Below are 53,470 nucleotides of genomic sequence, written 5' to 3'. Positions count from 1 at the left end.
CGCAGTGTGGCCATGAATGGACTCTAGCGATGTGAGCAGGCGCGTGCAGTGCCACTACGGGCCGGGGCCCGTTGAGAATCGCAATGGCGCAATTGCCGACTTTTCCGGCAGCAGCGACCGCGCGTGTCGTTGGCGTTCCGAGGGGAGCGCGTGGAGCGCCACAACCGGGATCTGCAGTATCTGTGCGTGAGTCAGTAGGCGGCGCCGCGATCGGTGACCGCTGAGGACTTGAGCGTCTAAGTTGCAGAATTCTCCGCGGGCAGAGGGCCGTGTTCCTTACGGTGAGGGCATTCGCGTGCGGCGCTTTTCACGGGTCGTCCTCCACTTTGCCTCCCTCCCTTCAATTTCCAAATCGCTGCTCGACGAGATGGTGGGATCCGCACCACACGGCGTGCGGGAGGTGCAAGTCCCGTCGCTCTTCTGGCCCGCCAAGTTGTGTAAGGGCTAGGTCGGCACTGCCAATTGCCGAAGCCACCCCGAGCGCCAGCGCTGCAGCGAATCGGCACAGGGTTGCGAAAAGCCAACCGTCGTCGGCATACCTTTGGACGCTCATTTCTCGGCTACTGCCAAAGTTGGCGTTCGTCGCTGCCGCGGGTGCTTCGCTGTCCGAACCGAAATAGTCGTCGGAGACCGAAAGTCGCGCATCGCGAATCTGTGGCCGCCCATTCCGAAACGATGCGCTCTCTCGCATGCTTTCAGGAACATTCGGGTAGAAAAACTGTCGGGATCGAACCCCCTGAACTGGAACCCCTGAACTCAGGAGTCGACGATGATCGTTAGATTGCCAGGTGCGCACCGACCGCAGGACGATACGTCGCTGTTTACCGAGGCATTGAGGCGTCAGCAGGTGATGGGCTCCACTCGCGTTCTCGACCTCTGCGCCGGAACCGGTGCGTTGTCGATAGCCGCCGCGAAGGCTGGAGTTGGTCGCGTTCTCGCGGTAGACATTTCGCGCCGGTCAATTGTGAACGTCATGCTCAACCGCCTTCCCAACAAAGCACGTGTCGAGGCACGTCGTGGAGACCTCACCGCGGTGCTGACTGAGAAATGTTCGACCTCGTGGTTTCAACCCGTCGTACGTCCCGTCGGAAATCGACGAATTGCTGGCTTCAGAGCCCAAGAGCGCCTGGACCGCCGGCGCCGGCGGTCGTGTTCCACTCGATCCGATCATCGCATCGGCCCAACTTCCTCGTCCCAGGAGGGTCTCTCCTGTTGTTGCAGTCCGCGATGTGCGACATCGGAAAGACCGGAGCCATGCTCAAGGAACGGAGGATGATTACAGAAGTCGTGGCGGGGAGATCAATCCCGCGCGGACCGGTCCTGCGCTCGCGCCGCGCGAGCGCTGACCCGTTGACCAGCTCGAACATCAAGCGACACAATACGAGTGCTCGACATCTATTGGAGAGGACTGGACATGAGTAACGACCCCCGGCCCGATTTACCGACCGAAACCGACCTCGACGAACTATGCAACCGCCTGGCAAGTGTCGCGGTGGCCCGAGGTTTGTCGGTGTCAACGGCAGAGTCCCTGACGGCGGGCAATATTGCCGCACACCTCGGTAAGGCGCCGGATGCCGGTTCTTGGTTCAGCGGTGGGATCGTCGCGTACAACCGGGAGGTGAAACGGTCGGTCCTCCATGTTCCGAACGGCCCTGTCGTGAGCGAAGAATCAGCGCGAGCCATGGCGCACAGCACAGCCGCTCTGTTGGGAACCACACTGACGCTCGCCGTCACCGGGGAAGCTGGGCCGCAGACCCAAGAAGACGTGACCCCGGGGACCGTCTGGTTCGGGATCGTCGACCACGGAAGTGTCCACGCCGAAAAGCAAGTGTTCTCAGGCGAACCGGAAGACATCCTGGCTGCCACGATAGAGCACGGAATCAAGCTTCTGGTGCGGTACGCCTCCACGGACGCCGCGTCGATCTCGCGTGGAGTCCCGTCATGTCAGCGGACGTCGACTGCGGAGGATCGTCGTCTCTGACAGGCCTTGGGCGATGTCGACGAGGGCCCTCGATCAACTGAGCTCTAGCCCTGCATCTCAGAGTCGCATCCGAGATATTCGACATAACCGAGGAATTCGTGGTCAGCAAGAGTCGCCAGGTTTCTCGTCATGTGCAGCCTGGCGACATTTGTGAACCGTGACCGGTCCCGAGCCCCACGGCGGCGAATTCTTAGCTGATGCAATCGCGCGTGGCGCCGTAGTTGCGATAAGCGATCGCCCAACCGAGAGTGGAACGCTGGTCGTTGACAACGCCCGAAAGGCGTCAGGGCCATCGGCTTTTTCGATGCAGGGCCAGCCCTTCTCGATGTTGGACCCGGAGCGATGGCCTTGTGTCATCTTGACGAGTGCCCCGGTTACTCGCGCTGCGGGGGCACGGCCGACGTCCGCGCCGAGAGGGGCAGCGCGGCCTTATTGCCTGTCCGCGACTGCTTCTGTGGCAAGTGACCGCGGTATTCACGGAAAGCTCGGCTGCGGAACTCGGTAGGGTCGTGAAGCGTCGGCGTGATCGCCCAACGGGTTCGACGCATCCGGAAACAGAGCCGATCGCTCATCCAAGTCGCCGTCGACCCGACCGGGTCTTTCCTCCTCGCCGGAGTGTAACGGTCAGGCGGAGGCAGCCCTACGGCTTTGTGGTCCTTCCATGCCTATGACGCGTGATCTGGCGACGATCGCTACGTAAAAGCGAACGTTGCCATGGGAAGTCCAGACACATCACCACAACGATGCCGATACTCAGCACTACAAGCAACAGAACAATGTTGAACATCGTATCTCCACCCCTTCGATCCAGAACTGACAGTCAAGCCGCGGCTACTGCACGAAGATGGGTAGCAACCGACTCGCTCCTTTTCGATGTCGTCGAGAGGTTGGGACGCGGCAGCTCTCCGCCATCCGGCGGCACACAGTGGTTCCGGATGGTTGAAATTCCGACAATTTCGCGCCACCACCTCTCCCGTTCTTCGGATTCCGTCCACACCACAACATCCATCGCAATCTCCTCCATCACCCCCCGCTTGTTACCCAGATCACATACTCAAGAAACGTGCCGCGCCTGATACACGCGAAGATCGTTCCGACAACGCTCATGTCTCGTGCGCGAGAGAGCGGACTGACCGAGAACGCCGAGCGGGTCGGCCGCTTGAGGTCCCGTAGTTCGGTGAAGGACCTGATCAGCGATCAGTTCACTGCTCGACGGCGCCGGGGAAGGCTTAAGCGGCAGACACGGCGGTGCAACCAGCGGATTCAGGACGAACAACGCCTGGGACGCGTGTCGCACTACGCGCATTGCCGTGGGCACAAAGGATGAGCGTTGGTCCGATGCCGTCTGCACACCAGTGGTTGGCCTCACCGAGTTTCTCCATGCAAAAGGCCGCTACAGCTGGGCTACTTGGTATTTGCACGAATGCACGACGGCATGTGTCTGTCAGCTTGCGTCGTCAGAACGTAGCTACCCAGAAATATGACCAGGTCCCTCGCGGTGCACGACCGCACAAGCTTTTCGATGCCGCGATGGGGGCATCGTGCCTCGTGTTCCCAATCGTGATGATCGCCCCGACGATAGGCACTGGCGGCGCAAACCCGTGCCTGTGAGACTGCAGCTCCTATTGCATTGCGTCCGAGTCCTTCGGACGATGAGAACATATTGTCTGCGCTCGACCACCGAGCCTCCTGGCAAGCCAGGGGATGCCCTCTGGGTCGCTACATGGAGGGCAGCAAATTCAGCGATATCGCCGAACCAGACGGTCTGTGTCCGATCCCAGCGTGCCAGGCCAGTAGGCCGAGAGTCGAGATCGCAGGACTCGTTTGTGGATGATGAGTACTCCTTCCGTTCAGGAAGCGCTCTCGTGGTCTTCCAGTCCGACAGCGAGTCGCAGTTCGCGCAGATCTTTATCGAGTTCGGGGTGCTGCTGGGCGAGTTGTTTCATCAGATCGGCCAGGCCGTCGGCGATGGCGTTCAACTTGTGCTGTACGGCGTCGTCGGATCGCTTCTGTGTGTTCTGCAACAAGGCCACCAAGAGGAATGTGACGATAGTGGTGACGGTGTTGATGATCAGTTGCCAGGTGTCGATGGTGCCGAGAAGGAAGAACGACGGCGCCCAGAGCACCACTATCACCACGCACACTACGAAGAACCATGCCTGCGAGGTGCGTGCACTGACGTAGGTCGCGAACCTATCGAAGACGGAGATGTTCGTCGAAACTTCGGATGGGAGAACTGCAGGGGGCTTCATCGTTAGAACCTCATTCGAATCCGAAACATTGTGCCGATCGTTACCGCAAACGTCGACGGCGCTCGCTAGTTGTGCTTGGTGAGGCGGGAACGCTGCTTGCTGCGGCGGAGGACAAGTACGAACACCACTAAGAGACCGAGCGCCGCCGCGACGGCTGCAGGCCGCTGCCTTACCCGTTCCACGTCACGCGACACCTCACCCTTGACGCGGGCCGGTACGTTCGCCTTTTCGGCGAGTGCGCCTACGGTTGCGGCTAGAGCCTCACGTTGGGCTCGAACATTCTCGTCGGGTCCGTCTGCGGTGGTGCTCATTTCACGCCCTTCTTGGCAGTAGCGATGTCAGCTTTGATGCTTTCGACGGTCTCTTCCGGAAGTGGTGGCGCCGCGTACTTCGCTCGTTTGGCTCCCACGAGTGCGGTTATTGCTCCGATGGCGATCACGATTGCCGCGATGATCAGAGCCGCAAGCCAAGGTTCGAGGGTTGTGGCCAATCCGAGTACTGCTGCCGCCAGAAGTACCGCGAAGCCGTACAGCAGCAGCAGTGCACCGGCGCCGGAGATACCGACCCCTACACCGAACCGGGTGCTCTTGGTCTTGACTTCGGCTACTGCGTGCGACATTTCGGCCCGTACGAGGTCGGACACCTGCTCGGTGAGGCGCTCGACGAGTTGTACGGTCGACAGTGCGTGCGGGTCTACGCCCTCTGTGTCGACAGTTTTCGGCGGCGCGGTGCTCGGAACGGTTGCCCGGCTATCGGATCGCTCGGTCATGGTCGACGTCCCTTCGTTGCATTCGCCGCCGTGCGTTTCGCGAAGTTCGCGACCGGCGGCGATATCGTGTGCGTGCAGACGAGCGTTCTTTTCCGAAACGCTGGTGTCCCGAGGAGGCAGCCGCAGGAATTCTTCGGCTTCGATTCCGGCCTGTAACTGCCGGCCGCGTTCGAGTTCCGCGTCAACTTCTGCTCCGAACAACAACGCAAGATTGGTGATCCACAACCAGAGCAGGAAGATGACCGCCCCGGCCAACGATCCGTACGTCTTGTTGTAACTACCGAAATGACTTACATAGAAAGCGAATCCGACTGAAGCCACGATCCACACTGCAATAGCGAGTGCTGCTCCGACGCTGATCCAACGAAATTTCGGCTGTTGCACATTGGGAGTCACGTAATACAGCACCGCCACCGCCAACGCCACACAGATCAGAATGACGGGCCACTTCGCAATATTCCACGTCGTCACCGCGCCGTCTCCGATGCCGAGCTGATCACCTAGCGCCTTGGCGACAGGTCCGCTGACGACCAGCATCAAGATCACCGCGGCAACCAACAGAAGTCCTGCGAGGGTGACGACCAGTTGCAGAGGACGAAGTTTCCAGACCGGCCTGCCTTCCTCCACCTCGTACATACGATTCATCGCTCGCCCGAATGCGCCGACATAGCCGGAGGCCGACCACAACGCACCCGCGAGACCGATGATCAATGCGAAACCGGCGGTAGGGGCCGCCACCAGTTGTTCGACGGTGCCACGCATCGTGTCCAGGGCCGAGTCCGGTCCGACAGCGGCTACCAGTTCCATCACCGTGTCCACACTGGCACGCCCCTGGCCGACAACTCCCAGCAGGGACACCAGCGCCAGAAGCGCCGGGAACAGTGACAGCACAGCGTAGTACGTCAAAGCCGCCGCCAGATCGGTGCACTGATCGCGAGTGAACTCTCGGGCAGAACGTCGTGCTACGAACTTCCACGACTGCGCCGTCAGGTCGGTCGGATCGGAAGGCTTACGCGCGTCGTCCGCATCAACCGTGTGTGTCACCATGCCCGAGTTGCTACCCAGTGAGCGGGGTGTCGAAACTCGGTCGAGACTCCCCTAGCTTCCGTACTCCTCTCGATCGAGGACAGCGAGCGCCGCAAGTAACCCACGGCTGGAGAGAACTATCGAAGGTGCGACGGACGTTGTCACTGTTCCCTGCTGCACGAGCTTTTCGAGTGCGGTCAATCTTTCACGGGCAAGGGGCAAGGTCGTGACGGAACGATGGTCGGTAGGGTCGTGCACCGGACCTCTTCCCGCATCGGCAAAGGCTATGGCCATCGCTTCGAGCAACTCCGAGACGGCACTTTGCAAACTCCCGTTCTCGTTGAAATCGCCGTCCTCGACGGCAAGGATCAGGCCCATGAGATGTAGCGCTGCTCGATCGAGTGCTTCGGCGGCCGGGCGAAACACCTCGGATCCTCCTATACGCAACCACCCACGTTTGCGAAAGTTTCCGACCAGGCTGGCTTCACCGTCCATCACCGCGGTCTCCGCGGCAACGGATTTGTTCACCGACAGAGCGCGTTGACGCCATGAACCCTGTGTTCCAGCACTGGCTTTCACGTCCGCGGCCATCTGTCGGAGAATGTCCGCGACCTCATGCGTACGTGCCACCAAGAGGTCTCTGGCGTCGGAGAGATAGTCCGGCGGCACCAACACGGCATTGACCGCGATGCCCACGAATACTCCGAGCACTACGTCACCAATGCGGTGCATTACCAAGTACGGGTTGGTTGCTGTTCCGTACAGAAGGACCAATACGGCGGTGACGGCGACCCAAATCCCGTCAGGCGACAACCGCGGAATGCGGCCGACGAGTATTCCTGCACCCGTTGCGATGGCCAATGCAGCGACGGCCGGAAGGGTCACCGCCGCGACGGCGGCCACAACAACTCCGAGGACGACCACACTGACCTGACGGGCGGCCACCCGCATCGAGTTCCGCACGGTGTTCCCGATGATGAAGAGTGCAGCGTACGGAGCGAGAAATGCTTCAGGGCTATGAAAGACGCTGTTCGCGATCACCCACGCGATGACTACGGCGACTGCGCCTTTCAGAGCTGTGATCAAGCCTATGCTTTCACATCGCTGAATGAGGGGATGCTCGAGAATTGCTTGCTCCTTAACCTTCTACGGTCGTCCGAAGACTCATCTGAACAGGACCTTGTCCGCTGTTACCGGCAAGTCGCGTACCCGCACACCGGTAGCATCGTAGATAGCATTGACAACAGCGGCTGCTGCCCCGACGATCCCGATCTCGCCGGCGCCCCGCGATCCCATCGGGTTGACGTGTGCGTCAGTCTCGTCGAGCCAGAAGGCTTCGATGTCTTGCACATCCGCGTTTGTGCTGATGTGGTAGCTCGCCAAGTCGTGAGTCATCACGTGGCCGAACCTGTTGTCCCGGAAGCTTTCCTCGTGCAACGCCATCGACAATCCCATCGTCATTCCTCCGATGAGCTGTGAGCGAAGCGTTTTTGCATTGATTGCGCGTCCGATCGAGAATGCACCGAGCATCCGGGGGATCCTGATCTCGCCGGTCTCGCGATGTACGCGCGCTTCCACGAAATGAGCACCGAATGAATGCATGGAGTAAACGTCCTCGTCCGGATTCGCCGGCGTCTCAGTTGTCGTCTCCACGCCGGCAAGGGGAGTGGCGCTGTGTTCCGCGCGGAACTGACGGGCAGCCGCGACGATAGTAGAGCCCCACGACGAGATACCGGCGGAGCCACCGGCAACTGTGGCGAAAGGGAATGTGGTGTCGCCGATTTGGAGCCGAACTTCCTCTATGTGGCATTCGAGAGCATCGGCGGCGATCTGAGTCAGAGCGGTCCAGGTTCCCGTGCCAATGTCGGCCGCCCCGATCTGAACAGTGTAAATTCGATCGGCTCCGAAGACGATGCGCGCTTTCGAACCGGGGTTCGTCATTGCCGGATAGGTTGCCGCTGCCATGCCGGTACCCACCATCCAGTTGCCGTCCGGACTGAGACCACCACGCACCGGACGTCGTCCATCACGCCGACTCCGATCTTTCCACCCGAATCTCTCCGCGCCTGCGCACATGCAGTCGATCAAATTCCGCCCTGACCAAGGTTTTCCGCTCTCCGGATCCACTTCGGGTTCGTTCCGAACACGAAGTTCGATCGGGTCGAGGCCACAAGCTACGGCAAGCTCGTCCATCGCTACCTCGACCGCATACATACCCGGAGTCTCGCCCGGGGCACGCATCCAGAACGGGACTGCAACATCGAGGGCTGCAACCCGGTGCGAGGTAGAGCGATTAGGTGTGGCGTACATGATCCGGGTGACAACAGCAGTCTGTTCCGCGTATTCCTTGATCTTCGACGTTTGCTCGATTACGTCGTGGGACATCGCCGTCAGAAGACCGTGGGAGTTCGCACCGAGGCGCAGGTGCTGAATGGTGGATGTGCGGTATCCGACGATCGCGAACATCTGCTGCCGCGTGAGCGCGAACTTGACAGGTCGCCCAGCCGTCCTGCGGGCAGCAAGAATCGCTAATACGTTGTGCGCGTGAGGTGATCCCTTCGAACCGAACCCTCCGCCGACATGTGGCGCCACGACTCGCATCTGCTCGAGTTCGAGCCCGAACATGGGCGCCAGGGTCTCGCGAACGACATGAACGCCCTGAGTAGAGTCGTACAGGGTGACGCACGCCCGCCCACCCTCGGCGTCGTCCTCCCAGATTGCAATGCAGGCGTGCGGTTCCATCGGATTGTTGTGTTCGAGTGGAGTGGTGTAGGTCTGATCTATCGTCACATCCGCAGCCACGAATGCCGACTCGACATCGCCGTCGGTCGTGTCGGTCGCGAATCCGTTGACGTCCTCCGGGGCGTAGAGGTCGTCGCGATCGGCTCGTAGCTCACAATCATGAGGGAGTTCGTCGTACTCGACTTGTACCAACCCGGCTGCATGACGGGCTGTCTCGGGTGTTTCGGCAATCACAGCACCGATGAATTGTCCGCGAAAGTGGACGGCTGGGTCCTGGAGTACGGACAGCTCTCGGTCTTCGGTATCCGCCAAGCGTGGGGCATCGAAAACGGTGATCACGGCGACGACACCCTGAAGTGCCTCTGCCAGTTCCGTTTTCATGCTGACGACGCGGCCACGCGCAACCGTCGCCTGGACGGCGTGCAGGTAGGTGGGATTCTCCACGGGATGTTCGAACGCGTAGAGCGCCGTCCCCGTGACCTTCGCGGACCCGTCGAGACGCTCCATCGGATTTCCCAGGTAGCCCGGTTCGATCATCCTCATCACGTCGGCCCTCCGGTGGTGAGTGACCTCAGCACCGAAACCATGACGCCGCGTGTCAGGGGAATCTTGAAAGCATTGCCCGACTGTGGGTTCGCGTTCGCCAACTCGGCATCTGCGGCTTGCACGAACACTTCCTCGGTAGGCGGGGATCCCAGCAAGACCTCTTCCGCCTTGTACGCGCGCCAGGGGCGGTGCGCCACGCCTCCGATGGCGATTCGGGCGCCCGCGACAATACCGTTTTCGAGTTCGATCTCAGCGGCAACCGAAACCAGAGCGAAAGCGAAGGAGGCGCGATCGCGTGTCTTGACGTACGTCGACAGCGCCGCCGGTGCAGGCACGGGCAGCTCCACTGCAACGATCAACTGGTCGGGTTTCAGAACTGTGTCATGTTCCGGTGAATCTCCAGGGAGACGGTAGAATTCGTTGACAGGAATGTTGTGCTCGCCACGGCGGTCCCTTACGACGACCACGGCGTCCAACGCAGCCAGCGCGACCGCCATGTCGGACGGGTGCACGGCGATGCATTTGTCGGAAGCCCCCAGGATTGCGTGGTAGCGCACGTGGCCGCCGACGGCGGAGCAACCAGATCCGGGTTCCCGCTTGTTGCACGGAGTTGTCACGTCCTGGAAGTAGACGCAGCGGGTAGCTTGCATCAGATTGCCGGCTGTTGTCGCGGCATTACGAAGCTGCCCTGAAGCTCCGGCCAGGAGAGCGCGAGCAAGCACCGCGTATCGGCGGCGGATGACGGGGTGGGCTGCGAGATCGCTGTTTCGAACTGTCGCGCCGATGCGGACTCCTCCATCCGGAAGCATCTCCACTCCGGCGAGGGGCAGCCGACTTACATCGATCACCATGCGCGGGTTGGTCACGCCGAGTTTCATACGGTCGACCAGATTCGTACCGCCTCCGAGAAAGGCGGCGCCGGGGTTTTCAGTCACCAGGGCCAACGCGCCGTCGACATCCTCGGCGCGTCGGTACTCGAACGGCATCACGACTGCACTACCTGTCGAATCGCTGCGACGATGTTGCCGTACGCAGCACAGCGACAGAGATTCCCGCTCATGCGTTCTCGAATCTCGGCGTCGTCCAGATCCGGGTCAGCATCGAGGTCCTCCGTGACATGACTGGGGTGCCCGGCCTTCACCTCGTCGAGCATCCCCACTGCCGAGCACACCTGTCCCGGGGTGCAGTACCCGCACTGGAGCGCATCCTGGTCGAGAAAGGCTTGTTGTACGGCATGCAGACCGTCGTGGCCCGCCAAACCGTTTGCCGTGGTGATCTGTGCGCCGTCCTGTGCCACGGCGAACGTCAAACACGTAACGGCGCGCCGCCCGTCGAGGAGGACCGTGCACGATCCGCACTGCCCGTGGTCACAACCCTTCTTCGGGGACGTCACGCCGAGGCGATCCCGCAGCGCGTCGAGCAGCGTGGTTCGAGTGTCGACCGTCAGGGTGTGGCTGCTGCCGTCTACCATCAACGTGATCTCGGCATCGATTCGCGAAGACTCCATGACGAGCACCTACCCAGCTCCGGATTACTCAAACGGGTAGCGTCACGATCTGACGAGGCGGCGTTTGCAAGATCGCGACTAGATCGCACTCGTACACACCGCCGCTACACCTCACCCGCTTCGGCAGTATCGCGATCTCCCCCATCTGGGACATGTGCTACTTCGTCATATTGGGGAGGTGGGTTCGATCGGCGGTGGGGACTGGCCACGCGGGCCCGCCCCGCCCCTCCAGGAGGGGTCGATCGTTAGATTTTTTTCTTCGAAATGTCGGAGTGAGGGCGGGTTACCGGCTCATGCTGCGCGTCCGATCTGCAGATTGAGCCAGTCCGAGATCCACTGGATCGCGTTGCGGCCAGCGTTGTCGACGACGAGAGAGTTGTAGTTCTGGTGTGCCCCGGAGGCGAAGAAGGACGCTGCGTCGAGCCCCTCCCCTGTTAAGGATGCAGGGTCGTTGGCGCCTTGTGCACTGGCCATGGCGGTCAACGAATTAGCCAGTGCTGAGAGTTCCAGATTCTGTGTCTGAGCGGAATCGGTGGTCGCGGCCGTCGAGGCCTGCTTGCCGAGCAATGTCGGATCAGTCTTCGTAGCTTTGCCGGCGAGCATGTTGACCGCGACCGTGGCGAGTTCGAGTCCGACTGGGACGAGGCCGGTCATGGTGGCTCCGGCCCCGAGCGGGTCGGGGAGCTGTCCTGGCGGTGGGAGCAGCTTCTCGACTGCGGCCCAAGCGGTTTCCTGCACACGGCCGACGAGGTTTGCCAGGTTGATGATGTCGACTCCTCCCAGGATCGACGCGACGAGCGCGGCGACCTGTGAGTAGCCGGACGGATCCGGGATTGCCGACAGGACCTGTGAGACCCATTTCAGATCGACGCCGGCGGCCATCTTCACCAATGGGGAGAACTGGTTGTTCAGATCCCCTGCGACCTTGTGGGCACCGTGGGCGTCGAGCGCTGCGACCTTCTGCGGAAGAAGGTTCAGGTTCGCCAGGATCGCAGGCATATCCAGGGAGGTGAAGCCGGTGGCGACGCCCAGGACTTGGTTGACGACCACTGTGGGTTTGAGTAAGGAGAGGACTCCGGAGGCAGATCCGAGGACGTCACTCGGTGTCGTGGCGAGTGGGGCGATCTGGCGGTCGAGGGTGCCAGCAGCGGTCGACAGGGAGGTCAGGTCCGGAGATGAAGCTGGCAGCGTCGTGGAGCCCTTGCTGGCGAGCGTGCTCGCGGTGTCGGCGATCGCGGTCACTGTCGAGAGCGCACTGCTGAGATCAGATTCTCCGGCCTTGTCTAGAACGTGGCCGGCATTATTTTCGGCTGTTCCGGCGGGAGCTGCAGCGAGCTGCCCGTTCGCCGCAGGATTGGCGGCACCGGAGCCGAGTAGTTCCGCGAGCGGACTGATGGTGTTCGCCAGCGTTCTCGCGCTGGAGGCGACCTTCTCGAGGTCGACTGTGCCGTCCGTCTTCGAGAGTTCACTGGTCAGATTGCCAGTGGCTGTGGCGAGGCTGGGAAGGTCGGCTTGGGAGAAATCCGACGCCAGCGCGGTGGCCAGGTGTGAATTGTCGCCTACCTGGCCGTCAACTCCAGCACTCGGAGCTTTGGTGAGCACTGAACCCAGCGATCCGAGCAGCGGGCTCGAACCTTTTTGGATCGAGCAGTAGAGGTCTTTCGGATCGCAGATCGACGCGACCCGGCCCGAGAGCTTCCCCATGCCCTGCGGCCGCGGATCGGCGATCCCCTTTCCTGACGGCTTCGGGCCGATGACTGCTTCGCCGTTCGTTCCGGAACCGGGATCGGCGAGAAGCCCGACCGCGAGGACTTGCTCTGCCTTGAGGGGGCCGGAGCCGTTGCCGATTTCAGAGGCAAGATCACCTGCGATGTCCGCGCCCTGGGAATAGCCGGTGATGGTGAATTTGGTGTCGGAGCATTTCGTTGCGATCTCGGCGATCACGTCCTTCGCCCTCGTCAAACCATCAGATTTGCTGTCTGCGTAGGTTTTTCCGTTGTCGAAGGCTCGGGCCATGTACGGCAGAGTGTGGACCTGTGCCGCGCTACCGTTCGTGTCCGCGATGCTGTGGGCGATCGGTTTGAGCATACCGACCGCGATCGAGGGATCGGCGTCTTCTGCGGTTTCCCAGGTTCCGGGGATGAACAGGTTGAAAGTCTTCGAGCATCCGTTTGATTGGGCGGACGCAATGCCCGGCGACATCAAAGCGATGGAGGCTGCGACGACTGTTGCCGTCATCAGCATGCATACCGGACGGCGGATGGTCGAACCTAGGAACGGCATGAGAACCTTTCTCTACCAGCAAACACGATGTACCTGTCCGCGCGCGGACAGGCCTGACGCGCCCGATTTCAGGTGAGGGCCGCTATGGTGCTGGACGTATTCACTCCGATCAATGCGCCCTGTGAAGAACTGAGCTGTGCGAGGGCCGGGTGATCCTGCGTCTAGCGCGCACGCCCGAGTCGCCGTTCCTGCGGGCTGAGGTGTCCAGTGGGGGCATGTCCGGTGGGCGTTCCCAGCAAGCGCTGGGTAAAGATGGATGGGTGAATGCTCCAGCCGAACTGCCCGCCGACTACGCCCAGCTTCTCGACCATCTCAAGTCGCAAGTTCGGCAAGCGCGAGTTCGCGCCACCCGAATCGTCAACACCGAACTGCTCAGTCTGTATTGGGACATAGGGCACGCGATTGTGCAGCGTCAAGAGGCCGAGGGCTGGGGTTCAAAGGTGATCGACAGGCTCGCCGTCGATCTTCGATCGGCCTTTCCCGACATGCGTGGGTTGTCGCGGACCAATCTGAAGTACATGCGGCAGATGGCGAGCATCTGGGGGCGCGATGCAATTGGCCAACAACCTGTTGGCCAATTGCCGTGGGGTCATGTGACGGTATTGCTCGACAAGCTGGATAACCAGTCCGACCGCGACTGGTATGCATCAACGGCTGCTGAACACGGGTGGTCGCGCAATGTGCTGCAAAATCAGATCAACAGCGGTTTACGGCGCAGGATCGGTGCGGCACCGTCGAATTTTCAGGACCATCTTCCGGCTGAGGATTCCGATCTCGCTCAGCAATTGGTGCGTGACCCGTACGTCTTCGATTTTCTCGACATCACCGAACGTGTCGCGGAGCGGGAGCTGGAGTCCGCGCTGATGCGTCGGCTGGAGCAGTTCCTCCTCGAACTGGGACACGGGTTCGCTTTTGTTGGACGCCAGTACCATTTCGAGGTCGGTGATCAGGATTTCTATATCGACTTGCTGTTCTTCAACTGGGTGCAAGCGAGGTTCGTCGTCGTCGAGTTGAAGGTAGGCAGGTTTGAGCCGGAGTATGTCGGGAAGCTCGGCTTCTATGTTTCGTGGATCGACGACAACCTCCGCAACAAGGACATCCACGCCCCGACTGTGGGAATCTTGCTCTGCGCCGGCCGCAACGACAACGTCGTCCGGTATTCACTTGCCGGGACAACTGCACCCCTCGCCGTAGCCGACTACACCTATGAGACGCTCCCCTCCCAGGTTCGCGATCTCGTCCCTACCGACGACGAGATCGCGGCAGCTGTGGAAGCCACTGTCTCCGAACTCGACTCCCAACTGCCCGTCAAACCTGACAACTCCGGCTGAGAGGCGCCATTCGATTTTCGAACCTGGCCGACATATCCTCTGGTGCCGAGATCGCTACCGGTGTTTCGCACGAGGGTCTGCGAACGCGATGCCTGGTCCCGCCCGGTGCGTCGAGGAGCAGGGCAGTTCTATGTCCAGTCGATGTGGACGGATTCGATGGAATCGAAGTGAAATCCGAAAGTGTCGCCGTACTGGTCGAATCCCTTGTTTTCAGGGTAATCCATCGTGGCGTGACGTTCGAGGATGGCAACCACCCGGGCATGATCGTCGCCTGCCAAAGCCATGGCGAGTTCTCGTGTTTCGTCGAGACTGAAGGGGCTGTCGGAGTTCGCGAAGTCGAGGGTACGCACTCGGTAGTCGTAACCTTCTTCGGAGCCGTTGCGGACGGACACTCCCCCGCGGACTCGGATGGTGGCCTTTTTGGGTTGTCCGTCGGGTCGTAGGACGCCGGCGCGGTCCATGATGTCGCGAGCTTTGACGTTTTTGAGTTTCTTTTTCGCGTCAGCGCGTAGTTCGTTCGTTTCGCCGGAACGGTAGCGTGAGACCGCTGATCGTGAACGGCCGATTTTCTGTGCGACAGCGTCGATTCCGCCGAGGCGTTCGATGGCGGCTCGCCGCCTGGCGCGTTCGGTGACGTCGGGGTGTGGGATTCGTCCTTGCTGCGCCCAGCGGCGCAGTGTTCGGTCAGAGGGTGGCTTTCTTCCGGCGTCGACAGCTGCTTGCCGTAGGCCTTCTTTGCCGATTTCGGTACGGAGCTGGCGTACGGAGACTTTGCTGGTGAGTCCGGCCAATCCCCCACTTTTGACCGATTTCGATTTTTCGACACCACTGGTCGCTGCTGTCGAGACGGATACGTTGAGTCCGTCCAAGCCGACGGTCTTCTGTGCGGGTTTGGTTGATCGCGGTTTCGGAAGATGCAGGGCCACTATATGTTTCCTTCATCTTCGTCGGTGAACGCAGCTTTGAGTGCGAGGTTGATCTCGTGGGTGTCGCGTGCGTCGGTCAGCATGACGGTTATGTTTTCGGTGAGCGGGGCGCTCTTTTCCAGAGTCATTTTCCCGAGTGCGTCACTCTCGTCTGCGATGTCGATGCCCGGGGGCAGGGGGTAGACCCAGGAATCAGTGACCGTGCGCAGTGGCCAACGCCCGGTTTCGCGTGCGATGCGCATCGCGACGCGGCGGCCTCGCCAGCGGCAGTGTGCGATGATCGCTGCTCGCCAGAGCGGTTGGTGATGGTGTTGCATTTGTTTGGCGGTCCACATGTCGGGGTTGACCATTCGGCCGATGTAACCCTTGTAGCAGGCGCCGATGAACCGTTTCATTGCTGTGTCGCCTGTGTCGACGGCAACTTTGCGGGCCTCTCTCAAGAATTTCGCCCACTTGTCGAGGGCCCGACCTTGCTGCGGGTAGACCCACGCTTCTGCGATGTCGAGGTCGTCGAGTTCTGCGCCGATTCCGCCATCGGCGATGGACGTTTGAAGTGCATCGAGGCTGACGGTGGTGATCCAGGTCTGCACAGGTTGGTCGGCGAGCATGTGTGGGTGAGGCAACGGTAGAGCGGGTGGGAGCGCCAGCATGTCACCCGGTGGGAGGGTTACACGCCAGAGTCCGAACGGGGTTTTCGATTGCCGCGCAGCGTCGAGCGCGTTCTCGCCGCGAAGATGTCGAGGTTTTCCGTAGCCGAATTCGAGCATGCCAGCGGAAGCGAGGTACGCAGCTCGTTGGTCTATCGATACCAGTTGTGTTGCGTCGGAAAGTTCTTCGAGGTCCGGGATGCGGGTCCATCCGAGGGCAGGTTCGAGATCTCCGCGGGGTTCGCCGTCCAGCGGTGGGACCGGTCCACCGACAGTGACGACGATTCCTTTACCGCTGCGGGTGCGGTCGCGTTTGATCTTGTCGACGATGGCGGCGCCGGTGCGCGCTGGGGTGGGGCCGGGTAGCACGCCGAGGTGTTGTGCGCACCAGGCGAGTCGGCGTCCCAGTTCCTGCGCAGCGGGGAGGTCGTCGTCGGGGAGGTAGGTTCCGGCGGTGGGCGATCCGAGAATTCCCATGTCCCCCACGCGATTGCCCCATCCGAAGTCTTTGTTCCAGTAGGTCCACACGTAAGGTTCGATGAAAATGTCGACCATGGATGTGAAGTTCCCGGTGGTGCGGGAGAGGTGAACGACGTGGCCGGGTTCTCCGCGCAGTTCCCATCCTGCGGTCAGCATTGGAGTCAGCGTGGCGTGGAGGATCGCGGTGAGTTCTTCGGCAGCGCGGGTGCGGAGGATTTCCATGTCGTCGACGTCATCTTCGCTGCCTGGGTCGATGATCCATCCGAGCATTTCGCAGGCTTCGATTCCGACTATCCAGATCTGTGCCGGTGCGCCCAGCGGGGTGAGCGTTGCCCATCTGATGAGTTTGTCGAGTTTTTCGATGGAATCGACTGGGCCGGTGAGCGTGTGGCCGGATGGTGTGTAGGTGCCAGCTGCCGTGACAATGACGGCGTGGCCGTCTGCTGCCTCGCCGGCGGGAGGTAGAGCGGCGGGTTCGGTTGCGCCCCGTTCGAACGCCTGGGTAGGTTCCGGCTCCTTATCGGCAATGGGCTTGTCTTGGGAGACAACGGGTTCAGTGTCCGAGATCGACGACACGGGCGACGCCGAGTCCTCACCTTGACGGTCGGCATCGGCGCTTTCGCCGGTTTCTGGTTCGACGTCTGCGTCCGCGTCGGCGCGGTCTGCCGTAACCTGCGAAGCGGTGTCCACGCCAGTTTCGGATTCCAGGGCCGAGGCGGCTTCGTCGAGATCGAAGAGTGCTGGTTCAGAATCCAGCTCAGGACCCTCGCCATGGACTTCGGGCACCGGAGGAGGATCGAGGTCGAACAGGGGGATCTGCTCCCACTTCTTCACCGCCACAGCTGCCCCATCCCCGCTACTGATGCCCTCATGACTCGAGATCGAATGCTGATCGCAACGCCCTGCTCAACAACACTTCCTGAACCGGCAGCAAAAATCCTCGGTTCGCACCGAGAGCGGACACGGGGATCGTCGTTACCCCGTCGCAGTCGACAACAGATCCGTCCTCCACGCCGTTGCCTTCACCCAGACTCAGTTCCGTCGACAACCCCCGCCCCTCCGAACGAATAGGAGCAACCGTAACCGTCCCCAGATGAGGCCGAACCAACTCTCTCGTCAGAACCAACACCGGACAAAGATCTCCGAGGTGCGCGTCATGGATCGGCCGCACTCAGATCTTCCTCCCGTGCGCGGCAGCGATATTCACATCGCTACTCGTTCCGGCGCCGTCGGACAAGATCTCCACGTCACGGACCGCCAGCTGCCGACGTTGCTCACGCTCCAACGCTCGAAGCACGACTTGTGCACGGCTTTTCGCGCGCCCGCCACTGACCTCACTGTCGAGAAACGCCACGATGTCCTCAGGCAGCCGTACCGCGATCTGCGTACTCATAACCATCATGATACCGAATTGGGATGTAAACCGGTACCGCTCCCACATCCACTCATCTCCTTGCAACCACCGCCCCTGACACTCCCGGTGCCGGGGACTGCCGGCCGAACGTCCGGGGACTGCCGGGCCGTCAGCGCCCCGATTACCCGGTGCCGTACAACTCGGCGGCGAAAATGCCCCTCCCCATTGCGTGTGGCATCACCGAAAATCGACGCCCAACGCGTCGGCCAAGCGATGTGCATCGGAGCGCAAGACCGCGAACACGGTGGGCAACTCTTCGGTGCCAGTACCGCAGCGGCGGGCATACGCGATCATTCCGTCCGCTGCCCGCACAGCGCGGACGTCACTATCGTGGATCTGCCACTCGGACCAGGCACCGCCAAGCCAACCTATGACTGACACGGCCTCCGCTGCGCTGGGTCCTGAAGTGCTTACGTACCAACGAAACTCACACCAAATACCAACAGAAACACACTCGCGCTGCGCGCTCCCCTCTTCCGCTCACCAATGGATCGAGGTGAGGCCGGGCGCTGCGCGCTCCCCGGCCTCACCTCTCCCCTGCCTAGTCGGCCAACGCGTAGTCGAAATCCAGATACGAGAGATGGCCGCTGATGTGCTCACGAATATCGTCGGAATCAATTCGCTCCTCAGCATCGCGCTGCGAAACACCGCGCACCGTCACTGTCATCGTTGCAGTCACGGTCACCTCTACCTCATGGTCACGCTCACGCCCTCGCAACCCGTTCTCTTCCATAAACCGATCGAATTGCTCGCACAAACTGTTGTCATCGGCCCATTCGATCGCCAGATCATTCAAGTTCTCGATCCACTCCTGATGCTTACGCACGGACTCACCCTGCGCACGCTCCAGAACTGCGCACTTCTCACGCTCGGCCTCCAACTGCACCACAACACGCTGAGCTTCATGCACAGGGGATACGTACTGCCCGAACCATGCAGGCGCACATCCAGGCGCTACAGCTGCCGCGCGGACCTCTGAGGGCCGCACGGAACCTGCCCACGCCGACAGCAACTTCGGGCCTGGCACAGCCGACTGCGGAGAAACCAACACCGCCCTGTCCGACTCGGGCGTAGAAACTTCCGCGTCAATCGAAAACCACCCTGCAGCGAGCACATCGCCGCTCTCATCAACTACCTCGGACCACGCACCCTCGGAGGGAAAGCCGGACACCAACGCGGCGGGCAGCACCTCAAGCACCTCCACTCCATCGAGCACAGGAGCCGTCACAGCAGAATCCGCACGCACATCAAGAACAGTCATCAGAAAACCACCCTTCCCAGGTGATCGAATCGGCAGGCTGGTCAGGCACCGCCACTAAAAGGACTTCACAAACATATCAGGAACCCCCCATCCGATCAATCCAGAGGAGCCGAAATACATTGCAGTGCACGTTATTCCGAATCACAGCGACAGCCAAGGCGCCAACCCCAGATGCCCCTGGCCCTCGCGGTGCCGGGGGCAGGGGCATCACATCCTTGCCCGCCGCCCAAAAACGCAGCGTGGACGGTTGGCAACTGCAGGGCACTCGGTCGGTTAATGTCACAGATGTTCAGAACGAAGTACACCCGACAAAGGGAAGCTGCACGTGACGCAATTCGACAGCTGGTGCGATCCCGAAGTACTCGTGGTGATCAATGGCCATACTTCCGGCGTCCTCGTCTCCAAGAACGATGACGACGGAATCTCAGCCGTGGCCGCAACCTTGGCTGAAAAGTACACGAACACAAACACTTTGGCTGCCATCGCACAAAGCCTCGGCAAACCCGGCGTTGCGAGGTTCCTGCAAAATCTCTTTCCGGGCGACGCCGGCTCTAGATCCGGCGATATGGGCGAAATTCTCGCAACCTCCTACCTCGAAGAAGAGCTCAACTACACAGTTGGGCCCAGTAGGCTTGAGCACCGCGATCACCCCACATGGGCGATGCGCGGTGACGACGTACTCGGAGCACGAATCGATCCAACCTCAGGCCTTCAACTCGCCAAAGGCGAGGCAAAGAGTCGTACCCGCATCTATGAAAAAACCGTCGAAGAAGCGCGTAAAGGCCTGTTGAGAGAGTCCGGACTTCCATCGCAGCACTCCCTCACCCAGTTTGCGACACGGCTCATCGCCGACGGAAATCGCACGCTTGGCCTTGCAGTGATGGATCACCAATTAACCAGTGGGATTCGTCCCGACATGGTGCTGCACCTGATGTTTTTGTTCACGCAAAACGACCCCACCAAGCACGTCACGACTGACCTCACCGGCTACAGCGGCCCCATACGACAACTCGCCCTGATTTTGCGAGTGACTGCCCATCAGAGGTTCATCACAGCGGCATACGAGCAGGCCCCCTCTTCTGCTCCGTGAAACGGAAGAACTCGTCACAAGCATGCAAGCAGCACTCGCATCTCAAGAAAACATGCTTGCACAAGGGCAAGCACAGGCCAGTATCCGCCGCGATGGCGCTCTGCCGGCAGATTCACCACGCTTCGAACCTTTTCTCGACAACGACCTCCTCAACTACAGCTACGCACTCATCTCGACCAGCATCGATCTACTCGACGCGCCCAGCACTGAGATTGAAGAACCGACTCGGACGGAACAGCTTGGCCTGGCGCGGCGCGGATTCATCCAGGCCTCGTATGCGCTGGAGGCTGCCACCCGCAACGCAGCACCATCCGCGGACCTCAGTTTCCACCGATTGATGGCCGGAGCTGCAAGTCACCTCGGAGACTTTGCGGCTCGCGCGTACTCACTCGTCGACGCCAGCATCCAGTCGGGACGTATGACCCCAATGGAAGCCACCCTCGCCGATCTGATCTTGCGGAAACCCAGACAAATCGAAGAACGCACCAGACTGCTGAAGACCTCACCTAGTTTCTCCGATGACGCACTACTTCAAGCTCTCCGAGGGAACCCGGCCGACATAGTCACTCTCACGGCAGATCCGACCCAGATCGCCGGCGCAGAGATCGAGAACGCAGTATCCGAAGTGGGACCTATCGTTGCCCTACTGAGCGAGCACTACATGTCCGCTGTCTCCAGCGCTCTCTTTGCAATTGCCTATGGCCAGGAGCCGCTGCTACAAGCAGCGATAGCAGACCTCGCGAGCGGGGAGCAGGCAGCAAGCGACATCAACGCCCCCGGACCCTGGTGGATCTACAGACTTACACGCCGGCTGATCGGCGATCTCCGAGAAACCAGCGTCAGAAAGAACATTCCCATCAGCCGGCCGCCGGCAGCAACCGCCGATACCGAAGCCGATCAACGAGACTGGAAACAACTCCGCAAAACATTTGTAACATCGCTGTTTGTGCGCAAGCGATCAGAAATCGACTTGTGGCCATCCCAGCTCCACGTCGTCGAACAAATCTTCTCTGGCACAAACGATCTCGTTATCTCTCTACCTACGAGCGCCGGCAAGACTCGTATCGCCGAACTGAGCATTCTCGCGTGCCTCGCTCAAGGCCGAAGAGCCGTTTACATCACTCCCCTTCGAGCCCTGTCCGCTCAGACCGAACGCATCTTGGAACGAACCTTCACTCCACTGGGGGTAAGAGTCTCGTCACTGTACGGAAGCATGGGAACCAGCGACATCGACGAAGATGCGCTTCGAACGAGCGACATCGTCGTCGCAACCCCCGAAAAACTTGACTTCGCTTTGCGCTCAGATCCCTCAGTTCTCGACGACGTCGGCGTCGTGATCCTTGACGAGGGACACATGATCGGCCCCACCGAACGCGAAATTCGCTACGAAGCGCAAGTGCAGCGCCTACTACGTCGCGATGACGCCGACAACAGACGAATCGTGTGTCTCTCAGCAGTATTTCCCTCGGGTGAAGATCTCGATGACTTCGTCGCATGGATGACAGACGACGACCCCACCGGCCTGCACCGTGAAAAGTGGCGCCCCACCCAGCAAAAATTCGGTCTCGTCCAATGGAACCAGAATCACGCACGCTTGACGATGACGATCGGCAGCGGCCATACAACCTTCATCCCACGGTACGTCGAGGCAAAGGCACCCACCGGAAAGCGCAGAAACGCGTTTCCCAGCAACAATCGGGAACTCGTCATCGCTACCGCTTGGCGCTTAGTCGAGGAAGGCCAGTCGGTACTCGTCTTCTGCCCTCAACGCAATGGAGTAGGACCGTACGCCGACCATATCTTCAAGCTGCATCAACAGGGATTCATCGACACCATCCTTCCCGCCGGCGTCGACCTCGCCGACGCTCGCTCCGTGGGCACTGAATGGTTCGGCGCAGATCACCCCATCCTCAAATGCCTCGAACTCGGCGTCGCGATTCACCACGCGGCACTACCAGGTACGTTCCGACAAGAAGTCGAGCGTCTCCTCCACGACGGCGTCATCAAGGTGACCATAGCGTCCCCGACCCTTGCACAGGGACTGAATCTGTCCGCCTCGGTAGTGCTCTTCCATGGTCTTCATCGAGAAGGAAATTTGCTCAGCGGTTCCGACTTCTCCAATGTCATAGGACGCGCCGGTCGTGCGTTCGTCGATACAGAGGGCCTGGTGCTCTACCCCATGTTTGTGAGGAAAGCATCCCACCTACGCCAGTGGCGACAATTGACGACTGGCCAAGCGGGCAAGACGTTGCGTTCCGGGATGATCTCTGCGGGAGCAGCATTGATCAATCGAGTGCTCCACGCCTTCGGATCAGCACAGGTGCAACCCTTTATCGACTACGTCACTGGTGGTTCGAACTGGACACTTCCGGTCAGACAAGACGAGACAGCCGCACAGGAGCAAGAAGCCCGACAATCATGGAACGACAACCTGGCCCTCCTCGACACCAGCATTCTCAGCATCATTGGTGAGGACGAATCTGACCCAGATCAGGTGACACAACTCCTGATCGACATGCTGCGCGATTCTCTATGGGAACGTCAACTACTACGATTGACGCCAGAAATGGCCGGCGCACAACGTGCTGCGGTCACCAACCGCACTCTATTCATTTGGAACAACTCCACACCCAGACAACGACGCGGTTGGTACCTTGCCGGCCTGGGAGCTGCAACCGGATTCGATCTGGGCTTGATCGCAGCCGACGTTGTCGACAAGATTCTTCTGTCCGAAGACGCTATTGCACAGAGTGACTCAGCTTCCGCTATCACCCTGATCACTGACATTGCTTCTCTACTGTTCGCAGTCGACAAATTCAAACCCAAAACTTCTCTGGAGTGGGAGTCAGTGCTTGCTCACTGGTTAAGCGGCCGGCCGCTGGGAGAACTCGCCGACGACCGGGACAGTGTGGTTCAGTTCGTAGAAGCAGATCTCTCCTACAGGCTTGTGTGGGGGATGGAAGCCGCACGGGTTTACGAGACGGCACAAGCGAACCCAATTGCGGAGATGCTCACCGGCACAGCCACAGCCGCCATCGAAACCGGGACACTCAATCAACAGGCAGCGATCCTCATCCGGTCCGGATTTGACCACCGGTCTGCAGCGATCAAGGCAGTAGAAGCCATCGAGTCAACCTTCGATTCGAGCACCACTATGCGTCAATGGATCCGAGACCTGCCCTCATCACTCGTTTCCAGTCCCGACTGGCCGACGACCGAAACACACAGCGCTTGGCTACAATTCGCGAAAACCAGAAGTGACTCAAACAACATCCCATGGGAATTTCACATTGAACATGTCGAAGACGTCCAGTGGGATGAAGAAAGACCCCACCCCAAGGCGTGGTTGCGCGTAACAGACCTCGGCCCCGGCGTGGTCGAACTGTGGTCAACAGGATTCACCTATCTGGGCGAAGCGCGCGTCGAAATCAACCCTGATCGAATGGGCGTCCTGTACGCCCGCCGCAACGCAAATGACTCGTCGATAGAGCTGTACTACCGCGGCCCCCGCGATCTCCTCCTCTCCATGCTCGATCAAAACCAGTGACCTCCCCTTCAAACCGGAGCTCATCATTCCGTCGACTCAATTCGAATCGGCCCTCGTTATAGTTCCGTAACCTTTGGTCTGAAGTATGCCGAAATATTTTGGTCGGACCCTTCTTGCTTCAGAATGAACACGACGCAGCCCGGTTTCGTCGATACTGTTGGAGCACTTCCCATTACAGAGACATCATGCACAAAAAATGAAACCTTCCGGGCGTCGGTCGTCCAGGCTTCGAGCAAAGGCACGAAACTGTAGCCAGATTGGCCACGCTTGAAGATGAGCCCGCCTCCGCCCCTGAGAATCGGATAGACGCCACCGATTCTGGACACGAAGACACCCTCAAGCCTGGCTTACACATCCAGAACACCACACGCCGCAGGTAGAGCCAACTCCTTGAAACCTTCGGCCAAAAAGTTCAAAGTGTGCGGTACCAACCCCGTTTTGGACACCTTCCCCGTACTGGGATGTGGCTCGGGTTTTTCGTAGCCGATCATCTTACCGGCGCTGGTTCTCATGACATGCGGGATGACCTCAAGCAGCCCCAGGGATGACAGGAATTGATGACGATCGAATGCGGATGGACTCAAACCATGGCGCCTCAAGCGTTCTTCACTCGTCATCTGGAATGATGGGCCTTGACCCCGGAAACTGGACACGGGGTTTGTGATTACGCGGCTTGCTGCAGGCTATCGGATGTGTGAGCGTTTTCGTAGTCGGTGGGACTGAGATAGTTGCAGTACGAGTGCCGGCGTCGGGTGTTGTAGCGGGTGATCCACCGGAACACCGCCAGCCTCGCCGTCCGGGGTGATTCCCAGCTGGTTGCGCCTTGCAGGGTCTCCCGTTTGAGTGTCGCGTTGAACGACTCGGCCAGGGCATTATCTGCGCTCGTGCCCACCGCTCCCATCGATTGCGCGACACCCAACTTCGCGCAGAGCATCGCGAAACCCTTTGAGGTGTACTGACTTCCGTGATCGGCGTGGAACACTGCACCGGCAAGGCCGCCGCGTGTGCGAGCTGCGGCCTCGAGCGCGTTCTCCACGAGTTCGGTACGCATATGGTCGGCGATCGACCAGCCCACCAGGCGTCGGGAGAAGCAGTCGATCACCGTGGCCAAATACAAGAACTCACTGTCCCCGCATGGCAGATACGTGATGTCACCGACGTATCTGGTGTTCGGTGCGGTCGCGGTGAAATCACGGCGGAGCAGGTCCGGCGACGGAGTGTCGGCTGGTTCGGCGATGGTGGTGCGGTGCCTACGGCGCAGCCGCAGGCCCTCGATGTTGTTCTCACGCATGATCCGTGCGATCCGTTTGTGATTGACCCGCTGGCAGGCGGGTTGTCCGTGATTGATCTCGGCGGTGATCCTGGGCCGCCCGTAGGTGTTGTCCACGGTGTGGACGGCGCGGATCTTCTCGGCGAGTTCAGAGTCGGCGGCGGCGCGGGCAGCTCGCACGGGCCCGGCGTTGATCCATGCGTAGTACGACGAGCGGGCGATACCGATGACCTGGCACAACCGCTTCACCGGGTAGGTGTCGGAGTGGTCTGCGACGAACTGGAAGCGGTTCACCAGTTCGTCTCTCCGGCGAAATATTTTGCCGCCGACCGCAGGATGTCTCGTTCGGTTTCGAGCTTGGTTTTCTCCGCTCGCAGGTGAGCGACCTCGGCGCGGAGCCTGGCGGCTTCCTGTTCGGGTGTTTCGCCGGTGCCGGGCCCCGGAGCGGTGGTGGCGGGTCTGCGGATTGTGATACCCGCATTTCTCAGCCATGTGGTCAGGGAGCCGTGGGATATGCCGAGGTCGGCGGCGATCCCGGCTACGGTCGCGCCGTCGGTGTCGCGGTACAGCGCGACTGCGTCGCGGCGGAACTCGTCGGAGTAATTTTTCTTTGCCATCGGGTTAGATCTTCTCGCTTTCCCTGGTCTGAGACCAGGATCAAGCGTGTCCAACCCGCGGGGTCAAGGCCCGATCCACCCGTGACTGAGGATTGATACGCCGAGACAAGCAGCAATGCGAGTTCAGATTCCTCCAGGACATGGATCCATTCGTGTGTAAACAACTCCACCGGAACAGTGAAATAGTCCTCGCCGTCGCGCGGAACAACGTAGCGGACGTTTGCTCCGTGGTCGCGGCGGCCGCCCTCGTGGAGGAGATGGAAATGCTCAAACTTGTTGGCAGATTTTGCACGCCGGGCAAAGCCACGAGTTCGTTCTCCGGACGGGCAAGTCTTTTCACTGAGCCCTTCAACTGATCCAACATCTTGGCCGGCGCGTCGAGGTACGTCGTCTTCTCGTCGTGTGCCTTGTTGTCCCGAGTGTCTTCGACCAATAGATCAATCCAACCGATATCGGTACCTCCGGCCCACACGAGGGGCCGACTGTTCGACACATGCGACTGACCTGGATGAAGCTGAGTCTGCGCTTCAAAGTATGTCAAAAGAGCAAACCGAAGGAGAGAACCCCGCGAGGTCACCAGTCGGGTCGATGGCGGGCGAAATTTGCGTTCAGGCAATTTGCGGTCCGACCCTTCCGGCGCTGGATCCGACCTGGCTACGAATGCTGGACGTAGGCGCACCTCGGCGAGCTGCTTCACACGACCGTCGTCCATCACTCGCTGAACTGTCTTCGAGGACAAAGTTGGAAGCGGCCCACCACAGATCACTGCCGCAGCCAGCGAGCAATTCGATCGAGGTGCGGCCCCCGGGCGCAATCCGGGGACCGCGTATGCCGACATCCATCTGACAGAGAGAGGAAACTCGACAATGACTACCCTACGACCCTTCCGCGCCACGGCGGACAACAATCCTGCTCCACGCCCTCAGCGGCTCCCCTTGCGGTGGGCGATCATCGCAATGCTTGCCTCTGTTGCCTGCGCCAGCGTGGGACTCGCCGGAGCCGGCATTGTTGCCATCATCGCCACCGGAGTGGCGGTGACCACAGCCGCCCACCGTATAATCGCTTAAGGCTCTTTGGCTTCCATTGAAGCATTGCAACACAGGCGGCCCCCGGACTTTCTGGAGGATACGGAAATCTTCGACCGGAATTCCGGTCGAACATTTCCGTACAGAGTTACTCAGACATACCTGATCGCCATGGACAGGCTGTACAGAATTCGTGACGATTTGGACCAGAAATCTGTAGCCCCTGGTCAGATATTCTGCACCCCATGATGATTCGAAAAAGTGGGATAGAAATTTCTGGGCCGCATCCACTACGGTCATCGCATGATCACATCGCACACGACATCCCGACGCCTGGACACTCACGACAACGCCCCAGCGTTGCGTATCGAGGAGGTGCGGGTCTACGCCCCACCTCGCGGATGGCAAGAACTCTTTGAACATCAGGGGAAATACTTTGTCGCGGACGCCATCACAATTCGTACGTCCAGCTACACCGATCTTGACGGAAACCGCATCGATGCCGGCGCCCTCTACCGCCACACTGTGAGCGCTCGACAGGTCACCCCCACGTCCTTCGGTGAGCCCACCACCATCTCGATCGGATGGGGCGACCTACGCCACGTACTTGGAGACGAAATCGCACACGAACTACACGGAATCGCCAGCTAGAAGCACTATTTGGAGAGAACTTCCTCTTAACCGGTGACGGTCAGCGCACGCTGAGGATCTTCTGCAGACAACACCCCGACGAGCCAGCCGGTGAGCATGTCGTCGATCGCAACAGTGATGCTCGGTGACGTGTTCATCAACGGGGGAGCGGTGATCGCCCCAAGGAACGTCGTACAACTTGCTTCTGAAAAACGTTGCGCGGCACCGTTGTCATGCAGCTCCCCCCGGTCGATCGCTGTAGCGACCAGCGCCTCAACCATGTCAACCCATTCCCGATAGGCGCCGCCAGATCCGGTGATCCCCTGCTCGACGCTCAGCTTCAATCCTGCTCGGAGTCGAAGATCCGCGCTCACAGCTTCGGCATGCTCGCGGAAGAGCATCACGATTTGCGCGAGGGCGGAAGTTTCGGTCGAGTTCACCTCGTGGCGAAGGTCGTCGACGAAGGTCCGCCATTGATCAATCAACGCTTGGGCGATTGCTTCTTTCGATTCGAAATGAAAGTACAACGCGCCCTTCGACAGTCCGCTGCTGTCGAGCATCTCGTTGATGCCGGCGCCCGCGTAGCCATTCGCATCGAACATCTCCGCTGAGACGAGCAGGATCCTCTCCCGGGTCGCGATGGCTCGCGGTTGTTGTCGATAGCGGCGGGGGCTGGGTGAGTGAGTTGGCGGGGAAGTGAGGATGTCGCTCATCGCTGCAAAGTCCTTGTCTGGAGGTGGGCGCATTGCTCGTCACCTGATCGACGCTGTGCCTCTGTGGACAGGTGTTCTAGGTGAGATGAAGTGTCCGGTCGGCTAGCACAATCCCGTGGCGGGCGATCTCGCGCAGAATCTGGTGCGCCGCTGTGACGTCGGAGTGGGCACGGTGTCCGCCTGCGAGTTTGAGGTGATCGGTGATGCCCAGAGTCTGCGAGCGGCGCGCCATCACACACTGCCATTGTTCGGCGATACCCAGGTGGTCTGGGTTGAGGCCGTATCTGTGGCATTCAGCGATGATACGGCCTTGGTCGAAGGGTGCGTTGTACGCGAGTGTGATGCGAGACGCTGTTATCTCTGCGATTTCGGGGAAAATTTCCGGCCACATCGGTGCGCCGAGGAGATCGCTGGCTTCGATGCCGTGGACCCGGGCAGCCTCGGGGGCGATAGCGATCCCGCCTGGGTCTATCAGGCTGTCGAACAGTGTGTTGCCTGTGGCGGCGTCGATGATCGCAAGTTCGATGATTGCGCCGTCCAGATCTGTTGTTTCGCAGTCGAGGATGCAGGCAATGCCCGGTTCGAGCATCTGCTGTGCCCACGCCTGGGTCGAACCCGCGCCGCCACTCTTCGCCAGTTTCAGCATCCTCGTCCCCTCACATCAATCCTGTTGCCTGACAGATAGTCCCCTGCCTGGCCTTACGACTCACCATCAGTGTGCAATCGGCTGGGCCGGAGAAGCTAGAAAGCGCCGGCAGACACGGCGGAGAATGCGCCGGTCAGCCATCCACTGCGCATGGCGTAGAGAGCGCCGAGGAGAAACGCGATTCCGATCGCGACGGGCACCGATCGTCCGAGAAATTCTTCGTTGCTGACGCTGTTTCGCAAGTCCGATTCGACGCGCAGAGCCACGAGAACGGCGGCAAACAACGCTACGGATATCCACCAGTCCCCGGTCTTGAATCCAAGCGCCATCGCGGCGGCCAGTCCGACTGCTGCGATCGCGGTACCGAAGTAAGCGTTCGACCGCCGCTGCGCCTGGTCCACTGCAGGTGCTCGTTGCATCCCGTGGGTGTCGTTGTTGTTCGTCATGTCTTCCCCCATAGAGTTTTCGGTTGCGGAGTACTCCGCCTGATTTGTGTGCATTGTTGCAAGGCTCACCGACACACTGGCGCAGGTCAGTGCGGCTTTAGAACGCTGACGACATTGTCGATGCGGTACGAGAGCGACGCCCGTGTGCCGGTGTAGCCGGCAATGCCGACGTGCACGGTGGTCTCGTTGATCCGTTCTACGACTTCAACGGTGTAGTCGTAGAATTCGCCGTTGCAGAACGGCTCTGCCCAGTCCGCGTTGCGCTCGCGGACGATGTCGCCCGGCTTCAGATCGAGGATGGCCGTGGTGGTGGTTTCGGACACGATAGGTCTCCTATTTCAGTGACATGACGAAGTGTGAGGGGCGAGTCGAGTAGGTGGAGTGCGAACGATAAAGAGCACTGGTCACATCTCCACACTGTGAATAACGTCGCGGCAAAGGAATTCACACCCGCACTTCTTTCACCCCTCGTAGCGGCTCTGTAGCTCAGTCATCTATTCCAATGACGGGTCGGGCACTGCGAGAACCATTTCGACCCAGCTCGGTACATCCGTCCACGATCCGGTATCACTGATGCCGACGATGGCGACTGCGCCAGCCATGTAGTCACCCTCGACCAAATCTGGACCCAATGCTCGATATATCTCGTTGGCAACGGTGTTCGGATTCAGCGCCTTGAACTTCGCCCAGGGATCCACGAGGAATCGCGCATCCAACGTGAACGGGATCTCGTCGATGTCTTCGCTGACCGCCACGTGCAGCGCCTCGGTGGCGCCGTCTGCCAGGTCGAGAGCCTCAATCTGCCCATTTGAGTGAATGACATAAGCCTTCATCATGTTCCCCATTCACTTGCTCGGGTAGGGGCTGGCTGACGGTCATCCCGGTGCACCGCACCGATGTGCCGGCGCCACGGTCCGGTCAATCGGTCGTAGTGGCTGAGATCGAAACCATGAACTCCAATCAGATCCCGAACCACCAGACCTCGTGACGCATCGGCAGCCGCAATCCGGCTCACCCCGTGCCCCAATCGGCACGCCACATTGAACGCGGCCAGGAACTGATTTCGGCGTCCAGATTCGACGGCAACCGAACTCGCCGCGTCGATCGCCGCCGGCCACGCGAATCCAGCCCACCAGCCAGCATCGACGGCCTCCAGCGAATCGACCATCCGATCTTCACTGAAGTCTCCGGCCACAGCCAGCGAAACCATGTCCGCCCACTGCGGCCCAAACAATTCCGCCAGCGCCGCAGAGTCCGTGCGAACAGCCGACAACACGGCGGCCCGCTCGGAATTTGTTTCCGCTGGGCTGTCTTCGAAGAGGTCGTCGCGGACACCACCGCGCACCTGCCACCGATACAGCTCCTTGACAAGCAGATACTGCCATCGGGACTCAGCGCAGCGCTCGAGTGCCGCTCCCACCGTCACACCGCCTCCCTCCATATCGGCACTCCACCCACTGGCAAGCAGATAGGCCGCAGCGCGGGCCGGCAGAACACCCAACGCCACCCCCGCATCCACACCGGACTCGGACTCAGACAAGACAAATCGGGTCACGAAAAACACCCCTTCCGGGGATAGACATCAGCGTGATGGTCAGTCACGCCCTGATAGGACAAGCACCAACAGACTATCCACAACACCCGACATCCACCAGGCCAAAGACGCCAAATGCCACTGACTCTCACAGTGCCGGGGACCTGGCGATCGAACGTCCGTGGACTGTCCAACCGTCAGTGCCCCGATTACTCGGTGCCGTACAACTCGGCGGCGAAAATGCCCTCCCCATTGCGTGTGGCATCACCGAAAATCGACGCCCAACGCGTCGGCAAGGTGGTGCGCATCGGAGAGGAAGTCCGCGAACACGGTGGGCAATTCTTCGGTGCCGGTGCCGCAGCGGCGGGCGTACGCGATCATTCCGTCTGCTGCCCGCACAGCGCGGACGCCGTTGTCGTGGATCTGCGACTCTGGGTCTTGCTCGTAGCGGAAATCATCGCGCATGCTGCCACCCGCTGTCGATGCCGCGACTGCGTCGAATGTGTCTACTCCTTCCCAAACGAGTGCACGGTATTCGATCTTCGTTGTTTCGGACATTTGTTGTGTCCCTTTCTTTTTCGATTGAACTACACAGCGGGGGTGCTGTGCAGCGCGGCCAACAGGCCGGTCTGGACCTCGAGCGCGGGCGACGGCGCACCATGTGCAAGAACGCTCGCAGTCGCGCTGTCGATGACGACGGACATGTGGGCGCGGTGACGCGAAAGCATCACGCAGGCACGGCCCGCATCGAGGTTGAAGGGTTCGGCGGTCCGGTACCCCGCCAACGGGTGCAGCACCACGACGGCAGGACGCTCGAGGCCTTGCAGCGAGTTGGCGGTGCCGACCAGTACGTCGGGGTGCTCGCTCAGTAGGGCACGGATTGCCGCAGCCTGAGTCACGTGCGGGACCACCACGGCCACATCGGCGGCCGTCATCGCCCGCTGGCCTGTGGTGGTGACCAGATCCGCTGCCAGTAGTTCCGCCGCCCGCGCAGCGCATGCAGTCACCAGGGCCGGATCAGACGGGCCTCCGCAGGCTGTGATCGGGCGGTGCGCCAATTCGGGCCACACAGCTCCGCTCGAATCGGTGAGGTGTTCCGGGGGCCGCTTCGAGGTGAACGGCAGATCGGGGTAGAACAGTGGCGCAATCAGCGCTGTGGTATCGGGTCCGAGTCGCCAGGTGTGCGCCAACCGCACCATCCCCACCGCATCGCCATGCGCAGCCAACAGTGCAATCGGGGCGGGTAGATCGGGTGCGGTGTCGCTTCCCTCCCAACGAGATACATCGCCGGTCACCACCGGGTCGATCTGTCCAGGATCGCCCACGCACACCACCTGTTTCGCCATGGCTCCCAGCGCTCCCAGATCGGCGTAGGTGCATTGCCACGACTCGTCCACGATCAACACGTCCGCACCGACTCGATCCGGGTCCGAGAACAACCATCGCGCCGTCGTACCGATCAGAATTCCCCCGACGTCGCCCTGCCAGCGCACTTTCTGCCCCGACACCACCGGTGTGTCGCCGCTATCCGGTGCCGGTGCTTTCGCCTTCCACATCAAGGCGGCGCGGTCGGTGAGTGTTCCCAATCGGCGTGCAATCTCCACCGCCTGTTCGCGGGTCTGCGCCGCGATCCCCACCCGCAGATCCGCCCGGTGCGCCAATGCCGCAGCCAGTAATGCAACCAATCGGGTCTTGCCCGCACCGGGAGGGGACGGCACCACCACCGCAGGATCACCCGACCACACCGAGAACAGCACACGCGCTGTGATCGGGTCGGCCATGATCTCCGACCCCGGCCACCCCGTCAGCGACGGGACGGGCGGACGGGACGACGACGGGACCGGCCCGGAGTGGGCAGCGATATCCGACGGGACAGTAATGCGCATGACGAATCAAACCTTTCCTGAAAAAAGTCTCTGAACTGGCTATTTACATACTTTGTGCCCAGTGCCGGCGTTATTCCTCTGCGCCCGCAATGAGCACGTCCAACGGCACTTCACGCCGGGAAGGGACGGGCGTCTGCCCCGTCGAAAGCCAGGACCGCCGACCTCGGTAGAGCCGCCAGTACCGGCCACGACCAGCGCGCATCGTGTGCGGTGACGCCGCTTGCGGCATCAACACCACCGACGCCCCACTCGGCGGCGCATACAGCCCCACCGAACCGAGTCCGAGCACCAACTTCCCGCCGACAACCTCGGTCGATGTGACCTCGACGTTGAACTGCTCGAACGGACGCCGTCGCGGTGTACCGACCCACCCGGTGACAGCAGACCCGACCCGCAGACGCGAATCCAAACGCTCGCACGTCACCGACAACGACCCGTTGCGCCGACGCGAGCCTTTCGGTGGCGGCGTCATCGATGCCACACCCACCGCGACGTGACCGGTGTGCAATGCGCGCTCGCGCCACATCGGATCATCGAGCAAACCCGATGACATCACATCTGCTGCATCACAACGACTTCGCAGACCCATCGCGGCGCTGGCCGTGTTGTCGGGACGTGACCAGTCGTGACCGTCCACCATGGCGGACTGCGCCCGAGAAAACGAATACGCGTCGTCTTCACCGATCGCAGCGAGCAGCGGCAACAACCGGCCACTGCCGATCGCACGCACCCACTCGTGCATCCCGGCGACACTCTCATCGGTGATCTGCAACCACGTCCGCCACACCCGCGCCGACCGCTGCGCTTCCGGCACCACTCCGAGCACGTAGCGGGCACCGGAGGCGGCCGGAAGATTCACCACCGCCGACGTGCCGGGATGATCCGCCCGATCCGCCCACCACCCCACCATCGCGGCACTACCGGAGATGTTCGGGTCACTGTGGTGAGCGTGCGCCCGCGCCAACCCCACCAGCGCCGGAATCGTGCCGCCGTCGTCGGTGAGCAACATCGCCGGGGCATCCGCCGCCAGCGTGCCGCCCAACCGTGCCAGCAACGCCAACCCCGCCTCATCGCACGCGGTTTCCTCGCGTCCACCGAACGCCGCAGCGGACACGCTCACACTGCCGCCGCGTGCGCTCGCCCGCACCGCCAGCGCCGACGCTGACGGGGTGAACGTAGTGTGTGCGAGCCGAGCAACGGGGCGCCCCGTTTCGGCGGCATAGAGACGCTGAGCCAGATCGAACCATTCCACGCTCACGACACGTCCTCCGTCTGTTCGCACGCCAGAACCACCGGATTCGCAGCGCACTCCCACCCCGCACGCAAGGCCCGCGCCGCCGCATCCTCGCCGGTACCGGCGACCACGCTCGCCACCTGATCCGGCGCGTGACCGGTACCGGTCAACACCTGCTGCGCGTACCGCAACAGATCACCGCTCACCGCGTTCACAACGCACCGACCGGGATCTGCACACTCGACGCCCATTCCGGGGTTCGTGCCAGTGCAGTGTCGTTGCCGATCACCGCGCACACCAGATGCGCCCGCGACGGCCGATCCGGCCACGGCGTATCCCCGTCCGTCAACACGATCACCACGTGCGGGGCAGGACGGGCCGCGTTCGCCGCATCGATCCCGACGCGCATATCCGTACCGCCGCCGCCCACCAACACCACATCAGCCACCGACCGCACTGCCTGCGCAGACGTCGATGCCGCATCGCACGAGAGAATCCGTACCCGCTCCCGCGCCACACCGCCCGCCCGCAGCACACCCGCCACCTCACCCATCGCCGCCGACAGATCACCCGCCGACATGGACCCCGACGTGTCGATCACAATCGACACCGTGATCGACGGACCCCGCATCGCCGGGGCCACGATCCCCGGCAGGCTGCGCCGCGACGGACGCGCATAGCTGTAGTTCGTCCGCCCCGACTGATCCGCCAGCGCGCGCCGGATCACCGCACGCAACACCCGATCCCACGGCACGGTCGGCGGCGTGAGAACCTCACCAGCCCACCGCGCCAATCCTGCCGGTGCGCTCCCGCGCCCCTTCCCTTGCGCCGCCTGCACCGCCCGCGCCACATGACGGCGAACCAGATCTGCTTCCGCGCCGTCCAACCCGTCCGCGACCTCCCCCGCTGCCGCGCCCAACTCCCCCGGCACCGGCGCGCACCCCGCACCGGACCCGCATCCCACATCGTCGTCGTCTGGAAACTGTTGTCCCGTAGCCGGATCGATCAGGTGCGTGTAATAGTCCTCTGCGATTCCGCCGTCCTCGCACCCGAACGATTGTGGAGTGATCACCCCGTCCGGTAACCCGACGCCCGCCGCCAGCAAGTCGTCGTTGATTTCCGCGTCCGCCGCGTAATTCCACGCCACGTGGTGCACCGGCTTCGGCAAGGACTGCCCCCGCACACCGTGTGCCCGCAGCAAGTGCCCGACCTCGTGCAGCAACACCGCACCCGCCACCGGCACCGGCCACGCACCCGCCCCCACCAACAACGCCGGATCTAGATAGAGCCGCCACTGCGCATCCACCGCGAACGTGCCCAACCCCGGTGCAGCAACAGGCTGCGCCGCGAACAACGCCCTCATGAAATACGGCATCTGCTCGGCAGAAACCAGCCGTGCCAGGCGAAACGCCCGCAACTCATCCGGCGCGAGCACCCGAACCCCGCTCATGCTGCCGCCTCCATCAGACCCGCAGCGGTCAACATCGGCGCGAACCGACGAGCAGACGCCGGAACAGTCGCCTTCGCCGGTCGCGCCTTCGCCAGCGTGCGCGCCGCCGCGCCCGCCACATCCGGTGCGCCCGCCTCCGCAGCCGCGATCAGCGGACCCCACGCACTGCGCCAGGCCTCCACCGTGCCGCGCCCCGCCGCCCACGCCGTGACACCGGACAGCACCGCCCACACCAGATCAGGACGCGACTGCCAATCGAATGCCGAATCGGGATTCTCCACCACCGCAACCGGATCGGGCAGATCTGCGCTACGTCGCCACTCCAAGAACTCCACGCCCGCGCCCTCACCGATCAACCCGAACACCGCCGTGTTGATCGCCGCGTTGTCGTCCTCCCGCAAATGCGGCAACACCGCCGCCAACATCGACCACGTACGACGCGACGGCCAAGCGCCACCGGTCTTCGCCGCCGACGACCCAAACGCATCCAACGCATCAGGATTGCGCTGCACAAAGCCGGTGATCGAACTGCGCACCAACGCAACCCGTTGCTCATCGGTGGCCACCGCACGCGAGGCAGGCGGCGCACCCCACCCCGTCGCCATACCGTCCAACCACTCATCGACAGACGGCGTGAACTCCACATGGCAGAACCGATTCGCCAACGGCGCTTCCAACTCGTACCCACCAGCAGCGCAATCCGGAGGATTCGCCCCCGCAATCACCCGAGTCCCCTTCGGCAACTGCACATCACCGACAGTCAGATCCAACGCCACCGCCAACATCGCCGCCTGCACAGCAGGCGGACTCGTCGTCAACTCATCCAGAAACAGATACCCACCACCACCGGCCACCAATTCCTTCGCCCACGCCGGAGCCTCCAACGTCACACCGTGCTCCCGCACCACCGGCAACCCAGCGAAATCCGACGGCTCACGCAACGACCCCAACACCGTCTTGCACAACACCCCATCCGCCGCAGCCAACCCACGCACCAAACTCGACTTGCCCATCCCCGGACCCGAAATCAACAACGACGGCACACCCGCCCGCCCATTCGCATCCAACACAGTCACAGCAGTAGCCAGATCAGCCATCAGAACACTCCAAAAAAATCGGCACGATGGTCAGTCGCGCACTCAACAGGACACCTCGAATTATACGGCCTGAACTGCGGAAATGACGGATTCTGTGGCTCGAAATGGCCCTGCCCCTCGCCGTGCCGGGGGCGCGGCGAGGGAAGGCCGACCAGCCGGCCGGCCCTCTCCCCCCGTGTGACCAGATCGTGTCGTACACACCTGAGATAGTGCGGAGTTGCGAAACAACGCAGAATACGAGAAAGAGATTCACACATGCAGGTCGGCGATCATGTCCGGATCCACACCACCGGTACGTCGGTGTTCTCCATCGTCGAGATCGATGAAGCCTCGGGAAAGGCCATCGTCGAATCCGTCACAGACGCACCGGGAAAGTACCCCTGGCCGACTGACTTGACCAACCTCGTCGCCGCTGGGAATCCGCAGGGCTGATAGAAAATGTGTCTCGATCACACCTCAAATAATTGGTCGATTTAGTGCTGTTATTGCCTTATATGGTCTCGAATGCGACCATATAAGGCATGGATGAGATGACGGTGCATGATGCTGCAGCTGCACTCTCGGTGACCGAACGGCAGGTCACCAGACTCACTCGCGCCGGTTCCATCACCATCGCCCGCGAGGTGGGCAATTCTCTCCTGCTCAACAGTGCATCCGTCCACCGGATGGCCCAGAGCTCTCGCCGGCCGGGACGCCCGTGGAATCCTGAGGTTTCCTGGGCAGCCCTGGCCTTGCTGTCCCACTGCACAGTCGACTGGATCGCTTCTCCGACACAGATCACCCGACTCAAACATCGTTTACGCCGGTCGTCCGCGGCAGAAGTGGCTTACCTCGCCAGAAACCGCGCCACCACACACCACATGGAGACCTGGGCGGAGGGCGACGTAGATGTCTTGATCAGGGGCGGCTACCTCGCCGCCACCGGTATCAGCGCGATCATCCACGTACCGGAAACAGCGGCGCGATTCGGACTGTCCTCCGCGAGAAACGACAAAGCCGACGGGTACATCGTCGACGACGACTTTGACGACGTCGTAGAACAATTCGGAATGCTCTCCCAAAACGGAGATGTCACCCTCCGGGTCGTTTCCGCCCTGAACCCATTCTTCCGTACATCAACGCTTCCGATCGCGGCCGTCGCCGTCGATCTGATGGAATCCCTCGACACCCGCCAGCGCAGCGCCGGCACACGCGTACTCCAGGAGCTACTCGATGACTTCCGTTGAACGTCCCGAGTGGACTATTCAGGCGCCTGCCGGCGGGTGGGCTACACCGTGGCCGCAAGCCGCGGAACTGGCCAACGCGATCCCGTCCGACCAATGGACACTGATCGGGGGGCTGATGGTGCAGCTGCACGCAGCGAAAGCAGGAGTGCCACTCAACCGACCTACCCTTGATGTCGACATCGTGCTGCACATAGAAACCGGCGCAGCCGTATTCAACGAAGTCAAGAAACAACTCGAGGATCTCGGCTACGAACTCCGCTGGTCGCTCCAGGACGACGACCCCATCCACCGGTTTACACGTGGAGGAAAAAAGACGCCCGAGATAGTCGATGTGATGGTCGCCGACCATCTACCACCGAAGCATGTCCCGAAGCTGAAAGGGCACCCGGTCTTCCAGGTCCCAGGTGCCACATCTGCATTGCGGAAAACCGTGAACTGCACGATCGAAATTGACGGGGTACCAACCCGTTTGAGCCTGCCGACCGTTCTGGGGGCTCTGATCCTCAAGGGGGCAGCTTTCATCAGTGACCGCAAAGACACGCAACGCCATCTCGATGACGCTGCAATCCTCGCCAGTGCGATTGGCAATCCGATCGTCGAACGTGATGTGACGATGACGGAAAACGACCCCCGCAGACTCGAGAAACTCGCTGAGGCACTCGAAAACCCACAACACCGTTCGTGGCAACTCGTCCCGGAAGGGCGTCGAGATCGCGCGTACAGGGCGCTGATGACTATCGCTACCAGGCCCGAGAACCCCAGTTCAGGTACCGCGTAATAGCCGAGCGCCACGACAGAACTTAGCTCCAAGATCGTCTTCGCTACTCACACAGTGAGCGAGAACGGCAGGTTGAGCGTGTGCCGGCGGAAACCGTGCATGTACGGCGGCCGCAGCCCCGTGGGTCCTCGGCCACCGGTTGCCACCGCGGTTCCGTGCAGGCATCCATCCGGAGTAGGTCGACCGAGGCTGCCATCGGCATGGAGATGTCCTGCCGACCAGGCAGAGGACTCGTCGAGCGGCGCCACTTCCCACCGCAGAACTCGACCTTCGCCTTGACTACGTTTCTTTCCGATCGCGGCAATGCCTTGCAGTATCGCCATGATCCGGGCATCGTCTCCCACACATTGCCATGTCACTGTGTCGGTGCTCGTGACCAACAACGGCATGCTCCGCGACCGGTACGGGCCTTGCCTTTCCGAGACGACGCCCGGGAGATCTGCCACGAGGTCCCCGAGCGCCGCATGATCGGGGCGCCCCGTCCAGTAGCGCACCACTGGATGATCGACAGGTTTCTCGGGATACGCACAAGTAGCTGCCCAGTGCCATAAATCTCCGCCCGACAGTTCGCATCGAGCCAAGGGCAAATCGAGGTCTACAGGGTCGACGTCGGCTGCCAGCGCAGCTACGTCCTCGCCTCGATCGCGCTTGCCCGCCTTCTGGTCTGCCCATATTTCTGCGGCGAGCAGTCCGTCGAGGCTCACTCCCCACGGTGCGGCGTGCGCTATTCCGTGGGCGAGTCTCGCTTTCACCAGTAGCGGCCTCATCACCAGTTCGCCAGAACTTCCAGCGCGTCGTCTCGAACACTGCGCAGATGTTCGCGCCAGTCCACCGCAGATGCTGGGGTGCCGGCAGTCGTCGATCGCGTGGATTCGACGCGAACCATCCCGTGGCCGATCGACAATCGCCCACCGAGTCGTCCTGCTGCTGTGAATTCGGCGAGGACGTCTGTGAAGAAGGCGATCTGCAGATCTGTGGCTCGGGTGAGGCGGATCCAGGATTCGAAGGTGGTTCCCGCAGGTAAGGTCTCGACTTCGTAGCGCATCAGGTGTGAGCCGGTCGCCGGGCTCTCCGCGTCGGCCTCTGCCGCGGCAGTTGATGGGAAGTCTGCGGTATCCGAGTCGTCGAATCGGCTGTACCGCTCGATGCCCAGCAGCTCGAACTGGCTCAGTAACGGGAGCTTCGACGGTCTGGACATGATGTGTTCGGTCTCTTTGACCCTCGGTACGACTTTCCCGATCTGGGCGCGGCCCTTGATCATCGTGGAGCTGCTGTTACCTCCGAAGACGCCGATCAGGGGGATGAGATTTCGTGCATGCTCGAGTCTGCTTCCGGAGAGGGGTTCGCCCTTGGTTTTTCGTAGGGCTCCTCCGCTGCGGAGGGTGTGGGCCGCCGGCAGCGACAGTGTGCCCTCATAGTCGAGCACATCGCGGAGGAGTTCCTCACCGATGCGTCGCAGTGTTCCGCGGAAGGAGTTGCCGGAAATGATCGGGACGAGCTCCCCCGTCCCGTCGGACTGAATTACTTCTTCGCGGCGAAAGAGCGCCGTGGTTGTCGAGGTGCTGTCGTCTTTGTGCGAGATCGACGACAGTGCGTAGATGTCCAGATCCCAATGCACAGTGCTGGTCATGGTGATGTTTCTCCTGCGTTGTCGCGCTGCCGGCGGGTGTGGGTTTGGGACTCTCGGTATGCCGTCGCGACGATCTGCGTTCGAAGCACCAGCGCCCGGGTCGATTCGCGCATGATTGTCAGCACTGGCTTCGGTGGTTCTCTCAGTAGTTGCGAGAGTTCGAGTCGCTGCGATGCGTTGGGTCGGGATTCGAGCTTCTCGGACACGATGCCCCACCATCGGTCGAGATCGGCGCCGCACCGGTAGGTGGCGAGCCGGACTCGATCGGGAAGGTGGTGTTCCCAGTAGACGGCTCGGCGGGATGCTACCCATCCGTTTTCCCAGTCGATTCCGTAGTGCAGCAGCAGAAGTAGCCGTTCAGCGGTTGAGTGAGCCCCGGTCAGTGCGGGTAGTTCGGGAACGGACGCAAGCCATTTGTCAGTGGAGGTTGCCATTACGGTTCCTTCCTGTTCGAGGAGGAGGCGCGTAGGCCGAGTTCCCACCATGGGGGTGCCGCGCGCCATCGATCGAGTTCTGCCCAGTCTTCGAGGAGACCCGTCCACCGTGCGGCAGGAAGTCGGCGCATCATCGCGAATTGCGGTGCGCTCGCTGCCAGCATCCGCTCTCCGAAGCCGTCCGCGCGCAGGCGGCGCATCGCAGCGAGAGTGTGTACATCGTGTTTGGTCCAAGACAACGAGATGTCGTCGACACTAATTTCGCCCCACCGCGCATGAGGGAGAAGGTGTTTGCGACGCATACCCACTGGCACAACGAGCGCGTGCGCGGAGGTTAACGGTTTCTGCAGGCGCGCTCCGAGTTGTCTCGAAGTCAAAGTTTTCAGTGTTGGTGGGCACGCTCCCACCAACTGGATGTTCAGACGCAGTGCTGAGGTGCGGTAGACCCACGCGCAGACTTGGCACATCCCTTGCGCGGCGGGCGAGGACCACCCGTCGAAGGCAGTGAATGTGCGTGAAACGACGGATCTGACAGAGATGTTGCCGGGGCTCTCACGCCCGCACCGGGCGCAGGGGCCACCGCAGCGGCGACCTTCGACAGGTGGGGGATCAACTGCCCTGTGTGCGGCGGTGCACACGTCTTCGATACTCACAGCGTTCGAGTCGGTCATGCACAGCAAGCTATCTGCGGCACATGACATTACGAACACCGCGCACATTACGACAGTGGATGATCAGCAGCTGTCGAGGCCGCCAGCGTCGGTTTCGTTATGCGGATCCCTTGTTCACGAAATCGTCGGCGAGATCCGCCGCGAGTTCGAGGTACGCACGTTCGGTCTTCTTGCTCAGCAGCGACAGGTCGATCGGGCCGCCTTCCCCGAGGTGTTCGTCGAACGGGATGATGCGGACCGCTCGTACGCCTTGTTGGCGGAAGACGTCTTCGAGCTGACTCAGGTCGACTGAGGAGGATCCCGGCCGTGTCGAATTGACCACCACCACTGCCTTTTCCACCAGGCGTTGATGTCCTTGCTCGTTGAGCCATGCCAAGGTGGAGACAGCCGATCGTGCGCCGTCTTGGGCGGTGGGGCTGACCACGACGACTGCATCCGCCTCGTCGAGGATGCCCTTCATCGCTGAATGCATCATGCCGGTTCCACAATCGGTGATGATGATGTTGTAGTGCACTTCCAACGTTTTGAGCGCGTCGAGATAGTCCTGCTCGTTGAAGGCTTCGGAGGTGGCCGGGTCAGTTTCGTTGGCGAGGATTTCCAGACGACTGTCCCCCTGAGAGGTGTAGTGCCTCACATCGCTGTAAGTGCGGATGTGGTGATCTGCCAGCAGGTCTCGAACGGTGTATCGGTGCTCGCGATGCTCGCGATCGGCAAGGGTTCCGGCGTCCGGGTTGGCATCGATCGCGATCACACGGTCACCTCGCAGCGAGGCGAACGTCGACCCCACTGTTTTCGCTGCAGTTGTTTTTCCCACCCCACCTTTGAGAGAAACGAAGGCGATTTTGTACACGCCTCGCGAAGGCTGGTTGATCCGTTTGACCAATTCGAGGTACTCGAGCTCTGCCTGCGACTGACCCGGGTTGACCTTGCCCCCCGTCAATTTGAACAGAAAGCGGCGGAAACCTTTCGCCGGCGGGCGCTTCGCACGACGGATGATGTCGAGGTCGTCGATAGTGCGCCTCGGAGGGGTTGAGGATCGGAAATCAGAGGCGATTCCGGGGTTGACCTGACGCGGTTGAATGGCAGGTCCCTGCGGCGGTGCGCCGTTGTAGTGCTGTTGACCGTATTGGCCTACCACTGGCGCGGCCGGCTGAGCGGTGGAATGAGGGTGGGTCTGACCCGCGCTCAACGGCTGCTGATACTGCGCGGTGTGAGAACGCGGTTCTTCAGTCTGCGGGGCCGAGGCGTTGTATCCACCAGTGCCGCGAGATCCTCGAGTGTCGACGCCGGCGCCTTGAGCAGGAAACGCTGTCGTCGGCGGATCCCATGACGGAGCTGATTCGACTGCGGCGTTGGGCGCACTCGACGAAGTGGTCGGGGGTACAGGCTGCGAGCTCGCCGGCGGCAGGTTCGAGGGCGACACGACCCGGACATTTGCGACCCGCGATGGACCAGGCGGCACCGGCTGTGGGTGCGCAACAGGCGCTTCCTGATTCAGGGTGGAGTCAACGTGGCGGGTGGACGACGGGCTCCTTTGCGCTGTCTCTGACTCCGCGTGAACACTCCGGATGTGATCGAACGGATCGGGCGTAGTCGGTTGCGGCTTGCTCTGACGCGCCTCCTGCGGGGCGATCGGCTGCCAGCCTCCGTTTGCCGCAGGCGCTCCGGCTTCGGTTGCGTGCGTGGGAGCTGACGGGGCGAATGGCTGCGCTGGGGGTGCGGCGTCGACTGGCGATGATCCCTCATGCGGATGTGGTGCGTGACGTGCGACGCGGTCTTCGGTGTGAACTTGATGGCCGCCGCTGTCCAGAGGGTTCTCACCGTCATCGGCGCTGGCATCGAGCCATGGTGGCAATTCGGGATTATTCTGGTCGCTGGACATGGTCCCCCACTTTCGTTGGAAATTCGTTTTGGGCGATTTTGGCGAACGTATCACCGACTGGATACACGACGAGCAGTCAATATCTGCTCCCGTCTCCGGGATTCACACACAGATACGCGCTTCGCACGAAGCGGAGAGACTGCCGATAGGGTTGAAACCCTCATGAAGGGAACAGGATGAGTGCAACTCCGGATGGCTTGAACATGGCCACGCTCAATGCATTCCGCCCTATCCGGCACGATCTGGAGTCAATACGAGCGAAAATCGCTGCACACCTCGAAGATAATGACGGCTACGTCGCGTTCTCCGGCGGTAAGGATTCGCTTGTCGTGCTTCACCTCGCCCTTTCCGTGGAGCCGAATGTTCCCGTCGTCTTCTTCGACTCCGGAGCGGAGTTTCCTGAGACGTACGAATTCGTGCAGCTAGTGGCACAGGAATGGAAGTTGAACTTTCAGGTATATGCGGCAGAGCCCCCATTACTGGAAATGCTCTCCCGAGACGGGGGTTGGCAGCACGAACGTGCGGCGGACTACCCAAAGTCCGTTTCACTGCACGAATCATTGATTGCGGAGCCAGCTCGTCGCGCGCACGCCGACCACGGGCCAGGCGAGATATGGGGTGTACGCGCCGACGAATCTGTCAAAGGCACAGGTCGATGGTCGCTCTATCACAGCAATCTCGCGCTCGAAATCGAACGAAACTGCCGAACGTGTTGTGCCACTAAGGCGGAGCAACGCCGGGCACACGGTGGCTTGATCTCGCGCGCCGACGGAACTCGCGTGATTGGGCCGGCCTGGGATTGGAGCCGCGACGATGTCTGGGGCTACGTGGCTCGACACAAGCTGCCGGCCAACCCGATCTACGACAAACTACGTGGTCTCGGCGTCTCCGACGAAAACTTGCGGGTCAGCCATCTCATCGACGGGCACTTCCTCGAACAAGGCCGGGTCACGTGGCTACGACGCGGATGGCCGACATTGTTCGAGGAAATCGCCGATGTACTTCCCCGTATCCGCGAGTACATCTGACACCTAAGTGTGAAGCGGGTGTTAGTCGCCGATCTTGAACGAGTTTTGGGCGGAGTCGGTGCATTGGAGGTAGGACTCGGCATGGGAGCGGCCGTCGACGTACGGCCAGTTGCAGCGCCATCCTTCCACTGTGGCGAACCGCCCTTGACCTTCGATGACCACCGAAGTGTCATTGAGGTATCGCTCACTGATTGCAAGGGCCGTTGCGCACTCGACAGATCCGGTTAGGACGATCACTGGTTGGACGGCGCCTGTGGCGTGGGGGACGACTGTCCCACACAGGTCGCCAGTAGTTGCGGCGGACGCCGGCGAAATTCCGGGCTGAACCGGCGGGGCAGTACCTGGCTGGAGCTGCGACGTTGGAAAGGGATCAGCAGTTCCGGTGGTGATGCCCGCCTGTCCTCTGACGTCCGTGACGCCCGCCTGAGTGGGTGCTGTGCCGGACGTCGACGAGGCAGACGATTCACTGGTGGCGCTTGTCGTCAACGACTCGTTTTCAGATCCCGAATCGGTACACCCTGCAACTGTGGCCGCGGTCATTGCTGCAATCGCGATGATGCAGCGTCTGGCCGAACGTCGTTTCACAGTGTTCTCCATTGTCTCGTGCTGTTGATTAGTGTTGTACAAGTGCACTTTTCAGTTGCATCCTCTGCCCTACCTCGGTTAGAGTCAGTGCACTGAGATTGCACAGTGAGAGTCGGAGGCATCACCCTTTGGGTGGCCTCCGATTTTTCTTTGCGCCGGCAGTGTTGTTGTTTTCGGGATGCTCGACCGTCGAATCGCCTGAAGCCGGTTCTACGAGGCTGAATGTCGACTTCCCTGCCAGGATCTCGGGGTGCATGAAGATTTCGGGGCGGCCTTGTGCGTCTGTGTAAGCCATGCTGAACCTCTATTTCTCAAGTCGCTTCGGTTGTCGTGATCTCGCGCAGTTGCACGACGATTCTTTCGCCAGGCGGCTGACCAGGCCGTTCGTAAGGGGCGTTGTGTATGGCGACGACTTCGACATGCATTCCTCGGGGCAGCACGTGCGCGGTGTTGTTTCCGCTATCGGATTGCCCCAGGTACATTCCGCGACTGGTTTCGATCTCGAAGGCAACGTCGTTGGGCCCGCGGTGTGCATCCAGTTCGTGAAGTGTGTGAGTGCCGGCCGTGAAGCGGTCGAAGGAAATCACCGCGCCTGGTTGCAGATTCGATGGCCAATCATGCTGCCCCGCTATCGGATGCGGCATCGTGACTTCGGTGTAGACCAGATGGCCTCGACCTGTTTTCGACTCCGCTGATTGGATCGCACGGTCGATCCGTTGGACCTCTTTTCGCTGTTTATCGTCAAGCAGAACAGCATCACCGTTGACTCTCGACAGAGCGGCATTCGTCTCAGCCCATGTCTTCGGGTCCGACACCAAACCGTTCAACGCCCGATGTTGTGTCCCGGGCATTGTGTCAAGGACAGCACGTTTGGCCACCGATCGCGCTTTGCGTTGTCTCGAACTCAAGTTTTTGCGGAGCTCGATCTCACCGGGCAAGTTGCGGCGCAATCTCGCATCTGTGATCGGGGCAGTTCCCGGCCGAGGAAATGCGCGGTTGAGGTCCTTCGAAGCTCGGGTCAGGCTCATCCCTTCGGTGGCCGAGTCGAGGTTCCGTGCGGAAGCTCTTTCCTTCTCTCGCTCCGCATATCGTTGTTCCGGGATGACGAGAGCTTGCTTCTTCGTCGCTATATTCGAGTTTCCGCCGTCGACATCGACGACACCGGATACTCCGTCAGGGCTCGACCTGGTGTAACTGCGAGACATAGGGGTCCACTTCCTCGAACGAGTCAACTCACGCCGTTTTGCGATGCGGAGTGGGAACTTGAGTCCCCAAGGTCATCGCAGTGTCGAGGACGTCGGAGATGTTCCTGCTGGTTCGCCCGCACATCGCGCATTGGGCGGGAAGGTGCTGGGTGACGAGTTCCACGAAATGTATGTGGCACACCAAATGCGGAGTCGGGGTCCACCCGGCGCAGCAGTCTCTCAAAGTAAGAGCCCACTGCGCCGGACGGGTATGAGTCACGTCGACGCCGGCTTGTTTCTCCAGTTCGCAGCTGGTGCAGCTCGGGAGGACACGTACGACCGAATCGATATCGAGCGGCGAGTTGTGGTCCATCGTGAACTCCTCTGTTCTGCAAAGCTGGCAGGCGATTTAGTCGTTGGTACCGGTGCTGCTGGTCTGTTCACCGGTGTGATTCGGTGATGCGGGCGGTGCAGCCTGGGACGTTGTTTCGGCGACGGCCCGCTTCTGTCGACGAGCCTTCTTCTTCTTCTTCGGCGCCGAGTAGCCCATATCTGTGAGTTCACGCGCTGTCCAGCCACCGGAAATGGCTGTGTCGTATGCGGTTTTGATCGTGTCTTCCGCACGCGCGTGCTCTGCGTCAAGCGATTCGAGTTCCTGGGCGTGCTTGGCAAGGAGAACCTCGCGCTGATCGAGTATTTCCTGCGCAGAGGCTTGCGCCTCACCAATTGCTCCGACAAGCGATACACGTGCTTGAAGAGCTTTGTGTGCCAGTGCCTCAGCGCTCTTGCGTGCTGTATCCACTGCCTTCTTGTTGGTCGGTGTGGGGCTCATCTGTCATTTCTCCTTGGGTTATCTCCGGATCCAGACCGCGTGCGAGTGAAGCGCTGTGAAGGTCACCGGTGGTGCCCCTCAGCGCGTAGTCGCGGGCGACTTTGACATCCTCCCCGCCCTCACGGACTGAGATCTCCTGATAGCTCACGCTACCGAGGTGGTTGGTGCGGCACGCAGGCGTGACTGATGCACCCGATCCCCCGAATGCCCTCGGGTTGGCGAATCGATGGCGAAAGCGCGATCACGGATGTTGATCGCGGCATTGGTGTCCGCATGATGCGCGAAACCGCAACCCTGGCACCGGAAAACCGCTTGGCTGTCACGATTTTCCGGGCATGTGTGTCCGCAGTTCGAGCATTGCTGCGAAGTGTACGCGGCAGAGACCGCATACACAGGCATCTTGTGGTCGAGGCGTTGGGCGAATTTCCCCCAACACGAGGCCAGGATCGCCCGGTTCAAGCTGGACTTCGCGCGCCCACCGTTCGAGAGGAAGCTTCCCGGACGGTCGGGGTCCGGTTTCGGTTGCGCGCGGCGGGTCATGTTCGCGATCGGCAGATTCTCCACCGCCGCAGCGCAATACACGGCGGCGATTTCGGTGGTGGTTTGTTCGATCCAGTCACCGCGCCGGTCCGCCAACCGTAACCGCAACCTACCCAACTTCGCTTTCGTGCGGTCCCGGTTCGCTGACCCCTTCAGCTGCCGGGCCAGGCGCCGTTGCAGTGCCACGAACCGGACCTGCTCCCCGGCAGTGAACCCGGGGGCATGGAACATGCGACCATCACTTGTGGCGACCGAATTCGCCACACCACGATCAATACCCACCAGCGCCGTGGTGCACGCGTCCCTGCGAGGTGCGGGCGGAGTCGTCAGGCTCACCGTCCACCGCCCGTTCACACACCCCACCCGCGCCGACGTGGCCGCGCAGATGTCCACCCAGGTCCGGGAGATACGGAACCGCACCCACCCGGCCTTTGGCACCAGAATCTCACCCCACCCGCGATTGACTCGCCGCACCGACAGATCACGAACCACGAACCCCTGCCGGGCATTCGAACGCTTCTTGAACGTCGGGAACCCAGCGCGACGGGCGAAAAAGTTGGTGAACGCTCGATCGAGATCCCGCAACGCTCCCTGCTGCACCACAGTAGAACCCGCTCGCAGCCAGTCGAATTCACGCCGGGCCTCGGTGAGATCCCGCATCTGCGACGCGGCCGTGATCTTCTGTCGGAAACGGCGCCGAGACTGCGTCCACCACGAGCGCTGCTCCAACCCGAGGTTGTAGACGAAACGAGCGTGATCGCAATGCATCACCAACGCATCGAGCTGCGCACCCTCAATCGGGTAGACGCGCTGAACGATGCTCATACCGGCATATTCACACACGCCACCGACACACCTTCGCACACCGACAACAAAGCGCTCGCTGCCACCCGCCCACGCAGTGGGTGTACGTGAGATTTTGACAGTGCCCTCCCCGATCAGTTTGTTGGTTCGGACCATAACGACGACCCAATACACTTTGGACACGTCATTTGTGAGATATAGCCGTTAACCTGCGAAGAGAGCAGAAAGTGATCCTCTGAACACTGGCGGTTCAGAGGATGATGTGAGTATGGATCTTGCCGTTACCAGGCGAGTTCCGGTTCCTTTCAACCGTTCAGGGCGAGGGCTAGCGCACAACCTGCGACAAGACCCGGGCCGGCGGCAATTTCTCGTGCTGTCTCGGTTGATCGAGTTATGCGCCTATGAATGATCGTGCCGATCGCCACTGGGAACAAGACGATTACCGGCCAAATCAGCCCGGCAACTACGCTCGGCCAACCCTGATATCCGAGCACAAATCCTAGACTCAGGCTTAACCTGACGTCACCCAATCCCACCCCTCCCCTTGTGGCCCACGCGGCAAGCAGGTACATCAGCGCTGTCGCGAAACCGCCCGAGACCACACGAAGGATCGCTGACGCATCTGAATCAAGCAGCCCTGCAACGACAATCAGCAAAAGCGTCAGTGTCGCTGCGGTGTAGGCGGCGGAAGTCGGAATTCGCATCGTTGCTTGATCAACGACCGCACACCACACAGCAATAGTCGACAGTGCCAGGACGGCAGGCAACGCTGCTCCCATGTTCGCGAATTCTGTTGCCAGAAGCCAGAAAACGGCCGTGAAGATAGAGGCAATGTGGGTAGCTGCGCTGGTGACTTCGAAGGGGATATCCGCATCTCTGCACCACACAGTGACAGCGGTTCGCAAACCGTGCGACGCCATCACGGCGCAGATCAGAGTAATTCCCACGGCAAGTGCGCCAGAAACCACACGATTTTGGGCGTGGAGTGCCGCAGCAGTGCTATCAAGAAGTGTCACGACTCCCGATGCAAAGAGGACAACGAGAAGAGAGACGAGAACTCGCCTGGTGGACAACTGTGGTCGCGCGGCGCTACGCAACATCCGAAACACTCTCCCCATGAGCGGCACTCTTCGTTCTCATTCGAGCACGATAACGGACCAGTCGCGTGTTGGCTGCTCGCTCGTCGCAGCTGAGGACGTCGGCCAGTCGCGCGACGGGCCACTTTTGCGACAACGCCACCTTCACAATCGCCTCCTGATCTGCGAGGGTGAGATTGATGGAGCGCTCCCCATTCAGGCGACGTTCGACGGCAACAGGATCGAGCGATTTGAGACCTCGGGGACGGTGCGGGCGGGCTCGATAGTCGTCGATCTCATCGTCATCCCACGCCAACGGAGGCGCCCAGCCCTGAACATCGCGCGCCCAATCTCGAACTGCGGGATTCGGAGCTTCCGATGTCATCGAAAGCTCGTCGTATAGACGATCGATCGACTCCCACAACGCAACACGAATCAAGCCCTTCTCGGGCAAGGATTCCAGTACTGCCTGCGAAACACCCAGGCGCTGTGCCAGATCACTGAACGGGAACCCCATCGCGACCAGCGCACGGATGCGTCGTTGCGCACCCACACCCGGAGTCCTCTTCCGATCGTCAGAAGGGTGAAACGTCACGGCAAGCACTCGTTGCGCGACGGATGCATCGATCGACTTTTGTGTTTGCGAACTGATCGTAGAAAGCGCCTTGAGGCTGACCTTCGCCGAGCGCGCGATCATGCGTCGAGTCAGTCCGGCTTCTTCAAGAACTTCCAGATGCCGGCGCGATCCGTCGGAATTGAAAACCGTGGTGGACCTCAGGCGGCGGGAGGTTGTCCTAAACGTCCCGCCGCCGGAGGAGGAGCGACGTGAAACGTCGTCCAACCGGGATCTGGAGTCAGGGGACCAACCCGTTCTCACAGACTCCGGCTCCGCGGACCGGTAAGCCGGCCTGCTCTCCACTCTAGCGGTGGAAGCCGGCAGCGGAAACAGCCCGTCGTCTTCGTCGGTCGGCGAAGTCAGTGTGCACGGTGCAGAAGGCATGCGCGAAACAGCGTTATCCAAGGACATTGGATTCTCTTTTCGGTTGTGTGTGCACGGATGGTCAGTCCGTGTCCCAGCTAGCGATTCGGACGATACCGCAGCGTCGACCTCGTCGTCCAGGTTGACCGATGCGATGCGACCGATCACAACCGATCCCCAGACGCGAGCCGGCGATCGATCCGTCGCTCATGGAGCGCCCGAAGTGCGCTGAATCCGCACACCGATGCAGCGATCAAGACCGCCCCACAGATAACGAGGCGAGGTAAGTCGAGACCACCGATCTGGCCTGGAAACGTCAAGAGTGGCGACTCCGACGCGGCGACAAGGATTTTCCGCTCGACTAGCCAGGTCAGCGAACTTCCCCACCACCCGGGCACGAGCGCGATGACCAGCGGGACGGCGAATGGTGTCAGACACAGCAACAGGAAAATATCCGAGTCCGACAAGGTGTTTCGAGAATTCGAGTTCGTCATGGATTTGTCCTTGTCTATTGAACTGGTTGTGGTTCAGGCGAATTCGAGAGCTCGACGCCGCGAGACCTCGCCGTCCCCTGGGACCGACAGAACGCCTTCGGAGTCGCCGTCACCGCGCCAGGTGATGGCGTAGTGGTCGTCGTCGAATTCGTCCGGGCCCGGGTCACTGTCGACCACGGCCCAGTGGTCGGTGTCCTCGTCAACACAGATCAAGTCGCCTACCTGGATGTCCCCTGGAGAGCTCGCGGCGGGTTCGCTGAAGCCTTCCCAGTCATCCTCGACAACGTCATCGGCAAGCAACTCCGGAACGACAGTGAGTGCGGGCCGGGCGTGGGCAGACTCGGCAGCGTCAAGGAGATCTTTGGTGCGGGGTAGCCGCTTGGAGTAGATTCCGAGAATTTCGAGCGGGGTGGCGCCTCGGGCGCTATCGCGCGATCTTCCTTTGGCGCGCATCGCGACTGGATCGCTGTAGGGATGGTCCTCTGCACGTCCCCACGGCGCCATCGCGTAGTTGTGGAATCTCAGTTCGACTTCTTCCGAGTCGCCTTTGTCGATGTCGACCTCGTCTGGTTCGGGGTCGAGAATCAGCAGGCGCGGATGGCGAGCCACTGCGGGGCGAAGTACCTCGAAAAGCTCGTAACCTTCATCGCCCGGGCCCACCTTGCGCGGATCCGGTGTGCGATACGTCTGGATCTCCACTGCGTCATTCGCGTCGTTGACCGTGGTGGCGCGGCCGCGGCATCCCCGCGGAATTGAAGTGCCGATACTCATCGACTCCCACATCATCTGCGCACCTTGTGGGGAGAGTCTGCCCATGGAGACGCGCATCCGGAAGTTGTCGCGCATGTCGCCACCGAAATATTCGGCGTCCGGGCGCTGGGTGCCGAGAACCATATGCACCCGGGAGGTTCGACCTTTACGGGCGATTGATCCGACCTCCTGCAATGTACGAGGCTTGGTGGGATCGCCCTTGCCTTTGATCATCGAGTACCAGTTGAGAAGGTTGCCGCGGAAATCCGCGAACTCGTCGATGAACAGCACCAAAGGTTCGAAGTCGGTTTCTTGAGCTTCTCCGGCGATGATCGCTGCGTATCGCTCTTCCATGACTTGCCATGCACGATGGATGACAGCGACTTGATGAGCGATCTGTGCCGCAACGATCTGCACGTTCGGCCAGTCCTGGAAACCGAGGAATTCGACTCCCTTGCCGTCTACGACCCACACGATCCAGCCGTTCGCCGTGACCTCGGTGAGAACCGTGTGAGCGGTCACTGTCTTTCCCGTTCCGGAGGAACCGACCAACATCATGTGTGGGTCAACCGCTGGACGCCAGTACATGACGTGACCGTCTTCGTCGATGCCGTACGGGATCTTGACGCTGTCGTAGTTGATCAAGGGGTTGTCGTCGGAAAGAACGGGAGCGGGATGCCACACGTTCTTCTTGAAATTCGGACGGACCTCGAATCGAACAGTGTCCTTTTCCAGTTCCCACTTGGCCCGCCAGCGCCCTGGCAACAATCCTGAGACCGTCCGCTCGATTCGGTTGCGATACCCAGACGGAGCAATTTTCGTTCCGACTTCGTGGCTGGCTTCCAACGCACGCAACTCGCCCGTTTCAGGATCGAACTCCGTTTTCGTGATCTTGCAGGTCGGCCCGAGCAACGTCAGAACGGTGCGCTTCGCACGAGCGATGCTGGCGACTTCCTCAACAGTTTTTTCGTCGCTGGCGCGAGTCGGAACGAAGATGATCCGGCGGCGGCGCGCGTCGTGCTTCTGCAATCGGTACTCGCCCCACGCCTGACTGGAAAGCACCTCGTTGATACGCGCGATGAAGTGCTCGTCGAGCGCCAATTTTGCCGACGCGTATCGGATCACGAGGCGGCCGGGACGTCCAGGCCACCCTCGCATGTCCCACCGGCTGGCTTTGATGGTTTCCCGACTTGGCGTGGCAAGTCCTAGTTGAGGGCTGAGCTGTTCGATCGCACGGTCGACCTCGACGTCACGCAGTTTCGTGCGATAGCCCAGAGCCCCCACACCGATTGCGGTTGCACCGCTGACTGCGGCGATCGGCACTGTCCAGACACTTTGATCGACGATCGGGGCGAGACTGGCGAAGACTGTTCCTCCGGCGGCAGTGATGGTGGCGTTGCGCAGCCAGGGGTGCGGGCGCGCTTCAAGTGGCGGAGACTGTGCGGCGATCTGGCGTGCGGAGGCCAGTTCCATCGCGCGCGAAACGCCCTTTTCCATCGAGGCGGTCATGCAGTCACCTCCCGCAGAGGAAGGCAGTGCACGCAAGATCCGAGTTGGACGAGAGTCGCCGCCGGCCCATCCTTCTGCGCTTCTCCGCTCGGGAACGAGCGACTTGCAACAATCCGCGCCGAACTACCGGTGACACCGAACTCGAGGACCGAGGTGATCATCGGTTTCTGCTTCGCATTGGCTGTGCTTGTCGGATCCGCTGTGGTCTTCACCGTTCGTACCTCCGTCTCAGCGAGCCGGAATTTTTGGCTCTCGTAAGAGAGGAGGTTCGGGTGAGCACGGCCTGTGACAGGTCGGCACAAACTTTTTTTGCCAGCGTGGTCGGCCGATGGTGGACGGTGCGTGGGTCACCGGTGACCTACCGATCGGTGATCGAGGTGAATCTCCTGGTTGAAAGGTTTTCGGTGGACACCCCCTTGACAGGGGAGGTACGCTCCGACGTGACGAGCTTGCGAGTCTAAGGATGGAGCGCATCCCCCCAGCCCGGGGCCATATTGCGTTATTGCCACAGCTGCGTCAGCGCAGGAACTCTTGCAGTCAGATCTGTGTGGAGCGCCCTTACAGACACCTTCCAATCGACGGTCAACGGCAAGCCGTGTGGACACATGACAAAAAGGCCGAGACCACATTCATCGGATGTGGTCTCGGCCTTCTGGCGAAAGTTCAGAGAGTGATCAGTACGCAGTCTTCATCGGTTGGCAAGTGCTGACCTGCCAAC

53 protein-coding genes (1 of these 53 only partly in view) are annotated in these 53,470 nt (G+C 61.0%); 12 read left to right on the top strand and 41 right to left on the bottom strand.

All coding sequences use genetic code 11. The annotated features are described in order from the left end of the window. The first annotated feature begins 769 nt into the window (after positions 1-769). Both M1L53_RS34920 and M1L53_RS27195 read left to right on the top strand, forming a co-directional pair. Positions 770-1,276, top strand: coding sequence for a 50S ribosomal protein L11 methyltransferase (locus M1L53_RS34920; protein ID WP_397517569.1), 507 nt, complete (start codon positions 770-772; stop codon positions 1,274-1,276). A gap of 138 nt (positions 1,277-1,414) precedes the next feature. After that, positions 1,415-1,981 carry a CinA family protein gene (locus M1L53_RS27195; protein WP_019749539.1) on the top strand — a complete coding sequence of 189 codons (567 nt, stop codon included), beginning with the start codon at positions 1,415-1,417 and terminating at the stop codon, positions 1,979-1,981. A gap of 1,850 nt (positions 1,982-3,831) precedes the next feature. On the opposite strand, the gene M1L53_RS27190 is transcribed toward M1L53_RS27195, so the two are convergent. From M1L53_RS27190 to M1L53_RS27155, 8 genes are all read right to left on the bottom strand, one after another. Next, positions 3,832-4,233 carry a low affinity iron permease family protein gene (locus M1L53_RS27190; RefSeq protein WP_019749538.1) on the bottom strand — a complete coding sequence of 134 codons (402 nt, stop codon included), beginning with the start codon at positions 4,231-4,233 and terminating at the stop codon, positions 3,832-3,834. A 65-nt stretch (positions 4,234-4,298) separates the two neighbouring features. Continuing rightward, the gene (locus M1L53_RS27185) at positions 4,299-4,544 is read right to left on the bottom strand and encodes a hypothetical protein (protein ID WP_024488114.1); all 246 of its coding nucleotides are present in this window, start codon (positions 4,542-4,544) and stop codon (positions 4,299-4,301) included. Continuing rightward, the gene (locus tag M1L53_RS27180; protein WP_261949318.1) at positions 4,541-6,049 is read right to left on the bottom strand and encodes a YhjD/YihY/BrkB family envelope integrity protein; all 1,509 of its coding nucleotides are present in this window, start codon (positions 6,047-6,049) and stop codon (positions 4,541-4,543) included. The genes M1L53_RS27185 and M1L53_RS27180 overlap by 4 nt, the downstream gene beginning before the upstream one ends. Positions 6,050-6,100: 51 nt before the next feature. Then, positions 6,101-7,114, bottom strand: a complete 1,014-nt coding sequence (locus M1L53_RS27175) for an aromatic acid exporter family protein (RefSeq protein WP_261949317.1) — start codon at positions 7,112-7,114, stop codon at positions 6,101-6,103. Positions 7,115-7,192: 78 nt separating this feature from the next. Next, positions 7,193-9,313 (bottom strand): xanthine dehydrogenase family protein molybdopterin-binding subunit, encoded by a 2,121-nt coding sequence (locus M1L53_RS27170; RefSeq protein ID WP_261949320.1) that lies wholly within the window; start codon positions 9,311-9,313, stop codon positions 7,193-7,195. Beyond that, complete coding sequence (locus M1L53_RS27165) at positions 9,313-10,305, bottom strand: xanthine dehydrogenase family protein subunit M (RefSeq protein ID WP_024488117.1); 993 nt, start codon at positions 10,303-10,305, stop codon at positions 9,313-9,315. Before M1L53_RS27165 ends, M1L53_RS27170 begins: the two co-directional genes overlap by 1 nt. Further along, positions 10,302-10,823 carry a 2Fe-2S iron-sulfur cluster-binding protein gene (locus M1L53_RS27160; protein WP_261949316.1) on the bottom strand — a complete coding sequence of 174 codons (522 nt, stop codon included), beginning with the start codon at positions 10,821-10,823 and terminating at the stop codon, positions 10,302-10,304. The genes M1L53_RS27165 and M1L53_RS27160 overlap by 4 nt, the downstream gene beginning before the upstream one ends. 291 nt (positions 10,824-11,114) lie before the next feature. After that, complete coding sequence (locus tag M1L53_RS27155; RefSeq protein ID WP_261949315.1) at positions 11,115-13,106, bottom strand: cutinase family protein; 1,992 nt, start codon at positions 13,104-13,106, stop codon at positions 11,115-11,117. 260 nt (positions 13,107-13,366) lie between these two features. Here M1L53_RS27155 and M1L53_RS27150 point away from each other — a divergent pair, with 260 nt between their 5' ends. Beyond that, positions 13,367-14,437: a YhcG family protein gene (locus tag M1L53_RS27150; protein WP_003941261.1), complete on the top strand. Its 1,071-nt coding sequence runs from the start codon at positions 13,367-13,369 to the stop codon at positions 14,435-14,437. Between the two features lie 128 nt (positions 14,438-14,565). Here the strand turns inward: M1L53_RS27150 and M1L53_RS27145 are convergent, their stop codons facing one another. Genes M1L53_RS27145 through M1L53_RS27130 form a run of 4 tightly spaced genes read right to left on the bottom strand, consistent with a single transcriptional unit; the run spans position 14,566 to position 17,883 of the window. Further along, complete coding sequence (locus M1L53_RS27145) at positions 14,566-15,363, bottom strand: hypothetical protein (protein ID WP_058036895.1); 798 nt, start codon at positions 15,361-15,363, stop codon at positions 14,566-14,568. Continuing rightward, complete coding sequence (locus M1L53_RS27140) at positions 15,363-17,330, bottom strand: hypothetical protein (RefSeq protein WP_397517568.1); 1,968 nt, start codon at positions 17,328-17,330, stop codon at positions 15,363-15,365. Before M1L53_RS27140 ends, M1L53_RS27145 begins: the two co-directional genes overlap by 1 nt. A 28-nt stretch (positions 17,331-17,358) precedes the next feature. Further along, positions 17,359-17,661 (bottom strand): type II toxin-antitoxin system PemK/MazF family toxin, encoded by a 303-nt coding sequence (locus tag M1L53_RS27135; RefSeq protein WP_261949314.1) that lies wholly within the window; start codon positions 17,659-17,661, stop codon positions 17,359-17,361. Further along, on the bottom strand, positions 17,662-17,883 hold the full coding sequence (locus tag M1L53_RS27130) for a type II toxin-antitoxin system ParD family antitoxin (protein ID WP_261949313.1): 222 nt from the start codon (positions 17,881-17,883) through the stop codon (positions 17,662-17,664). It abuts the gene before it with no gap. A 192-nt stretch (positions 17,884-18,075) separates the two neighbouring features. On the opposite strand from M1L53_RS27130, the gene M1L53_RS27125 reads away from it, so the two are divergent. Continuing rightward, positions 18,076-18,282: a hypothetical protein gene (locus tag M1L53_RS27125; protein WP_261949312.1), complete on the top strand. Its 207-nt coding sequence runs from the start codon at positions 18,076-18,078 to the stop codon at positions 18,280-18,282. A gap of 163 nt (positions 18,283-18,445) precedes the next feature. Here M1L53_RS27125 and M1L53_RS27120 read toward each other — a convergent pair whose 3' ends face one another. Beyond that, complete coding sequence (locus tag M1L53_RS27120; protein ID WP_261949311.1) at positions 18,446-19,165, bottom strand: hypothetical protein; 720 nt, start codon at positions 19,163-19,165, stop codon at positions 18,446-18,448. Positions 19,166-19,490: 325 nt separating this feature from the next. On the opposite strand from M1L53_RS27120, the gene M1L53_RS27115 reads away from it, so the two are divergent. Beyond that, a complete protein-coding gene (locus tag M1L53_RS27115) occupies positions 19,491-20,255 on the top strand; it encodes a DUF1837 domain-containing protein (protein WP_261949310.1) in 765 nt (254 codons plus the stop codon). A gap of 52 nt (positions 20,256-20,307) precedes the next feature. Beyond that, on the top strand, positions 20,308-23,802 hold the full coding sequence (locus M1L53_RS27110; protein WP_261949309.1) for a DEAD/DEAH box helicase: 3,495 nt from the start codon (positions 20,308-20,310) through the stop codon (positions 23,800-23,802). Between the two features lie 664 nt (positions 23,803-24,466). On the opposite strand, the gene M1L53_RS27105 is transcribed toward M1L53_RS27110, so the two are convergent. Then, positions 24,467-25,689 (bottom strand): IS3 family transposase gene (locus M1L53_RS27105; RefSeq protein ID WP_397517567.1). Its coding sequence is split into 2 segments (ribosomal slippage): positions 24,467-25,377 and positions 25,377-25,689, totalling 1,224 coding nucleotides; the frame shifts between segments, so codons are not numbered across the junction. 866 nt (positions 25,690-26,555) lie between these two features. On the opposite strand from M1L53_RS27105, the gene M1L53_RS27100 reads away from it, so the two are divergent. After that, entirely contained in the window at positions 26,556-26,756 is a 201-nt protein-coding gene (locus M1L53_RS27100; RefSeq protein ID WP_219469306.1) for a hypothetical protein, read from the top strand. Between the two features lie 261 nt (positions 26,757-27,017). Then, entirely contained in the window at positions 27,018-27,365 is a 348-nt protein-coding gene (locus M1L53_RS27095; RefSeq protein WP_261949307.1) for a hypothetical protein, read from the top strand. A 26-nt stretch (positions 27,366-27,391) separates the two neighbouring features. On the opposite strand, the gene M1L53_RS27090 is transcribed toward M1L53_RS27095, so the two are convergent. The 12 genes from M1L53_RS27090 to M1L53_RS27035 form a co-directional block, all read right to left on the bottom strand. After that, entirely contained in the window at positions 27,392-28,090 is a 699-nt protein-coding gene (locus M1L53_RS27090) for a TetR/AcrR family transcriptional regulator (RefSeq protein WP_261949306.1), read from the bottom strand. Positions 28,091-28,133: 43 nt separating this feature from the next. After that, complete coding sequence (locus tag M1L53_RS27085; protein ID WP_261949305.1) at positions 28,134-28,703, bottom strand: 3'-5' exonuclease; 570 nt, start codon at positions 28,701-28,703, stop codon at positions 28,134-28,136. 95 nt (positions 28,704-28,798) lie between these two features. Then, the gene (locus M1L53_RS27080; protein ID WP_261949304.1) at positions 28,799-29,149 is read right to left on the bottom strand and encodes a hypothetical protein; all 351 of its coding nucleotides are present in this window, start codon (positions 29,147-29,149) and stop codon (positions 28,799-28,801) included. 86 nt (positions 29,150-29,235) lie between these two features. After that, on the bottom strand, positions 29,236-29,472 hold the full coding sequence (locus tag M1L53_RS27075) for a hypothetical protein (protein ID WP_261949303.1): 237 nt from the start codon (positions 29,470-29,472) through the stop codon (positions 29,236-29,238). 171 nt (positions 29,473-29,643) lie between these two features. Beyond that, positions 29,644-29,985, bottom strand: coding sequence for a hypothetical protein (locus M1L53_RS27070; RefSeq protein WP_261949302.1), 342 nt, complete (start codon positions 29,983-29,985; stop codon positions 29,644-29,646). Further along, positions 29,982-30,704 (bottom strand): hypothetical protein, encoded by a 723-nt coding sequence (locus M1L53_RS27065; protein WP_261949301.1) that lies wholly within the window; start codon positions 30,702-30,704, stop codon positions 29,982-29,984. Before M1L53_RS27065 ends, M1L53_RS27070 begins: the two co-directional genes overlap by 4 nt. A 243-nt stretch (positions 30,705-30,947) precedes the next feature. Next, positions 30,948-31,241 (bottom strand): hypothetical protein, encoded by a 294-nt coding sequence (locus M1L53_RS27060; protein WP_261949300.1) that lies wholly within the window; start codon positions 31,239-31,241, stop codon positions 30,948-30,950. A 29-nt stretch (positions 31,242-31,270) separates the two neighbouring features. Next, positions 31,271-32,569 carry an AAA family ATPase gene (locus M1L53_RS27055; RefSeq protein WP_261949299.1) on the bottom strand — a complete coding sequence of 433 codons (1,299 nt, stop codon included), beginning with the start codon at positions 32,567-32,569 and terminating at the stop codon, positions 31,271-31,273. A 70-nt stretch (positions 32,570-32,639) separates the two neighbouring features. Next, complete coding sequence (locus tag M1L53_RS27050) at positions 32,640-33,827, bottom strand: hypothetical protein (protein ID WP_261949298.1); 1,188 nt, start codon at positions 33,825-33,827, stop codon at positions 32,640-32,642. Continuing rightward, a complete protein-coding gene (locus M1L53_RS27045) occupies positions 33,824-34,018 on the bottom strand; it encodes a hypothetical protein (protein WP_261949297.1) in 195 nt (64 codons plus the stop codon). The genes M1L53_RS27050 and M1L53_RS27045 overlap by 4 nt, the downstream gene beginning before the upstream one ends. Further along, positions 34,015-35,253 carry a DUF2201 family putative metallopeptidase gene (locus M1L53_RS27040; protein WP_261949296.1) on the bottom strand — a complete coding sequence of 413 codons (1,239 nt, stop codon included), beginning with the start codon at positions 35,251-35,253 and terminating at the stop codon, positions 34,015-34,017. Before M1L53_RS27040 ends, M1L53_RS27045 begins: the two co-directional genes overlap by 4 nt. Beyond that, positions 35,250-36,350: an ATP-binding protein gene (locus tag M1L53_RS27035; RefSeq protein ID WP_230793547.1), complete on the bottom strand. Its 1,101-nt coding sequence runs from the start codon at positions 36,348-36,350 to the stop codon at positions 35,250-35,252. Before M1L53_RS27035 ends, M1L53_RS27040 begins: the two co-directional genes overlap by 4 nt. A gap of 255 nt (positions 36,351-36,605) precedes the next feature. Here M1L53_RS27035 and M1L53_RS27030 point away from each other — a divergent pair, with 255 nt between their 5' ends. The 3 genes from M1L53_RS27030 (at position 36,606) to M1L53_RS27020 (ending at position 38,354) form a co-directional block, all read left to right on the top strand. After that, the gene (locus M1L53_RS27030; protein WP_214514979.1) at positions 36,606-36,782 is read left to right on the top strand and encodes a hypothetical protein; all 177 of its coding nucleotides are present in this window, start codon (positions 36,606-36,608) and stop codon (positions 36,780-36,782) included. A gap of 89 nt (positions 36,783-36,871) precedes the next feature. Then, entirely contained in the window at positions 36,872-37,576 is a 705-nt protein-coding gene (locus M1L53_RS27025; protein ID WP_230793546.1) for a hypothetical protein, read from the top strand. Further along, the gene (locus tag M1L53_RS27020; RefSeq protein WP_230793545.1) at positions 37,563-38,354 is read left to right on the top strand and encodes a hypothetical protein; all 792 of its coding nucleotides are present in this window, start codon (positions 37,563-37,565) and stop codon (positions 38,352-38,354) included. Before M1L53_RS27025 ends, M1L53_RS27020 begins: the two co-directional genes overlap by 14 nt. A gap of 47 nt (positions 38,355-38,401) precedes the next feature. On the opposite strand, the gene M1L53_RS27015 is transcribed toward M1L53_RS27020, so the two are convergent. From M1L53_RS27015 to M1L53_RS26995, 5 genes are all read right to left on the bottom strand, one after another. Further along, the gene (locus M1L53_RS27015; protein WP_230793544.1) at positions 38,402-39,121 is read right to left on the bottom strand and encodes a hypothetical protein; all 720 of its coding nucleotides are present in this window, start codon (positions 39,119-39,121) and stop codon (positions 38,402-38,404) included. Then, the gene (locus M1L53_RS27010; protein WP_230793543.1) at positions 39,121-39,984 is read right to left on the bottom strand and encodes an RAMP superfamily CRISPR-associated protein; all 864 of its coding nucleotides are present in this window, start codon (positions 39,982-39,984) and stop codon (positions 39,121-39,123) included. Before M1L53_RS27010 ends, M1L53_RS27015 begins: the two co-directional genes overlap by 1 nt. After that, a complete protein-coding gene (locus M1L53_RS27005; protein WP_046380372.1) occupies positions 39,981-40,418 on the bottom strand; it encodes a hypothetical protein in 438 nt (145 codons plus the stop codon). The genes M1L53_RS27010 and M1L53_RS27005 overlap by 4 nt, the downstream gene beginning before the upstream one ends. Further along, positions 40,418-40,618, bottom strand: coding sequence for a hypothetical protein (locus tag M1L53_RS27000; RefSeq protein WP_151531027.1), 201 nt, complete (start codon positions 40,616-40,618; stop codon positions 40,418-40,420). The genes M1L53_RS27005 and M1L53_RS27000 overlap by 1 nt, the downstream gene beginning before the upstream one ends. 568 nt (positions 40,619-41,186) lie before the next feature. Then, positions 41,187-42,512 carry a MinD/ParA family protein gene (locus M1L53_RS26995; RefSeq protein WP_230793542.1) on the bottom strand — a complete coding sequence of 442 codons (1,326 nt, stop codon included), beginning with the start codon at positions 42,510-42,512 and terminating at the stop codon, positions 41,187-41,189. A 635-nt stretch (positions 42,513-43,147) separates the two neighbouring features. Between M1L53_RS26995 and M1L53_RS26990 the strand changes: the two genes are divergently transcribed. Then, positions 43,148-43,999 carry a phosphoadenosine phosphosulfate reductase family protein gene (locus M1L53_RS26990; protein ID WP_230793541.1) on the top strand — a complete coding sequence of 284 codons (852 nt, stop codon included), beginning with the start codon at positions 43,148-43,150 and terminating at the stop codon, positions 43,997-43,999. 21 nt (positions 44,000-44,020) lie between these two features. On the opposite strand, the gene M1L53_RS26985 is transcribed toward M1L53_RS26990, so the two are convergent. The 10 genes from M1L53_RS26985 to M1L53_RS26940 form a co-directional block, all read right to left on the bottom strand. Beyond that, positions 44,021-44,584: a hypothetical protein gene (locus M1L53_RS26985; protein WP_230793540.1), complete on the bottom strand. Its 564-nt coding sequence runs from the start codon at positions 44,582-44,584 to the stop codon at positions 44,021-44,023. A gap of 311 nt (positions 44,585-44,895) precedes the next feature. Next, complete coding sequence (locus M1L53_RS26980) at positions 44,896-45,789, bottom strand: hypothetical protein (RefSeq protein WP_046380369.1); 894 nt, start codon at positions 45,787-45,789, stop codon at positions 44,896-44,898. Positions 45,790-46,177: 388 nt separating this feature from the next. After that, the gene (locus M1L53_RS26975; RefSeq protein ID WP_230793538.1) at positions 46,178-46,600 is read right to left on the bottom strand and encodes a hypothetical protein; all 423 of its coding nucleotides are present in this window, start codon (positions 46,598-46,600) and stop codon (positions 46,178-46,180) included. 144 nt (positions 46,601-46,744) lie between these two features. Next, complete coding sequence (locus M1L53_RS26970; protein ID WP_230793537.1) at positions 46,745-47,965, bottom strand: transposase; 1,221 nt, start codon at positions 47,963-47,965, stop codon at positions 46,745-46,747. Between the two features lie 284 nt (positions 47,966-48,249). Then, a complete protein-coding gene (locus M1L53_RS26965; protein ID WP_230793536.1) occupies positions 48,250-48,960 on the bottom strand; it encodes a prepilin peptidase in 711 nt (236 codons plus the stop codon). Positions 48,961-49,033: 73 nt separating this feature from the next. Further along, entirely contained in the window at positions 49,034-49,573 is a 540-nt protein-coding gene (locus M1L53_RS26960; RefSeq protein WP_144245812.1) for a hypothetical protein, read from the bottom strand. Positions 49,574-50,163: 590 nt separating this feature from the next. Beyond that, a complete protein-coding gene (locus M1L53_RS26955; protein ID WP_030537893.1) occupies positions 50,164-50,493 on the bottom strand; it encodes a hypothetical protein in 330 nt (109 codons plus the stop codon). A 33-nt stretch (positions 50,494-50,526) separates the two neighbouring features. Beyond that, positions 50,527-52,752: an FtsK/SpoIIIE domain-containing protein gene (locus tag M1L53_RS26950; RefSeq protein ID WP_230793535.1), complete on the bottom strand. Its 2,226-nt coding sequence runs from the start codon at positions 52,750-52,752 to the stop codon at positions 50,527-50,529. Next, on the bottom strand, positions 52,749-52,964 hold the full coding sequence (locus tag M1L53_RS26945; RefSeq protein ID WP_215516267.1) for a hypothetical protein: 216 nt from the start codon (positions 52,962-52,964) through the stop codon (positions 52,749-52,751). The genes M1L53_RS26950 and M1L53_RS26945 overlap by 4 nt, the downstream gene beginning before the upstream one ends. A gap of 462 nt (positions 52,965-53,426) precedes the next feature. Continuing rightward, on the bottom strand, positions 53,427-53,470 hold the end of the coding sequence (locus tag M1L53_RS26940) for a hypothetical protein (protein WP_046380365.1). 565 nt of this gene lie beyond the right edge of the window; only the last 44 of its 609 coding nucleotides appear in the window; its start codon lies beyond the right edge, outside the window; its stop codon occupies positions 53,427-53,429.

The organism is Rhodococcus sp. T9N (genome assembly GCF_024436645.1).
In the GTDB taxonomy this organism is placed as follows: domain Bacteria; phylum Actinomycetota; class Actinomycetes; order Mycobacteriales; family Mycobacteriaceae; genus Rhodococcus_F; species Rhodococcus_F qingshengii.
The sequence above is the reverse complement of the archived record's forward strand: the minus strand, read 5'-3'. Positions and strand labels throughout refer to the sequence as shown.

Excerpts from the sequence above, each read along its gene's own strand:
- M1L53_RS34920 (WP_397517569.1), top strand. The coding sequence starts at position 770 with ATGATCGTTAGATTGCCAGGTGCGCACCGACCGCAGGACGATACGTCG.
- M1L53_RS27195 (WP_019749539.1), top strand. The coding sequence starts at position 1,415 with ATGAGTAACGACCCCCGGCCCGATTTACCGACCGAAACCGACCTCGAC.
- M1L53_RS27190 (WP_019749538.1), bottom strand. The coding sequence starts at position 4,233 with ATGAAGCCCCCTGCAGTTCTCCCATCCGAAGTTTCGACGAACATCTCC.
- M1L53_RS27185 (WP_024488114.1), bottom strand. The coding sequence starts at position 4,544 with ATGAGCACCACCGCAGACGGACCCGACGAGAATGTTCGAGCCCAACGT.
- M1L53_RS27180 (WP_261949318.1), bottom strand. The coding sequence starts at position 6,049 with ATGGTGACACACACGGTTGATGCGGACGACGCGCGTAAGCCTTCCGAT.
- M1L53_RS27170 (WP_261949320.1), bottom strand. The coding sequence starts at position 9,313 with ATGAGGATGATCGAACCGGGCTACCTGGGAAATCCGATGGAGCGTCTC.
- M1L53_RS27160 (WP_261949316.1), bottom strand. The coding sequence starts at position 10,823 with ATGGAGTCTTCGCGAATCGATGCCGAGATCACGTTGATGGTAGACGGC.
- M1L53_RS27155 (WP_261949315.1), bottom strand. The coding sequence starts at position 13,106 with ATGCCGTTCCTAGGTTCGACCATCCGCCGTCCGGTATGCATGCTGATG.
- M1L53_RS27130 (WP_261949313.1), bottom strand. The coding sequence starts at position 17,883 with ATGAGTACGCAGATCGCGGTACGGCTGCCTGAGGACATCGTGGCGTTT.
- M1L53_RS27120 (WP_261949311.1), bottom strand. The coding sequence starts at position 19,165 with ATGACTGTTCTTGATGTGCGTGCGGATTCTGCTGTGACGGCTCCTGTG.
- M1L53_RS27110 (WP_261949309.1), top strand. The coding sequence starts at position 20,308 with ATGCTTGCACAAGGGCAAGCACAGGCCAGTATCCGCCGCGATGGCGCT.
- M1L53_RS27100 (WP_219469306.1), top strand. The coding sequence starts at position 26,556 with ATGACTACCCTACGACCCTTCCGCGCCACGGCGGACAACAATCCTGCT.
- M1L53_RS27095 (WP_261949307.1), top strand. The coding sequence starts at position 27,018 with ATGATCACATCGCACACGACATCCCGACGCCTGGACACTCACGACAAC.
- M1L53_RS27090 (WP_261949306.1), bottom strand. The coding sequence starts at position 28,090 with ATGCGCCCACCTCCAGACAAGGACTTTGCAGCGATGAGCGACATCCTC.
- M1L53_RS27085 (WP_261949305.1), bottom strand. The coding sequence starts at position 28,703 with ATGCTGAAACTGGCGAAGAGTGGCGGCGCGGGTTCGACCCAGGCGTGG.
- M1L53_RS27080 (WP_261949304.1), bottom strand. The coding sequence starts at position 29,149 with ATGACGAACAACAACGACACCCACGGGATGCAACGAGCACCTGCAGTG.
- M1L53_RS27070 (WP_261949302.1), bottom strand. The coding sequence starts at position 29,985 with ATGATGAAGGCTTATGTCATTCACTCAAATGGGCAGATTGAGGCTCTC.
- M1L53_RS27060 (WP_261949300.1), bottom strand. The coding sequence starts at position 31,241 with ATGTCCGAAACAACGAAGATCGAATACCGTGCACTCGTTTGGGAAGGA.
- M1L53_RS27055 (WP_261949299.1), bottom strand. The coding sequence starts at position 32,569 with ATGCGCATTACTGTCCCGTCGGATATCGCTGCCCACTCCGGGCCGGTC.
- M1L53_RS27040 (WP_261949296.1), bottom strand. The coding sequence starts at position 35,253 with ATGAGCGGGGTTCGGGTGCTCGCGCCGGATGAGTTGCGGGCGTTTCGC.
- M1L53_RS27035 (WP_230793547.1), bottom strand. The coding sequence starts at position 36,350 with ATGGCTGATCTGGCTACTGCTGTGACTGTGTTGGATGCGAATGGGCGG.
- M1L53_RS27030 (WP_214514979.1), top strand. The coding sequence starts at position 36,606 with ATGCAGGTCGGCGATCATGTCCGGATCCACACCACCGGTACGTCGGTG.
- M1L53_RS27025 (WP_230793546.1), top strand. The coding sequence starts at position 36,872 with ATGGATGAGATGACGGTGCATGATGCTGCAGCTGCACTCTCGGTGACC.
- M1L53_RS27020 (WP_230793545.1), top strand. The coding sequence starts at position 37,563 with ATGACTTCCGTTGAACGTCCCGAGTGGACTATTCAGGCGCCTGCCGGC.
- M1L53_RS27015 (WP_230793544.1), bottom strand. The coding sequence starts at position 39,121 with ATGAGGCCGCTACTGGTGAAAGCGAGACTCGCCCACGGAATAGCGCAC.
- M1L53_RS27010 (WP_230793543.1), bottom strand. The coding sequence starts at position 39,984 with ATGACCAGCACTGTGCATTGGGATCTGGACATCTACGCACTGTCGTCG.
- M1L53_RS27005 (WP_046380372.1), bottom strand. The coding sequence starts at position 40,418 with ATGGCAACCTCCACTGACAAATGGCTTGCGTCCGTTCCCGAACTACCC.
- M1L53_RS27000 (WP_151531027.1), bottom strand. The coding sequence starts at position 40,618 with ATGCGCCGCCTGCGCGCGGACGGCTTCGGAGAGCGGATGCTGGCAGCG.
- M1L53_RS26990 (WP_230793541.1), top strand. The coding sequence starts at position 43,148 with ATGAGTGCAACTCCGGATGGCTTGAACATGGCCACGCTCAATGCATTC.
- M1L53_RS26980 (WP_046380369.1), bottom strand. The coding sequence starts at position 45,789 with ATGTCTCGCAGTTACACCAGGTCGAGCCCTGACGGAGTATCCGGTGTC.
- M1L53_RS26975 (WP_230793538.1), bottom strand. The coding sequence starts at position 46,600 with ATGAGCCCCACACCGACCAACAAGAAGGCAGTGGATACAGCACGCAAG.
- M1L53_RS26970 (WP_230793537.1), bottom strand. The coding sequence starts at position 47,965 with ATGAGCATCGTTCAGCGCGTCTACCCGATTGAGGGTGCGCAGCTCGAT.
- M1L53_RS26955 (WP_030537893.1), bottom strand. The coding sequence starts at position 50,493 with ATGACGAACTCGAATTCTCGAAACACCTTGTCGGACTCGGATATTTTC.
- M1L53_RS26950 (WP_230793535.1), bottom strand. The coding sequence starts at position 52,752 with ATGACCGCCTCGATGGAAAAGGGCGTTTCGCGCGCGATGGAACTGGCC.